Genomic DNA, 57,091 nt, shown 5'->3' on the forward strand with positions numbered 1-57,091 from the left:
TCGCGCCCGGGTCTCTGGCAGGCTGACCGGGTGAGCACCCAGCCGCCCGAGGACGACGCCCCGGCCGAGCCGGTGGGCGCCCCGGAGGCGGCCGTCGACCCCCTGGTCGCCGCGGCCTGCGCGAAGGCCGGGCTGGTGTGGGTGCGCACGGGGGACGGCCGGGCCCGGCCGCTGTGGCACGTCTGGCACCAGGACGCGGTGACCGTCGTCGTCGGGGTCGGCGAGCAGCACGACGTGCTCCCCCCGCACGGCGCCACCGTGACCGTCGAGGTGCCGAGCAAGGACACCCGCGCCCGGCTCGTGGTGTTCGAGGCCGTCGTCGAGCAGGTGCTCGCCGGCGGCGCCGGGTGGGAGGAGGCCGTGTTCGCGCTGCGCGGGGGCCGCCTCAACGCCCCGGACGCCGAGCACCTGGTCGACCGCTGGGCCGCGTCCTGCCGCGTGGTCCGCCTGGTGCCGGTCGGCGCGCCGACGCAGGGTCCGGGCGGGTACGACGACTCCGCGGGCACCCGCGTCCCCGCCCCCACGCCGGCGACGACCGTGACGTGGCGCCCCTTCCACGCCGGCGGGCGCCGGCGGTCGCGCCGCCGCCCCCGCTGACCTCCCGCCGGGCGGCGACGGACGTCAGGCGGGCGGGACGGCGACCGTCCCCCGGGAGACGGGCACGACGTCGCCGGTGACCCGGGCCGCGACGGCCCGGCCGTCGCGGGCCTCCACCTCCACGCGCAGCGTCGAGGGGCGCCCCAGCTCCACCCCCTGCAGGACCTCGAACCGGCTGACCCCCTCCCCCGGCAGCAGCCCGCAGGCCACGGCGTGGACGGCGAGTCCGAGCGCGGCCGACCCCGTGGCGGGGTCCTCCGCGACGCCGATGTCCCCGGCGAACAGCCGCGCGCGCACCGGTCCGGCGGACGCGTCGGCCGGCCAGCCGACGACGTACACGCCGTGCGTGCCGAGCACCGAGGTGTCCGCGGCGTGAGCCCTCGGCACCGCCTCGGGGCGGACCAGCAGGTACGCGAACTCGTTGCCGGTGCCCGCCTCCCGCACGACGTGACCCGCCAGGTCGCCCGCGTCGAGCCCGACCGTGGCGGCGACCGCGGCGCCGTCGAGCTCTCGTCCCAGCGTCGGCGTCCCGCCCGTCAGCGTGACGGGACCGCCGTCCGGGGACACGTCCAGCGGCAGGTCGCCGGCGCCGCAGGCCTGGACCACCCGGCCCGGTCGCACCCGGCCCCGCGCCGCCATCAGCCAGGCCGTCCCGACGGACGGGTGACCGGCGAACGGCAGCTCGGTGGTGGGGGTGAAGATGCGCAGCCGGTAGTCGACCCCGCGCTCGGCCTCCGCCGGCGTAGGCCGCAGCGGGAACGCCGTCTCGGACAGGTGGAACTCGCGCGCCAGGGCCTGCATCTGGGCGGTGGTCAGGTCCTCCCCGCCGGTGACCACCGCCAGCGGGTTGCCCGTGAACGGGGTGCGGGTGAACACGTCGACGACCTCGAACTCCAGCTGCGCCATGCCGGGAGCCTACGACCGGGCCCGCGCGCCGACCGGCCGATAGCCTCGCACCCGTGAGCGCCCCGTCGAAGGTCTTCGTGGCACGCCTGGCCGGCCTGCCCGTCTTCGACCCGCTGGGGGACCAGGTGGGCCGGGTCCGGGACGTGGTGGCGCTGATGCGCGGCGGCCGCCGGCGTCCTAGGGCCATCGGCCTCATCGTGGAGGTCCCTGGCCGCCGGCGGGTCTTCGTCCCGATGACGCGCGTGACGAGCATGGACGCCGGCCAGGTCATCACCACCGGGCTGGTGAACATGCGCCGGTTCGAGCAGCGGTCCACCGAGTCCCTGCTCATCGCGGAGGTCGTCGAGCGGCACGTCGTGCTCGTCGACGGCTCCGGCGGCGCGACCGTCGAGGACCTGGCGCTGGAGCAGCAGCGCAACCGGGACTGGGAGGTCACCCGGGTCTTCGTGCGGCGGGACACGGGCCGCCGGGGGCTGCCCGGCCGGCTGCGCCGGCGCGGCGAGACGCTCCTGCTCGACGTCCACGACGTCCGCGGCCTGACCGGGGACGCGATGCCGCAGGGCGCCGCGATCATGGTCGCGTCCTTCGAGGAGATGAAGCCCGCCGACATCGCGGACACGCTGCACGACCTGCCGTCGAAGCGGCGGGTCGAGCTGGCGGCCGAGCTCGACGACGAGCGGCTCGCGGACGTCCTGGAGGAGCTGCCGGACGACGACCAGGTCGAGATCCTGCGTGCACTCGGCAGCGACCGGGCCGCCGACGTGCTGGAGGAGATGGAGCCGGACGACGCCGCGGACCTGCTCGCCGAGCTGCCCCAGGAGCAGCAGGAGCACCTGCTCGAGCTGATGGAGCCGGGTGAGGCCCGCGACGTGCGCCGGCTGATGGCGTACGACGAGAACACCGCCGGCGGCCTGATGACCCCGGAGCCGGTGATCCTGCCGCCCGAGGCCACGATCGCCGAGGCGCTCGCGCACGTGCGGCGGGCCGAGCTGTCCCCCACCCTGGCCGCCGCCGTGTTCGTGTGCCGCCCGCCGCTGGAGACCCCGACCGGTCGGTTCGTCGGCGTCGTGCACATCCAGCGGATGCTGCGCGAGGCCCCGCACGAGCCGATCGGGTCCGTGCTCGACTCCGACATCGAGCCGGTCGACGTCGACGCCCCGCTCGGCCTGGTCACCCGCCGCCTGGCCACGTACAACCTCGTGTCGCTGCCCGTGTGCGACGAGGACGGCCGCCTGCTGGGCGTCGTGACGGCCGACGACGTGCTCGACCACCTGCTGCCCGAGGACTGGCGCGAGCAGGACGACCTGCTGACCGACACCGCGGAGCACCCCGTCGTGGGCGGGGGTGGCGCCGGTGGCTGAGGACCGTCCGAGCCGCCGCCGCCGCGAGGGGCTGGACACCCCGCGGGAGGCGCGGCGCACGTTGATCCCGCGCCCCTCGGTGGACGCCGAGACCTTCGGGCGGCTGTCCGAGGCGTTCGCCCGCTTCATGGGCACGCCCCGGTTCCTCGTGTACATGACCGTGTTCGTCAGCGCCTGGCTGGCGTGGAACACGTTCGCCCCCGAGGCCGCGCAGTTCGACCCGCGCGCCCTGAACTACACCCTGCTCACGCTGATCCTGTCCCTGCAGGCGTCCTACGCCGCGCCGCTGATCCTGCTCGCGCAGAACCGGCAGGACGACCGCGACCGGGTGTCGCTGGAGCAGGACCGACAGCGCGCCGAGCGCAGCCTCGCCGACACCGAGTACCTCGCCCGGGAGGTCGCGGCGCTGCGGATCGCGATGCGCGAGGTGGCCACCCGGGACTTCCTGCGCTCCGAGCTGCGGTCGCTGCTCGAGGAGCTCGAGGACGGCCGGGAGGGGCGCGAGCCGCGGGGACGGGGCGAGAGCGCCTGACCGGCCAGTGCCCGGGCGCCGGACGCGCCGGATCCGCCGCCGACCACCCGGTCGGCGGGAAAACCTTCACCCGGGCGGGCTACCTGCCGAGAAGGGCAGGGTGACTGATCTCGCCCACGCAGAAGCGCACGACCCGTTCGCGAGCCTGCGCCGCCGCCGCCTCGGCGACGTGCTGGTCGAGGCGGGCGTGCTCTCGCAGGACGAGCTGCAGGCGGTGCTCAAGCACCAGGCGGAGGCCCCCGGTGAGCGACGGCGGCTGGGCGAGCTGCTCGTCGAGCTCGGGTTCGCCGACGAGCGGGACATCTCCGCGGCGCTGGCCCAGCACCTCGGGCTCGAGTCGATCGACCTGAGCCGGCACGTGCCGGCACCGGACGTCGTCCGGCTGCTGCCGCGCGGGGTCGCCGAGCGCGCGCAGGTGCTCGTCGTCGACCGGCGCGACGGCGTCCTCGTGGTGGCGACGGCGGACCCGACGAACGTCCTGGCCCTGGACGACGTCAAGCTGCACAGCGGCGTCAACGACCTGCAGGTGCTGGTCTCCACCCCCAGCCAGATCCGCGACCAGCTGGCGCGCGCGTGGTCCCTGTCGTCGGACTCCTCGACGGTGGGCGCCCTGGTCGACACCGTGGAGGACGACGACGTCTTCGCCGACTCCGCGCCTGGGCCCGGCGGCGAGGACGACGCCCCCATCGTCAAGCTCGTCAACCAGGTGCTCGGCGACGCCGTGCGGCTGCGCGCCTCCGACATCCACATCGAGGTCCAGCGCGAGGGCCTGCGGATCCGGTTCCGCTGCGACGGCCTGCTGCGCGACGTGATGTCCGCGCCCAAGCGCGTGGCCCCGTCCGTCATCTCCCGCATCAAGATCATCTCCGGTCTGGACATCGCCGAGCGCCGCGTCCCCCAGGACGGGCGCACCCGCATCCAGGTCGACGGCATGAACATCGACTGCCGCGTCTCGACCCTGCCGAGCCTGCACGGCGAGAAGATCGTCATCCGGCTGCTCACCCGCGGGGACGACGTCCCCTCACTGGCCTCGCTCGGCTTCGAGGAGGAGCAGCTCGACATCTTCAACCGGGCGCTCGCCGTCCCCCAGGGCCTGGTGCTCATCACCGGGCCGACCGGCTCCGGTAAGACGAACACGCTCTACTCGGCGATCGCCGAGGTGATGACGCCGGAGAAGAACATCATCACCCTCGAGGACCCGGTCGAGGTCCAGCTGCCCGGCATCACCCAGGTCCAGGTCAACGTCAAGGCCGGGATGACCTTCGAGGCGGGCCTGCGCTCGGTCCTGCGCCAGGACCCCGACATCGTCCTGGTCGGCGAGGTCCGGGACGGCCAGACCGCCGAGCTGGCGCTCAAGGCGTCCCTGACCGGCCACCTGGTGCTGACCACGCTGCACACGAACTCGGCCGTCGCGGCGCTCACCCGGCTCATCGACATGGGCGCCGAGCCGTTCCTCGTCGCCTCCTCCCTCACCGCCGCCATCGCCCAGCGGCTCGTCCGCACGCCCTGCGACTCGTGCGCCGAGGGGTACATCCCCGACCAGGAGACGCTGATGCTGCTCGGGCTGGCGATCGAGGACATCCTCGACGCCACCCCCCTGCGCGGGGCCGGGTGCCCCGACTGCGGCGGCACCGGCTACCGGGGGCGCACGGCCGTCTACGAGGTGCTCGAGGTCGACGCCCCGATGCGCAAGGTGCTGGTGCAGGACCCGACGGAGACCTCGGTCGCGGCCCAGGCCAAGGAGGCCGGGATGTCGTCGCTGCGGATGTCGGCCCTGCGCAAGGCGTTCCGCGGCGACACCACGTTCGAGGAGGTGCTGCGCGTCACCACCGCCGACCACACGGCGGCCCGGCACTGCACCGGGTGCGGCAAGCGGGTCGAGGAGGGCATGGTCGCCTGCCCGTGGTGCGCCACCACCGTCGCCACCGGCCGTTGCGAGGGCTGCGGCAAGCGCCTCGACGACTCCTGGCTGATCTGCCCGTACTGCCGGACGGGGGCCCCTCAGGCCGCCGGCGGGGAGCACGCGCACTGACCGGGTGAGCGCCTGCGCGCCCTCCCGCGGGTGAGCGCCGTCACCCCCGGCCCGGCACGGCCTCCCGCCGACCTACCCTGGAGGCATGGCCGCCCCCTCGACCGACGCGCTGCACGCCGCCCTGGCGACCGTGCAGGACCCCGAGATCCGCAAGCCGATCACCGAGCTGGACATGGTGAAGTCGGTGGAGGCCGACGAGGACGGCGCGGTGCGGGTGACCCTGTACCTCACGGTCTCGGGCTGCCCGATGAAGGACACCCTGTCGCGTGACACCCGCGAGGCGGTCGCCCGGGTCGACGGCGTGACGAGCGTGGACGTCGTCCTCGACGTGATGAGCGACGAGCAGCGGCAGGCGCTGCGCACGAAGCTGCGCGGCGGCCAGGCCGAGAAGGAGATCCCGTTCGCCAAGCCGGGGTCGCTGACCCGGGTGTACGCGGTCGCCTCCGGCAAGGGCGGGGTCGGCAAGTCCAGCGTCACGGTCAACCTCGCCGCGTCGATGGCCGCCGACGGCCTGCGGGTCGGCGTGGTCGACGCGGACGTGTACGGGTTCTCCGTGCCGCGGATGCTCGGCGTCACCCAGCCGCCGACCCGGGTCGACGACATGATCCTGCCGCCGGTCGCCCACGACGTGAAGGTCATCTCGATCGGCATGTTCGTCCCGGGCAACCAGCCGGTCGTGTGGCGCGGGCCGATGCTGCACCGGGCGCTGCAGCAGTTCCTCGGCGACGTGTTCTGGGGCGACCTGGACGTGCTGCTGCTCGACCTGCCGCCCGGCACCGGCGACATCGCGATCAGCGTCGCCCAGCTGCTGCCGTCCGCGGAGATCCTCGTCGTCACGACCCCGCAGACCGCCGCCGCCGAGGTGGCCGAGCGCGCGGGTGCGATCGCCCTGCAGACCCACCAGCAGGTCGTCGGCGTCATCGAGAACATGTCGTGGCTGGAGCTGCCGGACGGCTCGCGGATGGACCTGTTCGGCGCCGGCGGCGGCCAGACGGTCGCCGACAGCCTGACCCGCTCCGTCGGCGCGACGGTGCCGCTGCTCGGCCAGGTGCCGGTGGACGTGGCGCTGCGCGAGGGCGGGGACGGCGGCACGCCGGCCGTGCTCGGCACGCCGGACTCCCCCGCCGCCGTCGCGCTGCGCGGAGTGGCGCGCCAGCTGTCCCGCCGCGCCCGCGGCCTGGCCGGCCGCTCCCTCGGGCTCACCCCCGCCGGCCGCTGACCCGCGCGCACGCGACGGCGCCCACCCGGGGGCGCCCACCCGGGGGCTCCCACCGGGGTGAGGATGGTGCCGTGCACGTCGTCGTGGAGACCGAACGGATGCTGCTGCGCCACGTCCGGAGCGACGACGTCGACGCGCTCGTCGAGCTGGACGCCGACCCCGAGGTGATGCGCTTCGTCACGGGCGGGCGCGCGACCCCTCGTGCCGAGGTGGAGCGGGACGTCCTCCCGGCGCTGCTGGCGTACCACGACAGGCACCCCGGCTACGGGTTCCTCATGGCCGTCGACCGGGCGACGGGCGAGGTCCTCGGGTGGTTCCACCTGCGCGCCCGCGCGGGCGACCCGGTCGACGAGCCGGAGCTGGGCTACCGGCTCCGGCGCGACGCATGGGGCCGCGGCCTGGCCACCGAGGGCGCTCGGGCGCTCGTCGCGGCCGCCTTCGAGCGGTGGGGGGCCCGGCGCGTGACCGCGGAGACGATGGCCGTCAACCAGGCGTCCCGCCGGGTGATGGAGAAGGCGGGTCTGCGGTACGTGCGCACCTTCCACGCCGAGTGGCCGGACAGGATCCCCGGTGACGAGCTCGGGGACGTGGAGTACGCCGTCACCCGCGCGGAGTGGTTCGCCCGGGAGCGGCCCGGCCCCTGAGGCAGCGGGGGTCCCGCGACCGGGGTGTCAGGTCGCTTCGGTGTCGTACGGCGCCCGGAAGCCCTCGGACCGCGCCCCGGCCCCACCGGCCGCGCGCTCCCCCTGGCCGGGGGACCGTCCCGCGGAGGCGCCCACCCCCAGCGCGGCGCCGGCGGCAGCGGCCGTCGCCCCCTGCGACGAGCTGGCCGACGGGCGAGCCGTGCGAGCGGACCCGCCGTCGTCGGCACGGGCGCCGGGCCGGCCGGCCGACCCGCTGCGACGCCCGGCGGACGGCTCGGGCTCGTCGTCGAGGTCCGTCAGCGCCTCCCGGACGATCCGGCGGGGGTCGTACTGCCGCGGGTCCAGCTTCTGCCAGTCGATGTCGTCGAAGTCCGGGCCGAGCTCCTGGCGGACCTGCTCACGGGCGCCGACGGCCATCCGCCGGGCCTCGCGCACCAGCCGCCCGAGCTGGGACGCGTACTCCGGCAGGCGCTCCGGCCCGACGACGAGCAGCGCGACGACGGCCAGCACGAGCAGCTCGGCGCCGTTGATCCCGAACATCAGCCGTCCTGGTCGGACTCGTCGAGGGTGACGTCGACGGACCGCTCCCGCCCGCCGGCGGTGCGCACGGTCAGGGTCACCGTGTCCCCGGGGCGCTGGGCGCGGATCGCCACGATGAGCTGGTCGGGCTCGGTCACGGGACGGCCCTCGAACCCGACGATGACGTCCCCGGGGCGGATCCCCGCCTCGTCCGCGGGCCCTCCCGGCGTGACGGCGGGCGTTCCCTGCTGGGCCTCGTCGACGACCTTGACGCCCTCTCCGTCGTAGCCGCGGTCGAGCAGCACCCCCACGACCGGGTAGGTGGCCCGCCCCTCGTCGATCAGCTGCTGGGCGGTCCGGGCGGCCTGCTCGCCCGGGATGGCGAAGCCCAGGCCGATGTTGCCGCCGCTGGGACCGAGGTTGCCCGGTGCCCGGGCGATCGCCGAGTTGACGCCGATCACGCGACCACGGACGTCGACGAGGGGTCCGCCGGAGTTGCCGGGGTTGATCGCCGCGTCGGTCTGGATCGCGTTGATGAAGGCGCTCTCCTGCCCGTCACCCGCCGCGACGGGCCGGTTCAGGGCGCTGACGATCCCGGTGGTCACCGTGCCCTCCAGCCCGAGCGGCGCACCGATGGCGATCACCGGGTCGCCGACGACGACGGTGCTGGAGTCGGCCAGCTCGAGCTCGGGCAGCCCCGAGCGGTCGACGCGCAGGACCGCCAGGTCGTAGGCGCTGGTGGCTCCGACGACCTCGGCCTCCTCCTGCGAGCCGTCGGAGAACACCACGACGATCCGGCCGCCGTCCGCCACGCCGGAGACGACGTGGCTGTTGGTCAGGACGTAACCGTCCTCGCGGATGACGAAACCCGAGCCGGTGCCCTGCCCGGTCGCCCCGCGCGTCTCGATGGAGACGACGCTGGGCAGGACGTCGGCGGCGACCCCGGCCACCGAGTCCGGCGGTCGCGCGGCCGGGACGTCGTCCCCGGGGTCGACCAGCGTGATCGTGCCACCACCGGTGCCGCGGTCGGCCAGCCAGCCACCGGCGAAGCCCGCCAGCAGCGCGACCGTGGCGAGGACGGCGGACGTGAGCAGCCGTCGGCCCGCCCGACGGCGACGCAGCACCGGCGCGTCGTCCCCGTACCCCCGCTCGGCGTCCACGTGCGGCCCGGGGGGCTCCGGCGGCGGCGCGGTGACGGGAGCCGGCGGGGCGGCGGGCGAGGCGTCGGGTGCGGGCCCCGAGAACGGTGGGAACGCTGCAGCAGCGGGCGGTGCGCCCGGCGGGGGCAGGGCCCCGGACGGCGGACCTGGCGCGCCGGCGCCGACCGGCGCGGGGGCGCGCCGGTCCGCGGGCAACGGGACGGTGTCGTGGGCGTCCGCGACCACCGGCACGGTGTCGTGCGGTCCCACGGGCAGCGGCACGGTGTCCCGCGCCTCGTCGCTCCACGGGGCGGGGTCACCGGAGCTGGGGGGCACCGGTGGCTCCTGCTCCGCGCCGGGCGCGGGCCAGGGGCCCGCGTCGCGCGGTCGCGCCCAGTGGTCCTGCGTCATCCCGGTCCCGCCCTCCTCGTGGTGTCGGGAGCATCCTCCCGCGCCTGGCGGGCCACGAGCACGGGTGGCCCACCGACGCTCCCAGGCTAGGGCGTCGGGACCGGCGTGGTGGTCGCGGACGGCGACGAGCCGCTGGGCGGGACGGCCGGCCCCGCCGGCGTCGCCGGTGACCGGTGGCCCGGGGGCACCGGCGCGCCCGCCACCGGCGCGCCGGAGGCGGTGAGCACCGACTGGGCGGTCCCCACGGAGGACGGGCCCGCGCCGGAGGTCAGCACGCCCGTGGCCCACGGCCCGTCGGGTGCCTGCCCCGTGCCCAGCGGGGCCATCGGCACCGCCTGCCCGGTCGTCGAGGGCCCCTCCGGCCGCGGAGCGCCCGTCCGGCCCTCCGGCTCCACGCCCAGCCTCGTCGAGGCCGGCGCCACCGTGGCTGCGTCGTCGAGCAGACCGGTCAGGGCGAGCGTGGACACCAGGCCGACCGAGGCGATCGAGAAGGAGCCGGTCAGCGCGAGGACGAGCCCGCGCCGCAGGCGCCGGGCCCGTCGCCGTCCGAGGGGGTGGGTCGTGGCGGGGCCCCGGCGCGGCGGGGCGGCGGCGAGCGCACCGGCGGCGAGGGTGCCGGCGGCTTCGGGTCGGGTCGGCTGCGCCGACCGGGCCAGGCGCCGCGACCCGCCGCGGGGCGGCGGACCGATGACCGCGAACGGGGGCCTGGGCGCGCCGGGGACGTGACCGGGCCGAGGGGGCAGCGGGCCGGCCGGACCGCCGAGGGCGACGAGCCGTTCGACCAGCTCGGTCGGGACCTCGGGGTCCCGGGCCGTCGCCAGCGTGGTGCGCACGGCCCGCTCGGTCTCCAGCGCCCTCAGGCAGGGCGGGCAGGCGGCCGCGTGCGCGTGTGCGCGGGCAGCGGCGTCGGGGGACAGCTCGCCGTCCAGCAGCGCGGTGACGCGCGCTCCCAGGTGGCTCACCTGACCTCCTGCGTGGTCGGCTCGCCCGTGGACGCCCTGGTGCCCCCCGCGGCGCGCTCGGCCTGCGGGGACCGGTGCGCGAGCGCCTCGCGCAGCTGGGCGCGCGCGCGGTGGATCCGGGAGCGGACGGTGCCCAGCTTGATCCCCAGCGTGGCGGCGATCTCCTCGTACGACAGGCCCTCGATGTCGCACAGCACGACCGCGGCGCGGAACTCGGGCGACAGCGCGCCGAGCGCCTGCTGGACGTCCAGGTCGAGGTTGCCGTGCTCGAACGCGCGCTCGGGGCCGGGGTCGGCGCCGGGCAGCCGCTCGGCGGCCCCGTCGACCAGCGCGTCGAAGCGGATCCGCTGCTTGCGACGGACCTGGTCGAGGAAGAGGTTCGTGGTGATGCGGTGCAGCCAGCCCTCGAACGTGCCGGGGGTGTAGGAGGACAACGAGCGGAACACGCGGACGAAGACCTCCTGCGTGAGGTCCTCGGCGTCGTGGCGGTCGCCGGTGAGCCGGTACGCCAGCCGGTACACCCGGGCGGAGTGCTGCTGGACGACCTCCTCCCAGGTCGGCGGCTGCCAGGCGGTGGTCGCGTCGCCCTCGCCGGGGACGGCGGACGACGCCGCGTCCACCTCGTCGCCGGCCGCCGAGTGCGGTGCGACCTCGCGCGGTGCGACCTCGCGCGGCGGCGCCGGCTGCTGCCTCGCGGCGGCGTCCCGGACCGTGCGCGCGGCGCGGCGGCGACCCACGGGCAGGTGCAGCCCGCCACCCAGGCTCGCCACCGTCATGCCGTCACGTCCTCCGCCGGAGCCCATCGCCGTCCCTACGTCGTGTCGAACGCCGCCCGAGCCCCCAGGGTTCCCCGGCTTGCTGGGAGAAGCCTGGGAGCGGGGCGGCACCGTCGGCCCACGGCCCGACCCGGCGGGTCTAGGGTCGTGCCCGACGACACGTCGCCGCACCGGCAGCGCGGCGACCGCACGCGGCGCAGGAGGCAGCCATCAGCGCATCGAAGCCCGCCAGCTGGGCGTACGCCGAGGACTACGTGGTCGAGGACGACGTGCTCATGCGGGCCCGTGACCGGGCCGGCGAGCTCGGCTGCACGCCCGTGGGACGCGGTGTCGGCGCGGCACTGCGCTTCCTGGCCGCGGCCCTCGACGCCAGGGCGGTCGTGGAGGTGGGCACCGGCACGGGGGTCTCGGGGCTCTGGCTGCTGCGGGGCATGCCGGAGGACGGCGTCCTGACCACCATCGACGTCGAGTCGGAGCACCAGCGCGCCGCGCGCGAGACGTTCGCCGAGGCCGGCGTCCGGCCGAACCGCGCCCGGGTGATCACCGGCCGCGGGCTGGACGTCCTGCCCCGGCTGACGGACGCGGCGTACGACCTGGTGCTCGTCGACGCCGACAAGGACGACGTGGACGCCTACGTCGACCAGGCGCTCCGGCTTCTGCGCACCGGCGGCGTGCTGGCCGTGGACAACGCCCTGTGGCACGACAAGGTCGCCGACCCCGCGCAGCGTGACGCCACGACGACGTCCATCCGCGAGCTCGGCAAGCGGGTGCGGCGCGACGAGTCCCTCGTCCCCGCCCTGCTCCCGTGCGGGGACGGGCTGCTGGTCGCCGTCAAGCGCTGACCGCGGCGGGGCCCCGGTGGCCGACCAGGGCCGCCGTGCTCGCCGCAGCCGCGTCGGCGGTCACCGCAGTCGCGTCAGCCAGTCGAGCAGCAGCCGGGCCCCGTAGCCGCTGGCGCCCTTGGTGACCTCGTGCTCGTCGCGGTCGGCCCGGGACGGACCGGCGACGTCCAGGTGCACCCAGCGGCGGTCCCCGACGAACTCCCGCAGGAACAGCGCGGCGGTGATGGAGCCGCCGGAGACCGAGCGGTCGGCCGTGACGTGCCGGATGTCGGCGACCTCGGAGTCGAGGTAGGGCCGGTACTCCTCCACCAGGGGCATCCGCCAGACCCGTTCCCCGGTCCGCTCGGCCGAGTCGGCCAGCGCGGAGGCCAGGCGGTCGTCGGCGGTGTACAGGGCGGCGTGGCGCTTGCCCAGACCGAGGCTCGCCGCACCGGTGAGCGTCGCCACGTCGACGAGGACGTCCGGGTCGAGGTGGGCGTCCGCGTAGGCCAGGGCGTCGGCGAGCACCATCCGGCCCTCCGCGTCGGTGTTGGCGACCTCCACGGTCGTCCCGCCGAACACCGTCACCACGTCACCCGGACGGTACGCGGCCGCACCGAAGGCGTTCTCCGCCAAGGGCAGGAGGGCGGTGACGCCGTGCCCCACCCCGACCTCCGCGGCGGCCAGCACCGCGGCCAGCACGACGGCGGAACCGGCCATGTCCGTCTTCATCGGGACCATCGCCTCGCGCGGCTTGATGGACAGGCCACCGGTGTCGAACGTGATCCCCTTGCCGACGAGGACGACGTGGCGGCTTCGTGCCGCGGGCTCCGGCGGCGTCCAGGTCACCGTGACCAGGCACGGAGGCGTGGCGGAGCCGCCGCCGACGGCGACCAGGCCACCGAACCCCCTGTCGCGCAGCGCGTCCGCGTCCACGACCTGCACGTCCAGGCCGGGGACGTCGGCGGCCAGGGCCCTGGCCTGGTCGGCGACCCACTGCGGGGACTTGGTCGACGCGGGCGTGGCGGCCAGGTCGCGCACGACCCAGGTGGCGCGGGCGGCGGTACGGGCCCGCTCGACGTCGTCGGCGCGCCGGCAGCCCAGCAGGACCAGTTCGGTGGCGGGGGGCCTCGGCCCCTCGGACGTGCCGGTCCGTGGCGGGGAGTACGCGCCGAGCAGGTACCCCTCGGTGAAGGCGCGGACCGCCTCGCCCGTGGCGCCGTGGACCGCGGTCGTGGCGACGCGTCCCGCACCGCGCGTCGCCCGGGCGAGCGCGGCACCCGCACGCCGCAGCGCGGTGGGGCCGCCGTCACCCACGCCGAGCAGGACCAGGCGACCGGGCAGGCCCGCGGTCCCGGCCGTGAGCGCCCCCACGGGGAGGGTGAGGACCTGCCCCACGGCGCCGGTGAACCGCTCCTGGGCGCACGCGGCGGGCAGGTCGACGCCGTAGGCCGCCGCCGCGTCCGCGACGCCTGCGCGCGGCTGGGGGTCGGGCTCACCGGCCGCGGGGGGTGCGAGCGGGACGACCAGGACGTCCGCGCCGGTGCCGGTCACGTCGCCGGCCGCCTTCGCGCGGACGGCGGGCAGGGCCCGGCCGACGACGGGTCCGGGGGACGCGCCGCCGTCGTCGCGCCGGCGCCGCCGGCTCCCTCGCGCACCGGACCGCCCCGCGGGTCGCGCGGTCGTGTCGGCGTCGTCGGTCGTCTGCTCCAGGTCGTGGTCGGCCACGGGGCCAACCTACCGACCGCCGCGGACGGGACGCCGGGGGCCGGACCGCGTCGCGGCGCCCGACCCGCGGGCACGGCGACACGGCGACACGGCGACACGGGGCACCGGTCGTGGACGCGCACGACCCCGGCGCGGTGCGCGGGCACCTCACCGGGGTCGGCGCGACCGGCCGGGTCAGCCGGCGGCGGACTTCAGGGCGTCGCCGAGGGCGTTGGCCTCGTCGGGGGTCATCTCCACCACGAGCCGCCCGCCACCTTCGAGCGGCATGCGCATGACGATGCCCCGCCCCTCCTTGGTGACCTCGAGCGGACCGTCGCCGGTCCTGGGCTTCATCGCCGCCATGTGGCGCTCCCCTTCCTGGTGTTAGCGCTGGAGCCGGCGTCCGGGCGTCACGGGCACGGGGCACCGGTGACGCCCGGGCCTGGTCGGCTCGCAGCGTGATCGAGGTCATTATCTAGGGTCCGAGCCCGCTGGCGAAATGGGGCACGGCCGCGATCTCGGTGACGACGGGCCGCTCCAGCGGGCAGGATGACGGCCGTGCACGCCCGATCGGCCCTGTTCGACCTGTACGGCGACCATCTGCGCTGGCGCGGTGGCGTCGCGCCGGTCGCCGCCCTCGTGCGCCTCCTGGACCCGTTGGGGATCAGCGTCGCCGCCGTCCGCACGGGCGTGTCGCGGATGGTGCGGCAGGGGTGGCTGTCCCCCGTCCGGCTCAGCGAAGGGCCCGGGTACGAGCTGACGGAGCGCGCCGAACGCCGGCTGGACGAGGCGCACGCGCGGATCTACCGGACGGGTGCCGGCTGGGACGCGCCGTGGGACGGCCGGTGGCACCTCGTCGTCCTGGACCGCCCGCGGTCGCGTGCCGAGCGCGAGCGGGTCGAGTCGTCGTTGCGCTACCTGGGGTACGCCTGCCTCGGCAACGGCACGTGGGTGGCACCCCGCCGGTCCCCGGAGCTGGCCGGCGAGCTGGACGCCGCAGGGGTCGGCGCGCGGACCTTCGGGGCGTTCCCCGAGCAGGACGCCACGGACCTGGCTGCGACGGCGTGGGACCTGGCCCCGGTCGCACGGGCGTACGAGGAGTGGACGGCGCAGGCCCGCGACCTGCTCGGGCGCGCCGGACCCGCGCCGGACGACCGAACGGCGTTCGCCACGCGCTTCCAGCTCGTGCACGAGTGGCGCAAGTTCCTGTTCACCGACCCCGCGCTGCCCGCCGTGCTGCTGCCCCCGGACTGGCCCGGCCGGGCGGCCGCCGCCCTGTTCGACGAGGCCGCTCGCGACCTGCGCGCGGGCGCGGACCGGTTCGTCGACGAGTGCCTGGACCCGACGTCCCCCGCAGCCCGGCCGGCCGACCCCGCCCCGCGGGCCGGACGCCGCCCCTGAGAACCTCGTCCGGTTCCCTGCGGCCGGACCCGTCACCCGCCCCCAGCACGAGGAGACCCCGTGACCACTACCCCTGGCAGCAACGCGCCGTCCGCCGACCCGGTGCTGTACGAGGTGAGCGACGGCCTGGCCACGATCACGCTCAACCGGCCCGACGCCATGAACGCCCTCGACACGCCGACCAAGGAGTCCCTGGTCCGGGTCGTCCGCCAGGCCGCGGACGACCCCGCGGTGCGGTGCGTCCTGCTCACGGGCAGCGGGCCGCGGGCGTTCTGCGTGGGGCAGGACCTGCGCGAGCACATCGGTCTGCTGCGCTCCGGCGACGAGGTGATGAGCCGGACGGTGCCGGAGCACTACAACCCGATCGCCCTCACCCTGGGCACGATGCCGAAGCCGGTGGTGGCCGCGGTCAACGGCGTCGCGGCCGGAGCCGGCGCGTCGATGGCGATGGCCGCCGACGTCCGCGTGGTGGCCCGGTCCGCCGGCTTCAACCTGGCGTTCGCCGGGGTGGCGCTGTCCGCCGACACCGGCGCGACGTTCTGGCTGCCGCGCCTGGTGGGCACGGCGAAGGCCAAGGAGCTGCTGCTGTTCCCCCGCACCGTCCCGGCCGAGGAGGCGCTGGCGCTCGGCCTGGCCACGGAGGTCGTGGACGACGACCGGCTGGCGGCGCGCGGCCTCGAGCTCGCCCGGACGCTGGCAGCCGGACCGACCGTGGCGTACGGGGCGATCCGGCGGGCCGTCGCGTTCTCCGCCGCCCACGACCTGGAGGCCTCGCTCGCCCACGAGGCGGAGATGATGAGCCTGACCGGCGGCACCCGCGACCACCACGAGGCCGTCGACGCGTTCATCGCCAAGCGCACGCCGCAGTTCGAGGGCCGCTGAGGCGCCCGCCGCTGTCCGGCTCGCCGTCCGCACGTCCCGTCACGGCGGGACGTCGGACGGCGGGGTGAACCGCCACAGCCACGCGATCCACACCACCTGCAGGGACACGTGGGCGGCCAGCCACGTGAGCAGGTGCGCGCGGGTCCGGACCGCGTGCGCCGCCAGCAGCGCGAGCGGGAACAGCAGGAGCAGGTAGCGGAACACCGACGTGTACGGCTGCAGGACGACGAGCAGGTAGAGCGCGTACGCCCCGCACCACACGGTGAGCTCCAGGCCCAGCACCCGTAGGCCCGGTCCGAGCAGCAGCAGCGTGTACCCGACGACGAGCAGGGCGAGGGCGACCGGCCCGACGTGGTCGCCGAGCAGCCAGCGGGAGGTGTCCCACCAGGGGGTGAGGACGTCGAGGTCCCCGCCGTGCCAGGCGGACTGGACGGCCGTGTACGCGTCGGGGCGCCCCGTGGCCCAGCCGACGTAGACCGGGAACGCCGCCGACGACGCGGCGGTCACCAGTCCCAGGAGGACGATCTCACCGGCCTGCCGCAGGGGCAGCGGGTCCTGTCGCCGTACCCACCACCGGTGCAGCAGGTGGGCCAGCACCACCAGCCCGAACGGCACGCCCACGGGCCGGGTCAGGCCGAGCAGCACCACCGGGAGCAGCGCGAGCAGGTACCGGCGGCTCACCAGCAGGTACGTGGACGCCGCCAACGCGAAGAGCGCCAACGACTCGGTGTAGGCGTACTGGAGCACCGGCGACGTGGGGAACGTCGCGAGCAGGGCGACCGCCGCCAGGGCCGTCCCCTCCCCCGCGTACCGGGCGAAGAGCCGGTGCAGGACGAGCGCCGCCGCGGCCCCGAGGACCAGGCTGAGGGTGGGCGCCACCACGCGGAACTCCAACCCGGTCACGGCCTCCAGGCCGCGCACCAGCACCGGGTACGCCGGGTAGAACGCCCACTCGCTCTGGAACGGCTGGCCGGTGCCGTCCACGGGCAGCGGCAGCGGGTAGCCGGTGTCGGCTATCCGCCGGTACCAGTCGCCGTCCCAGATGCGCACGAAGTCCAGGTACGCGGGGTCGGCACCGGACCACAGGTTCGCCTGCTGGAACCGGGCGACCCGCTCGGTGACGACCCAGGTGACCGCCCGCGCGGCACCCCAGACGACCAGGACGCGGACCCACCACGGCGAGGCCGCCCACCGGCGGGCGGCGTCCCCGAGCGGCCCGCCCGACGGCCGGCCGGGCCACCACCCAGCCGACGACCGGGCCGACGACCGGCCGTCCTCGGCCGACGCGTCGACGCTGGTGCTCACCCGGCCCCGCCGGCGCGGCGTCGGTGACAGCCCGCGAGGTGGTCGTCGACGAGACCGCACGCCTGCATCGCCGCGTACGCGGTGGTCGGCCCGACGAACACGAAACCGTGCTTCTTGAGGCCCTTGGCCAGCGCCACGGACTCCGGGGTCGTCGACGGGACGTCAGCCATCCGGCGCGGCGCCGGCCGGTCGTCGTCCGGCGCGAACGACCACACGAAGGCGTCGAGCCCACCGTCGACGGCGTCGCGCATCCGCAGCACGGCGCGGGCGTTGCCCAGGGCGGCGTCGACCTTCGCGCGGTTGCGGACGATGCCGGCGTCGGCGAGCAGCCGGGCCCGGTCGGCCTCGTCGAAGCGGGCCACGGTCTCGGCGTCGAAACCGGCGAACGCCGAGCGGAAGCCGGGGCGCTTGCGCAGGATCGTCAGCCACGACAACCCGGACTGGAAGGCCTCCAGGGTGATCCGCTCGAAGAGGGCGGACTCGCCGTGCACGGGGACGCCCCACTCCTCGTCGTGGTAGGCGCGGTAGTCGTCCGTCGACGCCCCCCAGCCGCACCGCGCCAGCCCGTCGGTGCCGAGGACCAGCCCGCTGTCGGGCTCCGCCTCCACCGCGGGGCCCGTCGGGCCGGTCGGTCCCGGCGGTGCTGCGGGTGCCGACGGGGCGGGCGCGTCAGTGGTGGTCACGTTCAGCCTCCTCGAGCAGCGTGCGGAGCAACCGGCCGAAGACCCACGGCCCGACGACCCGGGCACCGGCGTCGAGCAGTGGTGCGAGAGGCCGCGGCCCGGCGGACACGGTCTCGACCCACCGGACCAGCGTCCCGCCGGGGACGGGATGGACGTCCAGGGTGGCGCCACCGCGGACGACCCGACCTGTCTTGACCACGCGGCAGCGACCGTGCCCCGCCCGGCCCGTCTCACCGGCACCGGCACCGACACCGGCAGGGGGCGCCCACTCGACGACCTCCATCGGGTCGTCGACGAGCACCGGGCCGAACCGGGTCCGACCCACGAAACGGCCGCCGAGGCCGCGACCGTCACCGTCGCCCACGACCTCCACCGTCGTCAGGGGGACGGAGTGCGCCGGCCAGTCCGTCACGACCGTGAACGCCCGGTCGGGCGGCAGGCTGGTGCGCACGACGACGGGGAAGGTGCTCACCGGGTCGCGTCCTGCTGGTCGTCCTGCCCGTCGCGGGCGGGGGCCGCGGCGGCCGGGTCGGCGAGCGCCCGGCGCAGCCGGGCGATCTCGGCGTCCCGCTCGGCCAGCTCGTCGGCGAGCCGACGCAGCACGGAGTCCACGTCGTCCATCCGGTAGCCGCGCACCCCGAGCGGGAAGCGAACGTCGTCCACGTCGTCCGGCGTCAGGCGCGCGTCCGGCAGCGGACGATAGGGACGACTCGTGGTCGGCTCGTCCAGACCCCCGCGCACGCGGCCGGTCGCCACGGCGGCGACACCCCCGACGACGGCGAGGGCGACCAGGAGCAGGAACAACGTCACGGGGTCGATCGTGCCACGGGCGGCCGACACCGTGGCGCGCCCGTCAACAGCAGGCTCGTCGGTCCTGCCGGCAGGCCCCGTCGACCGACCTGTCCGCGGTGAGTGCCCACGGCGGGCACCGCCGCCCTCAGGCCAGCCCGCGGGTGGCGCGCGCCGGTGGCCGCTCACCCCGGATGCTGGCGACGGTGTCGACGACGCGCCGGGTGGCGGCCACGTCGTGGGCCCGGAACACCAGCGCCCCCTGCCAGGCCGCGACGGCGGTCGCGGCGAGGGTGCCCTCCAACCGCTCCTCGACCGGCAGGTCCAGGGTCTCGCCGATGAAGTCCTTGCGGGACAACGCCATCAGCACCGGGTAGCCGAGGGCCACGATCTCCTGCGTGCAGCGCAGCAGCGCCAGCCCGTGCCAGGTGTTCTTGCCGAAGTCGTGGGTCGGGTCGACCAGCACCGAGCGGGCGTGCACCCCGCGGTCGACTGCGTCGGCGGCCCGCGCCCCCAGCGTCGCCAGGACGTCGTCGACCACGCCGCGTGCCGTCGTCCCGTAGGTGACGCGGTGGGGCCTGGTGCGGGGCACGGCCCCCCCGGTGTGGGAGACGACCAGCCCGACGTCGTGCTCGGCGGCCACGTCGACGAGGTGCGGGTCGTGCCCGGCCCAGGTGTCGTTCACCAGGTCCGCCCCGGCCCGGCAGGCGGTGCGCGCGACGCCGCTGCGCCAGGTGTCGACGCTGACCAGCAGGTCGGGGTGGTCGGCGCGGACCCGTTCGACGAACGGGACGACGCGGCGCAGCTCCTCCGCCTCGTCCACCTCGTCCCCCGGACCGGCCTTCACCCCGCCGACGTCGACGAGGTCGGCGCCCTCGTCCACGGCCCGGGCGACGGCGTCGCGGGCTGACGGGTCGTCCGGCGTGCGCGCCCCCGCGAAGAACGAGTCCGGCGTGCGGTTGACGACGGCCATCACCAGCGGCCGGCTCGCGTCGTGATCGCGACCGCGCAGCCTCAGCACCGGGGACGCGGGCGGGACGACGGGCGGGACCACGGCCCCCGGGCCGGTCACGGCTCGGCCTCCAGCGCCTCCTCGGCGAACCGGGCCGAGCGACCGCTGGCGTCGACGACCTCGGCGGCGCAGCCCGCCTCCACCGCGTCCAGCGCCTGCTCGGGGGTCGTCGTCCAGACCAGTTCGGCGGCCGCCGCGGGGCGGACGAAACCCTGGTCGACGAGCTGCTCGACGAGCGTGCGCAGCCCGTCGTACACCCCCGTGGGGTCGCAGACCACGACCGGCTTGGCGTGCATGCCCAGGGACCGGGACACCCACACCTCGAGCAGCTCCTCGAGGGTGCCCAGGCCACCGGGCAGGACGACGAAGGCGTCGGCCTCGGCGTCCATCCGGCCCTTGCGCTCGCGCATGTCGGCGGTGACCACCAGGTCGTCGGCGTCGGAGTCGGCGACCTCGAGCGGCACCAGGGCGCGCGGGATGACACCGGTCGTGTGGCCTCCACCGGCGCGGACGGCGCGGGCGACGGCGCCCATCATCGAGACGCGGCCACCGCCGGAGACCAGCCGGTGCCCGCGGGCCGCGAGCAGGCGGCCCAGCTCCGCGGCGAGCCGGGGGTGGCAGGAGTCGATCACCTCGGAGGATGAGCAGAACACGCACACGGCCAGCACGCGGTCAGCCTGCCAGGTCCCCTAACCGGCGCGGGACAGGGCCCGGACTGGTGCGCGTCACTCGGGTGCGGACGCCTCCTGCGCCGCGGCCTCCGCGGCCCGCTGCTCCTGGGCCCGGACGTCGCGCCGTCCCGAGGTGACGACGCGGACGGCCTCGTCGACGTCGTCGGTGACGTGGAGCAGGTCCAGGTCCGGCGCCGAGATGGCGCCGCGGTGCGCGACCGTGTCCTTCAGCCAGGTGACCAGGCCACCCCAGTAGTCGCTGCCCAGCAGCACGATCGGGAACTCGGTGACCTTGCGCGTCTGCACCAGGCACAGTGCCTCGAACAGCTCGTCGAAGGTCCCGAAGCCACCGGGCAGGACCACGAAGCCCTGCGCGTACTTGACGAACATAGTCTTGCGGGCGAAGAAGTAGCGGAAGTTCACCGCGAGGTCGACCCACTCGTTCATGCCCTGCTCGAACGGCAGCTCGATGCCCAGCCCGACGGAGACCCCGCCGGCGTCGCAGGCGCCCTTGTTGGCGGCCTCCATCGCACCCGGACCCCCACCGGTGATGACGGCGTACCCGGCCTCGACGAGCTTCGCCCCGACCTCGACCCCCAGGGCGTAGTCGGGGTGGTCGCGGGGGGTCCGCGCGGAGCCGAAGACGCTGATCGCCCGACCGAGCTCGGCGAGCGCGCCGAAGCCCTCGACGAACTCGGACTGGATCCGCAGCACCCGCCACGGGTCGGTGTGGACCCAGTCGCTGGGGCCGCGGCTCTCCAGCAGCCGCTGGTCGGTCGTGGTGGTCGGCACCTGGCTGCCGCGCAGCGTCACCGGGCCCTGGTGGTAGCTGCCGTCCGCGGGGCGGCGGCGGGTCGGGGTCGCGGGGGTCTCCTCTGGCATGGCGCTCACCCTACGAGCGGCGGCACCAGGGGGCGCGACGGCTCAGCCCGCCAGCCACGAGCGCAGGGCCCGCGCGGCGTCGTGGACCTGGGCGGCCGGGCAGGACTCGTCGTCCTTGTGCGCCAGCAGCGGGTCGCCCGGGCCGTAGTTGACGGCGGGGACGCCCATCGCCGAGAAGCGGGCGACGTCGGTCCATCCGTACTTCGGCTTGGGCTCGGCACCGATCGCCGCGACGAAGGCGGCCGCGGCAGGGTGGTCGAGCCCCGGCCGGGCCCCCGGGCTGGCGTCGGTGACGGTGACCTCGTACCCGGAGAACAGCTCGCGCAGGTGGTGCTCGGCGTCCTCGACGGACTTGCTGGGCGCGAACCGGTAGTTGACGGTCACCACGCACTCGTCGGGGACGACGTTGCCCGCGACCCCGCCGCGGATCCCCACCGCGTTCAGGGACTCGCGGTACACGAGCCCGTCGACGGGCACGTCCCGCGTCTCGTAGGCGGACAGGCGCGACAGCACGTGCCCGGCCTCGTGGACGGCGTTGCGCCCCATCCAGGCCCGGGCCGAGTGGGCGGCGACGCCGGTGACGCGGACCTCGACCCGGATGGTGCCGTTGCACCCGCCCTCGACGGTGCCGTCGGTGGGCTCGCACAGCACCGCGAAGTCCGCGGCGAGCCAGTCCGGGTGGTTGGCCACCAGGCGTCCCAGCCCGTTCAGCTCGGCCTCCACCTCCTCGTGGTCGTAGAAGACCCAGGTGACGTCGCGGACCGGCTCGGTGACCTGCGCGGCGACGGCGAGCTGGACGGCGACGCCGGCCTTCATGTCGCACGTCCCGCGGCCGTGGACGACGAGCGCGTCGCCCTTCCCCGTGGTCCAGGTGGGCAGGTTCGGGGTGCCGTCGGGCCGCCGCCCGAGGGGGACCGTGTCGAGGTGCCCGGCGACGACGACGCGCTCGTCGCGCCCGAGGGTGGTGCGCGCGACGACGGCGTCGCCGTCGCGCAGGACTTCCAGGTGGTCGAGCCGGCGCAGGGCCGCCTCCACGGCGTCCGCGACGCGGCGCTCGTTCCCCGACACGGACTCGATGTCGCACAGGGCGCGGGTCAGCGCGACGGGGTCCCCGTGCAGGTCGAGGACGGGCACGCCGTCCGGGTCGGTGCTCTCGGCAGCGCTGGCGGTGGGCTCGTCAGTCACCCCTGCGACGCTAGCGGCGCGGGCGCCGGTCCACACGGCGGGGTCCGAGCCGCGAGGTCCGGTCCGCGGCCCATACCCTGAGGCCCATGACGCGCAGCGCTTGGGCCCACGGTCTGTCGACGGTCAGCGAGCTGGACGGGACGGTGCTCGACGCCTGGTACCCGAGCCCCCGCCTCGAGGACGCCCCCGCCGACGAGGGCCCGCACGTCGTCCCCGCGGAGCTGGCCGCGGCCGCGGGCCACGACCCGGCCCGCGGAGTGCGCACCGAGGTCGTGCGCACCGTCATCGACCTGGACACCCCGCCGGACGGCGCCGCCGACGCGTACCTGCGGCTGCACCTGCTGTCGCACCGGCTGGTCGAGCCCCACGGGCTGAACCTGGACGGCGTGTTCGGCCAGCTCGCCAACGTGGTGTGGACGAGCGCCGGCCCGTGCGCCGTGACCGACTTCGAGCAGACCCGGCTGCGGCTGCTGGCCCGGCGCGACGGGCGCCTGCAGGTCTTCGGCGTCGACAAGTTCCCGCGGATGACGGACTACGTGGTGCCGACCGGGGTGCGGATCGCCGACGCCGACCGGGTGCGCCTGGGTGCGCACCTCGCGCCGGGGACGACGGTGATGCACGAGGGCTTCGTCAACTTCAACGCGGGCACGCTCGGTGCGTCGATGGTCGAGGGCCGGATCTCGGCCGGCGTGGTCGTCGGCGACGGCTCGGACGTCGGCGGCGGCGCGTCCATCATGGGCACCCTGTCCGGCGGTGGCACGCAGGTCATCTCGGTGGGCCGCCGCTGCCTCGTCGGCGCCAACGCCGGGATCGGCATCAGCCTCGGTGACGACTGCGTCGTCGAGGCCGGGTGCTACGTCACCGCCGGCACGAAGGTCCGCCTGCTCACCGGCGACGCCCCGCGGGAGGTCAAGGCGTCGGAGCTCTCGGGAGCCAGCGGCCTGCTGCTGCGGCGCAACTCGCTGTCCGGGGCCGTCGAGGCGCTGGCCCGTGAGGGCAGGCGCGTGGAGCTGAACCCCGCGCTGCACGCGAACTGACCGACGGTGGGCGGCCTGGAGCGCCGTCGTACGATCACGCGGTGCGCCTGACCCCACGCGGCCGACGCGTGCTCGCGGCGAGCCTGGCGGTGGGCGTCCTCGCCGCGGGTGTCGGCGCGCTCGTCGCCGTCACCGGCGACCCGGTCGTGGTGCGGGAGACCTGCACGGCCAGCGCCGGGGGCGAGTCGCACGACCTGGCACCCGACCAGGCAGCGAACGCCGCCACCATCACCGCGATCGCCGTGCAGCGGGGGTTGCCGGCCCGTGCCGCGACGATCGCGCTGGCGACCGCGGTGCAGGAGTCGAAGCTGCGCAACATCGACTACGGCGACCGGGACTCCGTCGGGCTGTTCCAGCAGCGCCCCTCCCAGGGCTGGGGGACGGTCGAGCAGATCATGGACCCCGTGTACTCGACGAACGCCTTCTACGACGGGCTGGTGAGGGTCGACGGGTACGAGTCGATGGAGATCACCGTCGCCGCGCAGACGGTGCAGCGCAGCGGCTTCCCGGAGGCGTACGCCGACCACGAGCCGGAGGGCAGGGTCTTCGCGTCGGCGCTGACGGGGTACTCCCCGGCCGCGTTGACGTGCCGGCTGCGCATGCCCTCAGCAACGACGGGCCCGGACGCCGAGGACGCCGCGTCGCGCGCCGCCGCGGTGGCCGAGGCGCTCGGCACGGAGCTCGGCGGGGTGTCCGTGGTCTCCGCCGACGGCCCCCGCCTGACGCTGGACGCCGGTGACGGCGACGACGCCACCCGCCGCGGGTGGGCCGCCGCCCACTGGGCGGTGGCGTCGGCCGCCGCCTACGACGTGGTCGCCGTCGCGGTCGACGGCCGCCGCTGGGACCGGTCGGCACCGGGCGACGGGTGGGGGGCCTCCGACGAGGCGCCCACGGAACCCGGCGAGGTCGTCGTCACCGTCGCCGGCTGACCGCCCCGGACGCGCCTCGGCCCGGCGCCCCTTGCGGGGCACCGGGCCGACGGACGACCTGGTGGCCGGTGGTTCAGCGCTCGGAGACCGGCACGTAGTCGCGCTCGGTGGCACCGGTGTAGATCTGGCGCGGACGGCCGATCTTCGTCTGCGGGTCGTCGATCATCTCGCGCCACTGGGCGATCCAGCCGGGCAGGCGGCCCAGGGCGAACAGGACCGTGAACATCTTCGTCGGGAAGCCCATCGCCTTGTAGATGAGGCCGGTGTAGAAGTCCACGTTGGGGTACAGCTTGCGCTCGATGAAGTAGTCGTCGTTGAGGGCGATCTCCTCGAGCCGCATCGCGATGTCGAGCATCTCGTCGCGCTGGCCGAGGCCCTGCAGCACCTCGTCGGCGGCCTTCTTGATGATCGCGGCCCGCGGGTCGTAGTTCTTGTACACCCGGTGGCCGAAGCCCATCAGGCGCACGCCCTTCTCCTTGTTCTTCACCCGCTGCATGAAGGTGTCGACGTCGTCGTCGCTGGCGGCGATGGAGTCGAGCATCTCCAGGACGGCCTGGTTCGCGCCGCCGTGCAGCGGACCGGACAGCGCGTGGATCCCCGCCGACACGGACGCGAACAGGTTGGCCTGCGCGGAGCCGACCATCCGCACCGTCGACGTCGAGCAGTTCTGCTCGTGGTCGGCGTGCAGCATCAGCAGCAGGTCCAGGGCCTTGACCATCGTGTCGTCGACCTCGTACGGCTCGGCCGGGAAGCCGAACGTCATCCGCAGGAAGTTGCCCGCGAGGTCGAGGGAGTTGTCCGGGTACAGGAACGGCTGCCCGACGCTCTTCTTGTACGCGTACGCGGCGATCGTCGGCAGCTTCGCCAGCAGCCGGACCGTGGAGATCTCGACCTGCTCGGCGTCGAACGGGTCCAGGCTGTCCTGGTAGAAGGTCGACAGCGCCGACACCGCGGAGGACAGCACGGGCATCGGGTGCGCGTCGCGCGGGAAGCCGTCGAAGAACCGCTTGAGGTCCTCGTGCAGCATCGTGTGCCGACGGATCCGCTCCTCGAAGGCGTCGAGCTCGGACTGGCTCGGCAGCTCGCCGTAGATGAGCAGGTAGCTGACCTCGAGGAACGAGGACTTCTCGGCGAGCTGCTCGATCGGGTAGCCCCGGTAGCGCAGGATCCCCGCGTCGCCGTCGATGTAGGTGATCTCGGACTGGCAGGACGCCGTGTTGACGAAGCCCGGGTCGAGGGTGACCAGGCCGGTCTCCTTCAGCAGGCTGGACACCTCGACGCCGTCGTTGCCCTCGGTCGCCTTCACCAGCGGCAGCTCCAGGGACCCACCCGGGTGCTGCAGCTGCAGGGCCTGGGCACCCGCGTCGGTGCTGTCGTTCTTGACGGTCTCGGTCACGTGTCGCTCCTCGTGTGGTCCCCCGTGCGGCAGGTCGGTGCGCACGGGCCCCCTGGTGCCGTCCGTCGGACGGCTCCGCTGGTGGCGCCGGCAGGTGGTCGCCGGCGGCGCGAACGAGGGGGCGTCGGTCCAGGCTGTCAGGCTGACGCTACCGTCCGCTTCCGCGCAGCCGCCAACCGCACCCGTGCCGGGCGACGGCACGCGGTCTCCCGCCCCGCACGGGACGAAGGCCGCGCTCAGGCCCGCAGGCGCTCGGCCGCCGCGGCGACCCGCTCGTCCGTGGCGGTCAGCGCGACCCGCACGTGCCGACGTCCCGTGGGCCCGTAGAACGCACCGGGCGCGACGAGCACGCCGCGACCGGCGAGGTCGGCCACCGTGTCCCAGCAGTCCTCCTCCCGGGTCGCCCACAGGTAGAGGCCGGCCTCGGAGTGGTCCACCCGCAGGCCGGCCGCGGCGAGGGCGGGCAGCAGTACCTCGCGACGGGCGCGGTAGCGCTCGCGCTGGGTGTCGACGTGCGCGTCGTCCGCCAGCGCCGCCGTGACCGCTGCCTGCACCGGCGCCGGCACGATCATCCCGGCGTGCTTGCGCACCTCCAGGAGCCCGCCGACCAGGGCGGCGTCGCCCGCCACGAACGCTGCGCGGTAGCCCGCGACGCTCGACTGCTTGCTCAGCGAGTAGACCGCGAGCAGCCTTTCGTGGCTGCCGTCGCACACCCGCGGGTCGAGGACGCTGGGCACCGCACCCGGCGCCGGGACCCCGGGGACGGGCTGACCGTCCAGGACCCAGGGCAGCTCCGCGTAGCACTCGTCGCTGGCGACCACCGCACCGCGCTCACGCGCCCAGGCGACGACCTTGCGCAGGTGCTCGACCCCCAGGACCCGACCGGTCGGGTTGGACGGCGAGTTGACCCACACCAACCGGACCCGCGCACCCGGGCCGACCTGGGCCGTGCCGTCGGCCGCGACGGGCGTCGCCCCGGCCAGGCGCGCACCGACGTCGTAGGTCGGGTACGCCGTCTCGGGGTGGACGACGACGTCGCCCGGGCCGAGGCCGAGGAGCGTCGGCAGCCACGCGACGAGCTCCTTGGAGCCGATCGTCGGCAGCACCGCGTCCGGCTGCACGTCCGGGACGCCGCGCCGACGCGCGAACCACGCCGCCACGGCCTCCCGCAGCGCCGGCGTCCCGTGCGTCTGCGGGTAGCCCGGCGCGTCGGCGGCGGCGGTCAGCGCGTCACGCACCACCCGGGGGGTGCCGTCGACCGGTGTGCCGACCGACAGGTCGACCAGGCCGTCCGGGTGCTCACGCGCCCGGCGGCCGTACGGGGCGAGCGCGTCCCACGGGAAGTCCGGCAGCGCCGTCCGCGACGCCGCTGCCGGCTCACCCCCGGCGGGAGCGGGGACACCGCTCAGTGGTCGTGCTCCTGCGGCGGCAGCGCCTTGATGACGGGGTGGTCCTTGGGGATCAGCCCCAGCTTGGCGGCGCCGCCGGGCGAGCCGAGGTCGTCGAAGAACTCGACGTTGGCCTTGTAGTAGTCCGCCCACTGCTCGGGGACGTCGTCCTCGTAGTAGATCGCCTCGACGGGGCAGACCGGCTCGCAGGCACCGCAGTCGACGCACTCGTCGGGGTGGATGTAGAGGGAGCGCTCACCCTCGTAGATGCAGTCGACCGGACACTCCTCGATGCACGCCTTGTCCTTGAGGTCGACACAGGGCTGCGCGATCACGTACGTCACGGGAATGCCTCCTTGAGCCCGCTCGGGCAGGGTCGTGCGTGGTCGCCCCTAGTATCGCGGACGGCCGCCCCCGACGCGCAGGAGGGTCACCAGGTGACCAGGACGCCGCGGACGTCGTTGACACCGCAGGACGTGGGACGCCGCGTGGCCGTACGCCACCGCCTCCCGGACGGCCGCGCGACGGACGTCGTCGGCGAGCTCGTGGCGGTGTCGGAGCGGGGTGTGGACGTCCTGCCGGACGACGGGCCACCCGTGCGCGTGCCGGCGGCGGACGTCGTGGCCGTCCGCGTCGTCCCGCCCCGCACCGTCACCGACGCGTCGTCACCGGCGGCGCTGGAGCGGGTCGCGGCCCTCGGGTGGCCGGGGCTGGAGTCCGAGCGGCTCGGCGGGTGGCTGCTGCGGGCGGCCGGGGGCTTCACGCGCCGCGCGAACTCCGCGCTCGCCGTCGGGGACCCCGGGTCGGAGCTGGACGACGCGCTGACGACGGTCCGTGGGTGGTACGCCGCGCGCGGGCTCGCCGCGTCGGTGCAGGTGCCGGTGCCGTTGACCGGTGACCGGCGCTTCCCCGACGACGGGACCCTGGGCGCCCTGCAGGAGCGCGGCTGGGTCCCGGACGACGGCACCGTGGTGATGACGCGGCGGTTGCGCGACCTGCCGGACCCGGACCGCGACGCGGACCCTGCCGTGCGCCTGACCGAGCGGCCGGACCGGGCGTGGCTGGACCTGTACCGCTACCGCGGGCAGGCGCTGCCGCCCGTGGCGGTGGACGTGCTGACCGCCGCGCCGCACCAGCGCTTCGCGTCGGTCGTGGTGGACGGCGTCACGGTGGCGGTCGGACGCGTCGCCGTCGCCCGTGGCTGGGCCGGCGTCGCGGCCATGCAGGTCGCCGGCTCACACCGGCGTCGAGGCCTCGCCCGCACCGTGCTGACCGCCCTGCTCGCCCACGGCCGGGACGCCGGTGCCCGCTTCGCGTACCTGCAGGTCGAGGCGGCGAACGCCCCGGCACGGGCCCTGTACGAGGCCACCGGGTTCACCGGGCACCACGCCTACCACTACCTGGCGCCGCCTCGCGACGGCCGTTGACGGTGCCGCAGCGCCTGGAACCGACTCGAGGTCCCGGTCTCACCGTGATTCAGATGCTCGCCCGAGGTGCTTGATCTTCTCGAAGGGGTGCAGGGCGATGCACGTGACCACCGTCCCGTACGCCGCCAGGAAGATGAGCATGGGCAGCGTCAGTCCGTCGTCCCCTCCCCCACCGGTCGCCAACAGGACGAGGACCACGGGCGGTAGCGACATGATCGTGGCGCCGGTGCACCAGAAGGCGACCAGCTCGTTCGCTCGACGACACAGCTCGGGGTCGTGTCGCACGTCCGGCGGCACCGAGTAACCGACGCCTGGCGTGCACACGTGGCCCCGGTACCCGGTCACCGCGGCGAGTAGCGTGGCAACACCCATCAGGACGAAGACGCAGAGGACGACGAGCGTGCTCACGATGCTCCTTGAGGGAAGCGAGTTGGTCGCGATCTCGCCTTCCCGTGCGAGGTCCGCACGGGAAGGCGAGAGCCTAGTCTGATGGTCAGGACCGCCAGCGGATGAGCATGGCGATCACAGCATGGATGGCCTTCTGCTTGGCCCACGGTGGAACCACTCGCCACAGGACGCCACCGACTTCGCCTACCAGGCAGCCGATGACTGCGTTCCAGACGTAGGTCTTGAAACTCGACTTCTTGCCGGCGAGGATGTCCGACAGTGCGGTCGTCGGGACACTCGAGAGCGCGCCGCGGGCGCACCACGCAGCCGCAGCGATCGCCACAGCGGGAATCGCCACGGCCTCGGTCTGCTCTTGCCCCTTGTCCCCGGGGAGGTCCAACCCCGGCGAGTCGGTCGGCGTCGAACCTGCGTGCCCCGCCTCGATGCCACGCCGGAGGTCCTCCTCGCTGAGTGTGAACGAGACCGCCTCGCTGGTAGCCACCGGATCGGTCGGGCGCTCCCCCGGTAGGGGTGAGACGGCGACGGCCGCCGACGCGGTGGAGATCGTCAGTGCAATGGCGACGGTCACGACGCCGGCTACGGGCTTCGAGTACGCACTCAGCAACTTCATCAGGACCCTTGTCTGGAAGACGACGCACGGCTGCCCCTTGCCGTCTGGGACGAGAGGGCAAGGGGTAGCCGCAGATCGCGGTGGTCGTGTGGAGGTGAGCTGGCTAGGCAACCGGCCTTCCAGCGCCAGTGAACCTAGCCATTGACCATGGCAAGATCAAATCGAGACCGGACGTCGCCGAGGACGCACGTAGGGGGCGCCATGGCTGTGCCTAGCCCGTGCCGTCGGCCCCCGCAGTGCCGGCCGGCGAGGGGACGGTCGGCGTGGGGCTGGGCTCCGGCGCGCACACGACCCGGTTCTGCGCGGAGTAGCGGGTCGTGAACTCCTCCGTCTTGACGGTCTGGCCGCCCTGCTTGAACACGCGGGTGATGTCCACGTCGAAGCCGGACTGGGCGCCCTGCGCGGTGCAGTCGGGCGACGGGTCGTAGATGGTGCGCGGCTCGCGGTGGTTGTACCGCCCGCTCTTGCCGGCCTCGATGTCCCAGACCTTCGTGCTCCAGAACCGCGTGTGCACCTGCCCGCCCGCGACCCACGACTCGATGAGTACGCCGTAGTCGGAGTTGTTGCGGAACTTCAGGTCGACGTTGTTCCAGTTGACGGTGGCCTCGCGGCCCTCGGGGTACCGGGAGATGTACAGCGAGTGGGCCTTGTGCTCGACGTCCTCGAGGCCGGCGAAGAACATCCCGTTGAACAGGGTCGTGGCCATCTGCGACACGCCGCCGCCGACGTCGCTGATGAACCGGCCGCCGGAGATGGCGCCCGCCGCGTTGTAGCCCTTCTCCCGGGTGCGCTCCCCCAGCGTCTCGTTGAGGGAGAACGTCTCGCCCGGCAGCAGGAGCGTGCCGTTGACGGTGTTGGCCGCGATCCGCAGGTTCTCCGTGCGTCCCGCGTCCGGCGTCAGCCGGCTGGAGAACTCGGAGACGACCTCCTTGACGCCGAGGGCCTGCGCCTCCTCCGTCGTGAGCTCGGGCTCGGCCACGGCGGTGTCCAGCGTCGCCGTGCGCTCCGCCGAGGTCAGCGCGGGCAGCGCGGCCTGCGCGAGCTGGGCCGCGTCGATGGTGACGCCCGCAGCAGCCGGGACGACGACGGGCGCTCCGTCCTGGATGACGACCTGGGCGTCCTTCGGCTCAGCCTGGAGCGTCGGGTTGGCCGCGAGGACCGCGGCCTTGAGCGCCTCGCCGTCCACGCGCAGGGCCAGCTCGCCGTCCTCCGGCTCCATCGACAGGGCCGGCGCGACGGCCGCGGCGGGCAGCTCGGTCGGGACGTCGCCGACCACGACCGTCAGCGGCCCCGACGTCGCCGGCCCGGCGAGCTCCTCCACGGCGCGGTCCACCGCGTCGCGGCCGATCTCCGGTCGCTGGACGTCGGCGGGCAGGGCGATCGGGCCCGCGGACGGCCACTCCTCCTGCAGCACCTCGACGGCCTCGCCGGTGCGCAGCTCGCGGGCCTGCGACGGCTCGACCACGACCGGGGTCGCCCCGTCGAACGTCACGTCGCCCTCGACGACGTCGGAGCGCACCCGCCCGGCGAGGTCGTCGAGGACCTCCCGCAGACCGTCCTCGTCCGCCGAGGTGACGACGTCCGCCTCGGAGGTGCCGACGAACTGGCTCCAGATCCGGCGCGGGTCGAGGCTGAACCCCACGAGCCCGTCGACGGTGGCGGGCAGGTCCGCCTCGAGGCCCGCGGCGGTCGGGTCGACCTCGTCGCGGGCGTCGCCGACGGTGACGGGGTGCGGGTCGTCGAGCCGGGGAGCCAGCTCGGCCTCCAGGACGGCGAGGGCACCGGCCCGGTCCTGGCCGCCGACCTCCACCCCGGCGACGGTGGTCCCCGACGGGACGCGCCCGGAGACGGCCCAGGCGGTCACTCCGTACAGCACGAGCAGGAGGGCGACGACCCCGCCCAGCAGCCAGGGCCACGGCCAGGTCCAGGGCTTGTGCCACTCGCGCCCGTCACGCTCCCCCTCGGACACGTCGACCTGCTGCGTCGCCCCGACCGTCACTACGTCCCTCCGCACCCGGGCGACCCCCGCCCGGCGGGTCACCAGTCTAGGGGCCGAGCGCTGGTGCACCCGCCGGCGACGTGTGGAGGGTCTGCGCAGGTACCTCGGCTCAGGCCAGCCGGCGGTACCCGCTGCGGTGGTACACCAGCGGCCCGGTGCCGGTGTCGACCAGGCCGACGCCGACGACCCGGCCGACGACGATGCTGTGGTCCCCCGCGGGGTGGACGGCGTCCGTGACGCACTCCAGGGTCGCCAGCGCGTGGTCGAGCAGGGCGACGCCCGTGCGGGCGCCCCGGTGGTGGGCGACCCCGTCCAGCTGGCCGAGCACCGGGCGGCCGGGGCTGGCGAGCCACTCGGCCTCCCGGCGGGCGGTCTCGTCCAGGACGCTGACCCCCCACACCCCGGACTCCAGCACCGCGTCGTGGAACCGCGCGTCGGCCTCCACGCACACCAGCACCAGCAGCGGCTCCAGCGACACCGACGTGAAGGCGTTCGCCGTCATCGCGTGGTCGTGCGACCCGGCGAACGTGGTCACCACGCACACCCCGGTGGGGAACCGCCCGACGGCGCGGCGGAAGGTCCCGACGTCCACCGGGACCGGCACCGGGCCGTCCGGGGGTGCGGGCGACCTCTCGGTCCCGGCGCGCAGGGGCTCGCTCACCCCGCCAGGCTACGTGCGCGGCCGGTCGGCCCCGCGCTCCAGGGCTGCGAGGTCGATCACGGCCGGGTCGTCGGTGTCCGCCGGGGCGGCGGCGAGCAGGACGTCGGTGATCTCGTGCCCGATCAGCTCGTGGCGCTCCAGCAGGGCGTCGCGCAGCGCCGCCACCAGGTGCCGGTTGCGGCCGAGCAGACCGCGCACGTGGTCCCGCTGCTCCTGCAGCAGCTCCTCCACCATCCGGCGGCCGTCGCCGTCCGCGAGGACGCGGCCCACGAGGTTGGAGCCGGACAGCGCCGACCCCTGCACCGCCGCGAAGGACACGAGCGTCCCGCACATGCCCGCGGCACCGACCATCTGCGCCGCGACACCCGTGGCGTACTGCAGGTCGCCGCTCGGACCGGTCGAGACGTCGCCGAAGAACAGCTCCTCGGCCACCTGCCCACCCATCGCGATCTTGACGAGGTCGGCCAGCTCCGAGCGCGAGCGCGTGTAGACGTCGTCCGCGTCACCGTGCGCGAGCAGGCCGAGCGCGCTGGCGCGCTTGACGATGGTGAGGATCTCCAGCCGCCGGTGCGGTGCGACGAGGTAGGCGACCGTGGCGTGACCCGCCTCGTGCGTGGCGATGAGCCGCTTCTCGTGCTCGGTGTAGCCCACGGGCTGACCGAGACCCACGGAGACCACGAGCCGGGCCTCCTCCAGGTCCCGCCAGGTCATCTCGGTGCCCTCGCGGCGGATCGCGTTGACGAGCGCCTCGTCCATCAGGTGCTCGATCTGCACCGGGCTGTACCCCTGGGTCACCCCGGCGAGGGCGTCGCGGCGCTCGATGTCGTCGAGCTCGGCGGCGTGGGCCTTGCGGTCGAGGAAGTGGTCGATGATCTCGCGCCGGCCCGCCTTGTCCGGCAGGTCGAACGTGAGCCGCCGGTCGAAGCGGCCGGGACGCAGCAGCGCCGGGTCGAGGTCGTCCGCGCGGTTCGTCGCGGCGATGAGCATGACGTCGACGGGCTCCGGACGCGGCCGGGGCACCTGGCGGTGCGCGGGCAGGAAGAGGTTGACGGCGTCCACCGCCTTCGACTGCACCTTCTGCCAGCCGGTCGGCTCGTCGAACGACTGCATCTGCACGAGCAGCTCGTTGACGACCCCACCGACCCCCTCGGACGTCACCCGGGACACCACCGGCCCGGGCTCCGCCGCTCCCGCCGCGTGGGCCCACCCGGCCGCCGGTGAGACGCCCCCCACGGTCGGCAGGCCCTCCAGGCCCCCGCACCCCAGCAGGCCGGACGCCGGGTGCGCCACGGCCGACGAGCGCATCCCGCCGCGCGCGGTGGCGATGGCGTCGATCTCCTCGATGAAGCCGATCGCGCCGCCCTCCGCCCGGGCGGCCTTGCGCAGCGCCTTGAAGTACGAGCGGATCTTGCGGGCGGTGGCCCCGTAGTACATCGACTGGAACGAGGTGGCCGACACGAACAGGAACGGGACGCCGGCCTCCGCCGCCATCGCCTTGGCCATGTGGGTCTTGCCGGTCCCCGGGGACCCCTCGAACAGCAGTCCACGACGGGGGGTGCCGCCCATGTCCCGGCGGAAGCTGCGCCCGGCGAGGAACAGGTCCAGCGAACGGCCCACGTCCTCCTTCACCGGAGCCAGGCCCTTGACGTCGTCCATCCGCACGGAGATCTGCTCGGGACGGTAGGTCACGTGCGGCGAACGGCCCGCCGCCACCGTCGTGCCGAGCAGGACGACGACGAGGACGACGAAGAACACGCCGACCATGACGTACATCGGGTCGACCGCTGGCAGCGACGGCATCCCGACCGGGTCCCCGGTCAGCAGGCGGAACCACAGGTAGGCGGCGACCGGCGCGAGGACGAGCAGGACGCGCCCGATCCGGCGCTGGCGCGTGCGCTCGCGGGCCTGCCCGACGTCGGCGCTGTCCCGCCGCGGGGCCGGGCGGGCGGCGTCGGCACCGGTCGGCCGGCGGGTGGCGGCGGGTCGCGGTCGGGTCCTGCTCGGCGCTGGCACGGGTGGGCTCCTCTCGGCGTCCGCCACCCCGGCAGCGGGCCGGCGGTCACCCTGGTGGTTCCCCCGCTGGGGCGGGGTGAACCCCCATCACAGCCGCCCACCGCGCTCCGCGACGCCTGGTTCACCCACACGGCCCCGCAGCCGTCGCCCGACCGGCGCACCCGCGTCACCGAGCGTGCCGGCCGTCCAGCGGACCGGACGACGGCGGCCCGCCCGCCACCGCCACGGCGGGTCAGCCGGGCGGGTCAGCGGGCTGCTCAGCCGAACAGGTCGTCCGCCGGCGCGGCTGGTCCGTTGGGCCGCACCATCCGGTAGTGCTCGACCCCGGTCAGCGGCTGGTGGACGCCGTTGGACAGCGCGAACGTGCTCCCGGTGACCACGACCTGGGTGGCGTGGGCGCGCAGCGCCGCGACCTTCGCCGGCAGGTGGGGGGCGGCGTCCACGGTGGTGGTCACCTCGTCGTCGGGGACGAGCATGCTCGGCAGCGGGCCGTCCGGGTCCGGCGCCCGGGCCCCTGCGGCGGCCAGCGCGCGCCACGCGGCCAGCGTCGCCTCGCGGGGCGCGACGGTCCAGAAGACCCGGGGCACGGACCAGGGCTCGACCGCGTCCTGCTCGCCCGCGGCTGGGCCACGCACCGTCGCGCCGGGGTCCGCGGCCAGCTCCACCGCACGGGTCGTCACCTCGTGGGTCCGGACGTGGTCGGGGTGCCCGTACCCGCCACCGGGGTCGTAGGTCACCACCACGTGCGGACGGACCTGCCGGAGCACCCGGGCCAGGTGCGTGGCCGGCTCGTCGAGCGGCACCCGGGCGAACGCGTCGGCGGCGGTGTCCGGGGCGGGCACGACGCTGCCGTCCTCGGCGTACGCCATGCCCGAGTCGACGTACCGCGCCCCGGCGTCCTCGCCGAGGAACCGGTGGTCGCGCACGCCCAGCGCCGCCACCGCGTCCGCCAGCTCGCGCTCGCGGACGGCGGCCAGCGCGTCGCCGTCCCCCTCGAGGTGCGCGAGACGCGCCGGGATGACCTCGCCGCGCTCACCGCGGGTGCAGGTCACGAGCGTGACGTGCACCCCCTGCGCCGCGTAGCGGGCCATGGTGGCGCCGTTCTGGATGCTCTCGTCGTCGGGGTGGGCGTGCACGAGGAGCAGCCGCTGCCGCCCCGTCGTCGCGCTCGCGCCGCCGTCCACGTCGCTCAGCCCTGGGGGCGACGCGCCTTGCCGCGCTGCTTCTCGCGGTTGTTGGCGTCCAGGACGACCTTGCGGATCCGGACCGCGTCGGCGGTGACCTCGACGCACTCGTCCTCGCGGCAGAACTCCAGGGACTGCTCCAGGGAGAGCGCGCGCGGCGGCACGAGGCGCTCCAGCTCGTCCGCGTTGGAGCGGACGTTGGTGAGCTTCTTCTCCTTGGTGATGTTGACGTCCATGTCGTCGGCGCGGGAGTTCTCGCCGACGACCATGCCCTCGTACACCTCGGTCGTCGGGCCCACGAAGAGCGTGCCGCGCTCCTGCAGGTTCGCGATCGCGTAGGACGTCGCCGCGCCGGCCCGGTCGGCGACCAGCGACCCGGACGGCCGCGTACGCAGCTCTCCGAACCACGGCTCGTAGTCCTCGAACACGTGGTGGGCGATGCCCGTGCCGCGGGTCTCGGTGAGGAACTCGGTGCGGAAGCCGATCAGGCCACGGGACGGGACGAGGAACTCCATCCGCACCCAGCCGGTGCCGTGGTTCGTCATCTGCTCCATCCGGCCCTTGCGGACGGCCAGGAGCTGGGTGATGGCGCCCAGGTACTCCTCCGGGGCGTCGATCGTCAGGCGCTCCACGGGCTCGTGCACCTTGCCGTCGACCTCACGGGTGACGACCTGCGGCTTGCCGACGGTCAGCTCGAAGCCCTCGCGCCTCATCTGCTCGACGAGGATCGCCAGCGCCAGCTCGCCGCGGCCCTGCACCTCCCAGGCGTCGGGGCGCTCGGTCGGCAGGACGCGCAGCGAGACGTTGCCGACCAGCTCGCGGTCGAGCCGGTCCTTCACCAGCCGGGCGGTGACCTTCGCACCCTTGGTGCGGCCGGCCAGCGGGGAGGTGTTCGTGCCGATGGTCATCGAGATCGCGGGCTCGTCGACGGTGATCAGCGGCAGCGGCCTGGGGTCCTCCGGGTCGGCGAGCGTCTCCCCGATGGTGATCTCCGCGATGCCCGCGATGGCGACGATGTCGCCCGGGCCCGCCTCCTCGGCGGGCTTGCGGTCCAGCGCCTCCGTCATCAGCAGCTCGGTGATCTTGACGCGCTGCTGGCTGCCGTCGGCGCGGCACCAGGCGACCTGCTGGCCCTTGCGCAGCGTGCCCTGGTGGACCCGACACAGCGCCAGGCGGCCGAGGAACGGCGACGCGTCGAGGTTGGTGACGTGCGCCTGCAGCGGGGCCTCGTCGTCGTACACCGGAGCGGGGACGTGCTCCATGATCGTCCGGAACAGCGGCTCCAGGTCCTGACTGTCCGGCAGCCCCCCGTCCGCAGGCCGCTCGAGCGACGCGCGCCCGGCCTTCGCCGAGGCGTACACGATCGGGAACTCGATCTGGTCCTCGGTGGCGTCGAGGTCCATGAACAGCTCGTACGTCTCGTCGACGACCTCGGCGATCCGCGCGTCCGGCCGGTCGACCTTGTTGACCACGAGGACGACGGGCAGCCGGGCGGCGAGGGCCTTGCGGAGCACGAACCGGGTCTGCGGGAGCGGTCCCTCGGAGGCGTCGATGAGCAGGCAGACGGCGTCCACCATCGACAGGCCGCGCTCGACCTCGCCGCCGAAGTCGGCGTGCCCGGGGGTGTCGATGATGTTGATCGTCACCCCGCCCTCGGGCGCGGACGGCCCGGTGTACCGGACGCCCGTGTTCTTGGCGAGGATCGTGATGCCCTTCTCGCGCTCCAGGTCGCCGGAGTCCATCGCCCGCTCGTCGACGTGCTGGTGCTCACCGAACGAGCCGGACTGCCAGAGCATGGCGTCGACGAGGGTGGTCTTGCCGTGGTCGACGTGGGCGACGATGGCGACGTTGCGGACGTCGTCGCGGGTGCGCGTGGGCATGCGGGGGCACTCGTTCCGGGAGGGGGTTGGAAGGTCCATCGTAGAGGCCGGGTCGCGGTCGCCCGGACGCGGCGACGGCGAGCCTCCTCCCGGCCGCCCCCGGTCAGGCCTCCTCGACCCACCCGTCGTGCTCGTCCGCCAGCCGCTCCAGGTGCTCCCGGCGGGTCGGTTCCGCGGCCAGCGCGACCACCCACTGTGCGTCCTCGGCGTCGTCGTCGCCGGCGAGCGCCTCCCGGTGGACCTCGGCCGGGACGCCCTCCGCGAGGAGGTGGTCGCGGACCGCCTCGGCCGCCTCGCGGTCGCCGACGACGACGAGCAGCACGCGACGGTCAGCCGCGCGACGCGCGCCGGTCCCCCGCCGCGGCGGGGGCGCTCGCCGGGGAACGGGTGCCGGTGCCGTTGCCGCTGCTGCCGCTGGTCGCGGCGGTGTCGGCCAGGTTCTCGCTGACCCGCTCCGTCAGGTGCTCGAGCTCGCGCAGCTGGCGGCGTCGGAGCATGGTGCTGTGCTCGTGCCGCAGCACCTTCACCAGCGAGACCATCATGAGGATCATCACGAGGCTGAACGGCAGGGCCGTGATGATCGACGCGGTCTGCAGCGCGGAGAGGGCGTTCGCGCCCGACGCCGCACCGACCACGAGCAGCACCGCGGCCACGGCGCCCTCGAGCACCGCCCACAGCACCCGGCTCCACACCGGCGGGTCCGGGTCGCCCCCGGAGGCGAGCATGTCCACGACGAGCGAGCCGGAGTCGGACGAGGTGACGAAGAAGGTCACGATGAGCAGGATCGCCACGCCGACGATGACCGAGCCGCCGGGCAGTCCGTCGAGCATCCCGAACAGGGCCGCCTCGGTCCCGACGGTGCCGTCCTCGCCTACCAGGCCGCCGCCACCGAAGATCTCCCGGTACAGCGCCGTGCCACCCATCACCGAGAACCACAGGAAGCTCACGAGCGTCGGCACCACGAGCACGCCGGTGACGAACTCGCGGATCGTCCGCCCGCGCGAGATCCGGGCGATGAACACCCCGACGAAGGGCGCCCAGGAGATCCACCAGCCCCAGTAGAACGTCGTCCAGGCGGCCTGGAACGCCTCGCCCTCCTCGCCGCGGAACGCGCTGACGTTGAACGTCAGGCGGACGACGTTGGCGAAGTAGTCGCCGAACGACTGGACGAACTCGCGCAGCAGGAAGATCGTCGGACCGAGCACGAGGACCGCGAGCAGGATCGCGACGGCCAGCCCCATGTTGACGTTCGACAGCCACTTGATCCCGCGCCCCAGGCCGGTGACGACCGACATCGTGGCGACCGCCGTGATCCCGACGACGAGACCGACCTGCAGGGCGGTCGTGCTGTCGGCGATGCCGGTGAACTCGAAGCCGGCGGCGATCTGTGCGACCCCGAAGCCCAGGGACGTCGCGACGCCGAACACGGTCCCGACGACGGCGACGACGTCGATCAGGTCGCCGAGGCGGCCCTTGACCCGGTCGCCGAGCAGCGGCTCGACCGCCCACCGGATCGAGACCGGACGACCCCGCCGGTGCACGGCGTAGCCGACGGCGAGGCCCACGACGACGTAGATCGCCCACGCGTGCACGCCCCAGTGCAGGTACGTCTGCGTGATCGCCTGGGCCGCCGAGGCCTCGGTGTCACCCTCGAAGCCCGGGCGCGGGGCCACGAAGTGGTTGAGCGGCTCAGCCACGCCCCAGAACACCAGGCCGATGCCCATCCCGGCGCTGAACAGCATCGCGAACCAGGAGCGCAGGCCGAACTCGGGGGCCTGGTCGTCCCGGCCGAGCCGGATGTCGCCGAAGCGGCTGGCACCCACCCACAGGCAGAACACGACGAACGCGGCGATGAGCAGCACGTAGTACCAGCCGAGGCTGTCGATGATGCCGCTCTGGACGCCCCCGATGGCCTCCCCGGCCGTCTCCGGCGCGATCGCCGCGAAGAGGACGAAGCCACCGATGAGCACGAGGGCGGGCCAGAACACGTACGGCGCGATGCTCCCCCGCCCGATGCGCACGCCGCCGGTGTCGTGGGGGTCCCCCGCCGTCGCCGGCGGGCTGTCTGCTGCTCGGGTCACAGTGGGCCTTCCGTCTGGGGACAGTCCGGCCCGCGGGCGGTCGACCACCGTGACGGGGAGGGCGGACGGCCAACAGGCCGTATCCGACCATGACCGGACCCGGGCCCTGCTCGCAACTCGAACCGGGGGCGGTGCCGGGACCGTCACGAGACCGTCACGCGGGCCGGGGCCGTCCCGCCTGCCGATCACGTCATGGTCACGTCGCGGTCACGCGCCGGCGCGCGGCGGTGCCAGCCCCGCGACGGCGCGGACGACGGGTACGTCCGCGGGCAGCCAGGGCACCACGGACCAGTCGTCGAGGCGGACGACGCGCAGCAGGTCGTGGTCCTCGAGCGGCTGGGGCACCCCCGCGGTCACGACGGCGAGCCACACGCGCATCACGTGCCGCGGTGGCAGGTCCCAGCCCACGCCGTCCGGGGCGACGACCTCGGCACCGAGCCGGACCTCGACGCCGAGCTCCTCGCGCACCTCGCGGTGCAGCGCCGCGACGGGGTCCTCCCCCGGCTCGACCTTGCCGCCGGGGATCTCCCAGCCGCCCGCCAGGTGGGCGGGCTCCGTGCGCCGGGCGGCGAGCAGCGTGGTCGGGCGGTCGACGTCGTCGACCAGGGCCGCGCCCACCACGGGCGCCCGGCCGTCGGTCGGCGTGACGCCGTCGGGTCCGGGGTCGGGGCTGGTCACCGGGCCACCTTGGCACGCGTGGACGTTGACGGCGCCGCGCGGGTGCACGAGCGTGGGCCCGTGGCACGACGACTCGAGCGGGACGAGATCACCCGGCAGCTGGCCGACCTGCCCGGTTGGACGTCCCAGGGGGAGGCGCTGACGGCCTCCTACACGGCACCGGCGTTCCTCACCGGCGTCGAGCTGGTGCGGTCCGTGGCGGAGGTCGCGGAGGAGATGGACCACCACCCGGACATCGACATCCGGTGGCGGACGGTCCACCTGTCGCTCAGCACCCACTCCGCGGGCGGCGTGACCCAGCTCGACGTCGAGCTCGCCCACCGGGTCGCGCAGGAGGCAGCCCGGCTGGGGGTCGAGGTCGTCGAGAGCCCGGGGCACCGGGCGCCGCAGTGAACCGGGGCCCGGTCGAGGCGTCGCTGGCCGCACGGCTCAACCGGCTGCGGGCCGGGGTCCTCGGCGCCCAGGACGGCATCGTCTCCACCGCGGGGCTCGTCGTCGGCGTCGCCGGGGCCACCGCCGACCGCGGGACGCTGCTCGTCGCCGGGCTCGCCGGGGTCGTCGCCGGGGCCCTGTCCATGGCCGGGGGCGAGTACGTCTCCGTCAGCGCCCAGCGGGACACGGAGGCCGCTGCCCTGGCCCGGGAGCGCCACGAGCTGGAGACGATGCCCGCCCAGGAGCTGGCGGAGCTGACCGCGATCTACGTGGACCGCGGCCTGCGTCCGGACCTCGCGGCGCAGGTCGCCCAGGACCTCACCCGCCGCGACGCGCTGGCCGCGCACGCCCGCGCCGAGCTCGGCATCGACCCGACCGAGCGCACCGACCCGTGGCAGGCGGCCTGGGCGTCGATGCTCGCCTTCACCGTGGGGGCGCTGCTGCCCCTGGCCGCCATCGCCCTGCCGCCCGACGCGGCCCGGGTCCCGGTGACCGTCGTCGCCGTCACCGTCGCGCTGACGGCCACGGGCGTCCTCAGCGCCGTCGCCGGGGGCGCCCCGCGGGCGCGCGCGGCGGCCCGCAACGTCGTCGTCGGCTGGCTGACCATGGGCGTCACCTACGCGATCGGCACCGCCGTGGGCTCCGTCGCGCTCTGACCGGTGCGCCGCGCCGCCGTCCCCGGCGGGGACGACGGCGCGGCGGCGGTCAGGCGCCGTGGACGGCGGTGACCTTCGTGTTCACCTCGGCGAAGTGGCACGCGGCCACGTGCCCGCCGGCCTCACCGTGCGGGAGCAGCTTCGGCTCCTCCGTGGCGCAGATGTCCTGCGCCTTCCAGCAGCGGGTGCGGAACCGGCAGCCGGACGGCGGGTTCAGCGGGCTGGGCACGTCACCGGCGAGGATGACGCGCTCGCGCTTGCGCTCCGCCTCCGGGTCGGCGGTCGGAGCCGCGGACAGCAGGGCCTGGGTGTACGGGTGCATCGGGCGCTCGTACACGTCGTCCTTCGAGCCGACCTCGACGATCTTGCCGAGGTACATGACGGCGACGCGGTCGGAGATGTGCCGCACGACCGACAGGTCGTGGGCGATGAACATGTACGCCAACCCGAGCCGGTCCTGCAGGTCCTCGAGCAGGTTCACCACACCGGCCTGCACCGACACGTCGAGCGCGGAGACCGGCTCGTCGAGGACGAGCATCTTCGGCTCGAGCGCCAGGGCGCGGGCGATGCCGACGCGCTGGCGCTGGCCGCCCGAGAACTCGTGCGGGTACCGGTTGCCGTGCTCGGGGTTGAGGCCGACGAGCTCGAGCAGCTCGGCGACCCGCTTCTTGCCCCCGACCTGGTCCCAGATCCCGTGGATCTTCAGCGGCTCGCCGATGATGTCGTTGACCGGCATCTTCGGGTTCAGCGAGGCGTACGGGTCCTGGAAGACGATCTGCAGGTCGCGGCGGACGGCGCGCAGGTCCTTGGCGTCCAGCTCGGTGAGCTCCTTGCCCTCGAACCGGACCGAGCCCGCGGTGGGCTTGTGCAGCTGCAGGACGGCGCGTCCGGTCGTGGACTTGCCGCAGCCGGACTCCCCGACGACACCGAGCGTCTCCCCCGCGTCGACGTGGAAGCTGACCCCGCTGACGGCCTGGACGTGCCCCACGACGCTGCGCAGCAGGCCCCCGCCCTTGACCGGGAAGTTCATCACCAGGTCCCGCACGGTCAGCAGGTGCGCGTCCGGGTCGACCGCCCCGGGCTCGCGCTGCGGGTGCTCGTCGGTCTGGACGCTCATCGGGCGATCTCGCTCTCGGTGCGGAAGAAGGCGGTCGGGTCGCTCTCCTCGGCCAGCCGCTCCCAGTGGTGGCAGGCGGCCACGTGCTGGTGGTCGTCGACGGGCCGCAGGGCCGGCTCGTCGCTGCGACAGACGTCCGTCGCCAGCGGGCACCGGGGGTTGAACGGGCACCCCTGCGGCAGGTTGATCAGCGAGGGCGGGGCGCCCTGGATCGGCCGCAGCCGCTCCTCGTCACCGGCCAGGTCGGGCATGGAGCCGAGCAGACCCGCCGTGTACGGCATCCGCGGCCGGTAGAAGACGCTGTCCGTGTCGCCGATCTCCACCGGCCGGCCGGCGTACATGACCAGCACCCGGTGCGCCATCCCCGCCACGACGCCGAGGTCGTGCGTGATGAGGACGATGGCCGCGTTCACGGCGTCCTTGACCTCGATGAGCTTCTCGAGGATCTGCGCCTGGACGGTCACGTCGAGGGCCGTCGTCGGCTCGTCGGCGATGATGACGTCGGGGTTGTTGATGACCGCCATCGCGATCATCGCCCGCTGCCGCATGCCGCCGGAGAACTCGTGCGGGTAGTTGCGCAGACGCTGCTTGGGCTGCGGGATGCCGACGAGGTCGAGCATCTCCTCAGCGCGGCCGAGAGCCTGCTTCTTCGTCATCACCTCGTGCGAGCGCACCGCCTCGGCGAGCTGGTCGCCGATCGTGTAGACGGGGTTCAGCGCCGTCATCGGGTCCTGGAAGATCATCGCGATCTTGCTACCGCGCAGGGAGCGCTGCTCCTTAGGCGACATGGTCAGCAGCTCCTGGCCGCGGAAGGCGATCGAGCCCCTGATGCGGGCGGTCTTCGGCAGCAGCCCCATGACCGCCATCGAGGACACCGACTTGCCGGAGCCGGACTCCCCGACGATGCCGAGGACCTCCCGCTCACGCAGCGAGTAGGACACCCCGCGGACGGCGTTGACCACGCCGTCCTCGGTCGGGAACTGCACGGTGAGGTTTTCGACCCGCAGCAGCTCGGTGTCCGTCGGCGGGCGGATCGCCTGGTCGGTCGACCCCCACCCGCTGGTGATCAGGGTCTGACCCGCCTCGGCGCCGACGGGGTCGCCGTGGCCGCTCGGTCCGGGGTTGCGACGGGGGACGGTGGAGTCGGTCATCAGGCACGCACCCTGGTCTGTCGGGGGTCGAAGGCGTCACGCAGGCCGTCGCCGATGAAGTTCACGGCGAGGGCGATGGCGACGATGAACAGGCCGGGCCACCAGAACAACCAGGGGCGGGTGCTGAAGGCCGTTTCGTACAGAGAGATAAGCGAGCCCAGCGAAGTGTCCGGTGCCTGAACACCAAAGCCCAGGTAGCTGATCGCGGTCTCGAGAAGGATGGCGGACGCCACCGCGAGGGTCGCCGAGACGATGATGACCCCGAGCGTGTTCGGCAGGATGTGCCGGAAGATGATGCGGCTGCTCTTGGCGCCCATCGCCTGGGCGGCCTCGACGAACTCCTTCTCGCGCAGCGAGAGGAACTCACCGCGCACCAGCCGGGCCAAGCCGGTCCAGGTCACCAGGCCGAGGACGATCGCCAGCGGAACGATACCGGCGGAGCCGTAGCGTCGGCCGAGGACCGCCGCGATGACGAGGACCGGGATCGTGATCATGACGTCGGTGAAGCGCATCAGCACGCTCTCGACCCAGCCGCGGAAGTACCCGGCGAAGGCGCCGATCACGGCGCCGGTGACGGTCGCGACCAGGCCCACGATGAAGGCGATGACGATCGACTGCTGGGCGCCGCGCATCGTGAGCGCGAAGTAGTCGCGGCCGATGTCGTCCTGGCCGAACGGGTTCGCGCCGATGCCGAGTCCGTCACCGTCCACGAAGGAGGGCAGCACGTCGATCGTCGGCCGGCCGCCGTCGATGACGGCGCCGGTGGAGTAGTAGTTCTTGTCCCACCAGCCGGGGATCCCGGCGAAGCCGAGCGACGAGAACGCCAGCACGATGATGATCGCGAGGGCGACCATGCCTGCGAGGGCCCCGCGGTGGCGGAAGAACCGCCGGCGGACGAGCTGGCCCTGGGTCATGGCCTGGATGGCCATGCCCTCGGCGGCGGTGTCCGGGGCCCCGCCGGCTGGCGCCTGCTTCGCGTCGACGGGGTCGTCGGGGTTGTCCCGTGGTGCCGGGTTCGCCGGGGTCTCCGGAGTGCCGGGCATCGGTGTCGTGTTCATCCTGGGGAGCTCCTGGGGACGTCCGGGTCAGGACAGGCGGATGCGGGGGTCGAGGTAGGCGTAGAGGATGTCGGCGACCATGTTGAAGATCACGATCGCCGTCCCGGTGACGAGGAAGAAGGCCATCACCGGGTTGGGGTCCACCTGCTCCAGCCCGTTGGCAAACAGCGTGCCCATGCCCCTCCACGCGAACACCTGCTCGGTGATGACCGCCCCGCCGACGATGGCGGCGAAGTCGAAGGCCATCAGCGTCGTGACCGGAATGAGCGCGTTGCGGAAGGCGTGGCGCATGACCACGGTGCGCTCGGTCAGGCCCTTCGCCCGGGCGGTGCGCACGTAGTCCTGGTTCATCACCTCGAGCATGCTCGAGCGGGTGTACCGGACGTAGGTCGCGAAGGAGATGAGGATCAGCGCCAGCGTCGGGAGGATGACGTGGGTCTGCTTGTCCAGGAAGACCTCCCAGAAGTCCCCGCGGAAGTTCGGGGTCTGGGAGCCGACCGTGGACACGATGCGCCCGCCCACCATCCGGCTGTACGTCGGGACGGCGTCGAGCACGTGGTGGACGAAGATCGTCAGACCGGTGAGGAGACCGGTGAGGACGGAGACCTTGATCGCCTGGGCGCCGTCGATCTCACCGCCGACCACCTTGCCGATGACCGCGCTCACGGCGACGGTGATGGCCACCAGCGCCAGGATGTGCCACCACGTGGGGTTGATCAGCACGGGCCCGGTGGCGAAGTAGGAGACGATCCCCGCGGCGGCGGTCGCCAGGGCGGCGTACAGCACCTTGCGCCGGGTGAACCCGGCGATGAGCAGCGTGGAGAGGAACGCGAAGCCGACCGCCAGGACGGCGACGGCCCCGATCCCGAGCCCGGGCTCGGCGAACCAGCGGGTGCTGGACAGGAAGAACAGCACCAGCGCGGTCGCGACGGCGGCACCGGCCAGGACGGTCAGGCGACGGGACCGGTTGCCGCCGATGACGGCCATCCAGAACAGCCCGCTCACCACCGACAGGACGACGATCGCGGGGAGCGGGATCACCGGGTCGGAGAGCCAGTTGTTGAACTCGATCGCTGCGTACTGCTTGAGCATCACCGCGACCCAGAAGATCGGTAGCGAGAAGAAGAGGAACGACGCGAAGGTGATCGAGTAGTCGAAGCCGCTGTACTGGCGCAGCGCGGTGACGATGCCGATCCCGACGCCGAGGATGATGGCGAGCACCGCGGCGGTGACGACGAGCTGCAGGGTCGCGGTGAGGGCCTGGGCCAGCAGAGCGCTGACGTCCTGCCCGTTGCGGTTCACGCCGAGGTCGCACCCGGCACCGGGCACGAGGCACTTGGAGACCCCGCCCAACCAGCCGAGGTAGCGCTGGGCGACCGGCTGGTCGAGGCCGAGGGCCTCGGTGCGGGCCGCGATCTTCTGGTCGCGGTTGGGCGACTGGTCCGTGTAGAGGTCCTCCAGCGGGTCACCCGCGTTGGCCGTCAGGACGTACATGAGGAACGTCGCGGCCAGGAGGACGAAGAACGACACGAACAGACGTCGAACGATGAAGACGAGCACCGGTCGGACCTCCGGTCAGGGAGCTTGTGGCTCCAGGGGACAACACACGGTAGAGCAGGGGCCGGGAGCGACGGGCTCCCGGCCCCTGCGGGTGGCGACGGTCAGCCGCCGGTCACACCGAGCGGCGTCAGGACGCCACGTTCCACTCGTGCATGTTCCAGGTGATGTCCGACTGCGACGGCTGGTACTGCACGCCCTCGAGGTTGGAGTCGAAGGCGATGACACCCGGGAAGGCGAAGATCGGGATCGTCGCCAGGTCGTTCCACAGGATGGTCTCGATCTGCTTGATGAGCTCCTGCTGGGCGTCCAGGTCCGGGGTGACGTTCAGCTCGCTGACGAGCTGGTCCACCTGCGGGTTGGAGTACTTGCCGTTGTTGTTGCCGCCGTTCGTGACGAACGTCGACGAGGAGCCGGTCACCAGCGGCGAGCCGGCCCAGGCGAACAGGGCCACGTCGAAGTTGCCGTTGGCCAGGCCGTTGCCGAAGAAGTCCTCCTGGCCGGCGTCCTGGACGTCGAAGCCGGCCTGGTTGCAGGAGTCGCGGATGAGCTGGACCACTGCGGTACGACGCGGGTTCGGCGTCTGGTAGCCGATGCGGACGGTGGTGCCGGCCGCGCCCTTGGCGTCGAGGATGGCCTTGGCGCCGGCGACGTCGACCTGCTCGTAGCTGCCGTCGGTGATGGCGCTGGCCACGTCCTCGTACTCGGCCTGGAACGGGAACACGTAGCGCGAGTCCATGACCTGCGCGTTCGGGTTCACGGGCTTGATCAGGTTGTCCACGATCGTCTGGCGCGGGACGCACAGCGCGAACGCACGACGCAGCTCCGGGTCGGAGAAGGCGGACCCGAAGTTGAAGTCGAGGTGCTCGTAGGTGTAGTCCTCGCCGCCCTCGACGGTCACGGAGTCACCGATGGCCTCGAGCTGCTGGACGATGTCGACCTGCGGCTGCGGGGCGATGAGCTGGACCTCGCCGTTCTGGAGGGCCTGCGCCTGCTGCTCACCGGAGATGATCCGGATGACGACGTCGCTGGCCTTCGCCGGGGTGCCCCACCACTCCTCGTTCGCCTGGAGCGTGAGGGACTGACCGGCCTCCCAGCCGACCAGCTTGTACGGGCCGGCCGAGGGGATGATCTCCTCGTTCAGCTCGCCCGGGTTGAACACCCAGCCGGTGTTGTAGAACTCGGCCGCCGGGGTCAGGGCCTCGGTGTCGTCGGCCTCGATGGCCGCGATGAGGTCCTCGGTGCCCGACTGCTCCTCCACGATGTGCGCCGGCATGATGCCACCGGCGCCGAACATCGAGATCCAGTCGGCGAACGGCTCGGTGTAGGTGATCTCGAGCGTCTTGTCGCCGTCCTCGCAGGAGGGCTTCTCCATGAGCTCGTACCCGGTGGTGCCGGCCGTGGAGAACAGCAGGACGTCGTTGCCGTCCTCGTCCACCTCACCGGTGGTGTACGCGCCGGAGTTGGCCGCCCACGTGAGCAGCATGTCGTCGCAGTCGATCGGCTCGCCGTCGGACCAGGTGGCGTCCTCGTTGATCTCGTAGGAGACCGTCAGCGGGTCGTCGCTGGTCTTCTCGAAGGTGCCGAACTCCTCGTCGGGCTGGACGCTGCCGTCCGCGCCGAAGAACCAGAAGCCGCGGAGCACCTGGTTGAGGACGATCGTGTTCTGGACCGCGTTCTCCTCGGCGGTGTTGTTGTTGTACGAGCCGAACTCCTGCTCGTACGCCACCGTGACGGTCTGCTGCGTGGTGCCGTCGCCCGCCGCGTCGTCCTCGGTGTCGTCGCCGCCGGTGGAGCAGGCGGCCAACGCCATCGAGCCGGCGGCGAACAGCGCCACGTACTTGGCGCCCTTGCGCATGCTGCTCAAGGTGGGGGTCCTCCCTCTGGGTGCTGCGGGTCGGGGCGGTGACCGCCCCGGAACGGCGCACGCGCGCCGGCCCGCTGTTGGGTCGCCGCAAACAAACACCACGTGTGACAGCACCCGCAAGGACTCGCCCAGGGGTGTTATCGAGATGAGACCACCCGGTGGCCGGGCCGGGACCGCGCCGTGACGCGGGCACCCGAACGGCTCACACGTCGCTCAGGCGGTGCTCACACGTTGAAGCGGAACTCCACGACGTCGCCGTCCGCCATCACGTAGTCCTTGCCCTCGATCCGCACCCGGCCGCGGGCCTTGGCCTCGGCCATCGAACCGGCGTCCACGAGGTCGTCGAAGGAGACCACCTCGGCCTTGATGAAGCCGCGCTGGAAGTCGGTGTGGATCACACCGGCCGCCTGGGGCGCCGTCCAGCCGCGTCCGATGGTCCAGGCGCGCGTCTCCTTCGGCCCGGCCGTGAGGTAGGTCTGCAGGCCCAGGGTGTCGAAGCCGATCCGGGCGAGCTGGTCGAGGCCGGACTCGTCCTGCCCGATGCCGGCGAGCAGCTCGGCGGCCTCCTCCGGGTCCAGCTCGGCGAGCTCGGACTCGATCTTGGCGTCGAGGAACACCGCCTCGGCCGGCGCGACGAGGGCCTGCAGCCGCGCGCGCAGGGCGTCGTCACCGAGCTCGTCCTCGTCGAGGTTGAAGACGTAGATGAACGGCTTGGTGGTGAGCAGCTGCAGCTCGCGCAGCCGGTCGGGGTCGATGTGGCGGCCACCGGCGAAGAGCGTGTCGCCCTTCTCCAGGACCTCCTGGGCCTGGCGGGCGGCCTCGAGCAGCGCGGCGTCGGCCTTCTTGCCCTTGACCTCCTTCTCCAGCCGCGGGACGGCCTTCTCCAGGGTCTGCAGGTCGGCGAGCACGAGCTCGGTGTTGATCGTCTCGATGTCCGAGGCGGGGTCCACCCGGCCGTCGACGTGGACCACGTCGGGGTCGTCGAAGGCGCGGATGACCTGGCAGATCGCGTCGGCCTCGCGGATGTTCGCGAGGAACTTGTTGCCCAGCCCCTCCCCCTCGCTGGCGCCGCGCACGATCCCGGCGATGTCCACGAACGACACGGTGGCCGGGAGGATCCGCGCGCTGCCGAAGATCTCGGCCAGGACGGGCAGGCGCGCGTCCGGCAGCGGGACGACACCGACGTTGGGCTCGATCGTCGCGAACGGGTAGTTCGCGGCGAGCACCTCGTTCTTCGTCAGCGCGTTGAAGAGGGTGGACTTGCCGACGTTGGGCAGTCCGACGATTCCGATGGTGAGGGCCACGGGGACAGCAGCCTACCGGCGGTGCACGAGGACGACGTACCCAGAGGTGAGGTCCTCCGGGGCGCCGTCCCAGCCGGCGTGCGCGGCCACCTCGGTCAGCCCGGCGGCCGCGCAGCACTCCCGGTAGCGCCGCGGGGTGACCTCCCGGTCCGCGGCGAACCCGGCGACGAGCAGACCGCCGGGCCGCAGCCACCCGGCCAGGTGGGCGACGACGTCCTGCTCCGTCCCCGGCGTCAGGTAGACGACCACGTTGCCGGCGAGCACCACGGCGTCCACGGGCGCGTCGACGTCCTCGGCCGCGACGTCGAGGAGGTCCGCGTGGTGCCACGTCAGGTCCGGAGCGCGGCGCCGCGCCTCGGCGAGCATCGACCCGTCGAGGTCGACGCCCACGACCCGGTGACCGCGACGGGCCAGCTCGCGCCCGACGCGGCCCGTGCCGCAGCCGCCGTCCACCACCCGGCTGCCCGGCTCCAGCAGGCGGTCCACGAAGTCGGCCTCACCGTGGACGTCGGCCCCCGAGGCCTCGAGCGCGTCGAAGCGGGCCGCGTACTGCGCGCCGCGCGTGCCCCCGGTCTCGGCGAGCCAGCGGTTGGCGGGGGTGTCCTGGTGCGTCACCGGGCCATCATCGCCGCCGCCGTCGCCCACCCGCCCCCGCAACTCGCCCCCGCAACCCGCCGTCCCCACCCTGCCCCACCCGCCCACCCCCTGCCGAGTCGGACGAACACGCCGCCGGTGCGCGCGCCGCGACGGCGCGTCCGTCCGACTCGGCGCGCCGGCGACGGCGCTGTCGCCGGCTGCTGCCACAGTCCGGGGCATGGACCTGCTGCCGATCCTGCTCGCCCTCCTCGCCGGGACGGCGCTCGGTGCCGTCGGCACCGCCGTCGCCCTGCGCGGGCGCTCCTCCGACCGCCTGGCCGCCACGACGGCCGGGCTGACCGCGGAGCGCGACCTGCTCCGGGAGCGCGTGCAGCACCTGGAGACGGCGGCGCGCGAGGACGCCGAGCTCGCCCTGGCCCTGGCGCCGCTCACCTCGAGCCTGGCACGCGTCGAGCGGCAGGTCGCCACGCTCGAGCGTGACCGGGTCGACCAGTTCAGCCGCCTCGACGCGCAGCTGACGGCCGTCCAGGCCTCCGGCGAGGCGCTGCGGGCGCAGACCGCCGCCCTGGCCGGCGCCCTGCGCTCCCCCAACGCCCGTGGCGCCTGGGGGGAGGTCCAGCTGCGCCGCGTCGTCGAGCACGCCGGGATGCTCGCCCGGGTCGACTTCACCACCCAGGCGACCGGGGTCAACGCCGCCGGTCAGCAGGTCCGGCCGGACGCGGTCGTCCACCTGCCCGGTGGCAAGCACGTCGTCGTCGACGCCAAGGCGCCGCTCGCCTCGTTCCTCGAGTCGGCCCAGGACGAGCGGCCCGACGAGGACGGTCCGACGGCCGCCCGACGGCGCTCCCAGGCCACCGCCGCCCACGCCAAGGCGCTGCGGGGGCACGTCGACGCGCTCGCCGCCAAGGAGTACTGGACGGCGTTCACGCCCGGTCCGGAGCTCGTCGTCTGCTTCGTCCCCGGCGAGTCGTTCCTCGCGGCCGCGTGCGAGGCCGACCCCGGGCTGCTCGAGCACGCGATGGGGCGGCGGGTCGTCCTCGCGACCCCGACCACCCTGCTGGCGCTGCTGCGCACCGTCGCCGTCACCTGGCAGCAGGACGCCCTCGCGGGCAGCGCGCGCGAGCTCCACGAGGTCGGCCAGGAGCTGTACCGGCGGCTGGCCGGGCTCGGGGGGCACGTCGAGCGGCTCGGCCGGGCGCTGCACCGGGCGGTCGAGGACTACAACGGCATGGTCGGCAGCCTCGAGCGTCGCGTGCTCGTCACGGCCCGGCGGATGCACGACCTCGGTGCCACCGACGACACCCTGGACGCGCCCGAACCGCTGGAGACCGCGCCGCGACCGCTGGCCGCCCCCGAGCTCGTCGAGCACCGTGACGACCCGGACGACGACCCGCGGCACGGCACCCGGGACGGCCGCGCGGTCGCCGCGTCCTGAGCATGACCGCCAGGACGGCGAGCGCCCCGCCGCGGCGTGGGGCGGCAACCGTCAGCTGCGGGGGGCGGCGGCCTTCAGGTCACGACGGAGCTCCTTCGGCAGGGAGAACATCAGGTCCTCCTCCGCCGTCCGGACCTCCTGCACCTCGCCGTACCCGCGCTCGGCGAGCCAGGCCAGGACGTCCTGCACGAGGATCTCCGGCACCGAGGCCCCCGAGGTCACGCCGACCGTGGTGACGCCGTCCAGCCAGGTCTCGTCGATCTCCCCGGCGTGGTCCACCCGGTGGCTGGCACGTGCACCGTGCTCGAGCGCCACCTCGACCAGCCGCACCGAGTTCGAGGAGTTCGCCGAGCCGACCACGATGACCAGGTCCGCCTGCGGGGCGATCTTCTTCACCGCGACCTGGCGGTTCTGCGTGGCGTAGCAGATGTCGTCGCTCGGCGGGTCCTGCAGCGAGGGGAACCGCTCGCGCAGCCGGCGCACGGTCTCCATCGTCTCGTCCACGCTCAGCGTCGTCTGGGACAGCCACACGACCTTGTCGGGGTCACGCACCGTGACGCCGTCCACGGCGTCGGGGCCGTCGACGAGCTGGACGTGCTCAGGGGCCTCCCCCGCGGTGCCCTCGACCTCCTCGTGGCCCTCGTGGCCGATCAGGAGGATGTCGTAGTCGTCGGAGGCGAACCGGACGGCCTCCTTGTGCACCTTCGTCACCAGCGGGCACGTCGCGTCGATGGTCTGCAGCTGCCGAACGGCCGCCTGGGCGTGCACCGCCGGGGAGACGCCGTGCGCGGAGAAGATCACCCGCGCCCCCTCCGGGACCTGGTCGGTCTCGTCGACGAAGACCGCGCCGCGCGCCTGCAGCGTCGTGACGACGTGCTTGTTGTGCACGATCTCCTTGCGCACGTACACGGGGGCGCCGTAGTGCTCCAGGGCCTTCTCGACCGCGACGACCGCCCGGTCGACGCCGGCGCAGTAGCCGCGGGGGGCTGCGAGCAGGACGCGCCGGTCCCCCGCGGCTGCCGCAACGGGGGCGCCGTCGGGGGCGGAGGAGGCGGTCGGGGTGCTGGGGGCGGGACGGTCCGTCTGGGCTGTCACCCACCCATCGTAGGTTCGACCCGTGGACCCGTCCCAGCCGGCGCCTCGGCGCACCCTCCCGGAGACCGCCGCCGACACCTCGGCGGACACCCCGTGGCCGGTCCGGGTGCTCACCCTCAAGATCAGCGACTACGTCGCCCGGATGCCGCCGGTGTGGGTCGAGGGTCAGCTCGTCGAGGTGCGGACGCGTCCGGGGGCCACCACCGCCTTCCTCACCCTGCGCGACCCGGACGTCGACATGTCGCTGCCGGTGACCTGCCACGTGCGCGTCCTCGCCGGGCTGGGTGACGTCGTCCGCGACGGCCTGCGGGTCGTGGTCCGGGCGAAGCCGGAGTTCTGGACGAGGCGGGGGACGCTGCAGCTCAACGCCGTCGACATCCGCCCGGTGGGCGTCGGCGAGCTGCTCGCCCGGATCGAGCACCTCAAGCGGGTCCTCGGGGCGGAGGGCCTCTTCGACCCCGGGCGCAAGCGCCCGCTGCCCTTCCTTCCCCGCACGGTGGGGCTCGTCTGCGGCCGCGCGAGCGCCGCCGAGCGCGACGTCGTCGTCACCGCCCGGCACCGGTGGCCCGGAGTGCGGTTCGAGGTCCGCGAGGTGGCGGTGCAGGGCGTGGGCGCCGTCGAGGCGGTCGCGGGGGCCGTTGCCGACCTGGACGCCGACCCGGAGGTGGACGTCATCGTCGTGGCCCGGGGCGGCGGCTCCCTGGAGGACCTGCTGCCGTTCAGCAACGAGGCCCTCGTGCGCGCCGTCGGCGCCTGCCGGACCCCCGTCGTCAGCGCCATCGGGCACGAGGTCGACTCCCCCCTGCTCGACCTCGTCGCCGACGTCCGGGCGTCCACGCCGACCGACGCCGGTCGCCGCGTCGTCCCCGCGGTGGCCGACGAGCTCGCCGGTCTCGGCGCGACCGTGCACCGGCTGCGGCGGACCGTGCGGTCACGCGTGGACGGCGAGACCGCACGGCTCGAGGCGCTGTGCGCACGCCCCGCGCTGGCGCGCCCCACCGTGCTCGTCGACGCCCAGCGCGAGCACGTCGACGCCGTGCTGGCTCGTGCGCGCCGGGCGGTCACCGTCCGCCTCGACCGCGCCCAGGACGAGGTGCGCCACCTGCAGGCCACGGTGCGGGCGCTGTCGCCGCAGTCGACCCTCGACCGCGGCTACGCCGTCGTGCAGGCCGCGGACGGCGAGGTGCTGCGCGACGCGGGGCGCGCCGTCGCCGGGGACGAGGTCAGGGTCCGGCTGGCCCGGGGCCGGCTCGCCGCGCAGGTGACGTCGGTGACCGCGGACCCCGACGACCTAGGGTGAGCACGTGAGCCCCCGCCGCAGCCCGTCGCCGCAGGAGGCCGACACCACGACCGACGAGGTGACCGACGAGGTGACCGACCCGGCGTCCGCGCCCCCCGGGAGCTCCTCGGACGAGGCAGCCGACGAGCGAGCCGGCGACGACCTCGAGGGCCTGACCTACGAGCAGGCGCGGGACGAGCTCGTGCAGGTGGTGCAGCGGCTGGAGACCGGTGGCGTCGCCCTGGAGGAGACCCTGGAGCTCTGGGAGCGCGGGGAGGCCCTCGCCCGCCGGTGCCGCCGCTGGCTCGACGGCGCCAGGGCCCGGCTCGACGCCGCGGTCGCCGCCGAGGGTGACTGATCCTCCCACGCACCTTGGCGCGCACCGGGTGGCCCGCCGCGCGGCGCCCGGCCGACGGTGCAGGCGGGTGCCACGCCGATAGCATCGGAGCGGCACCGCGCAGGTACCCAGCGCCACCACGGCCGCCGCCGGGAGGCGCTCCCGACGACGAAGGAGTCGCCCCGCATGACGCTGCCCCAGGACGCCGCGACCACGACCACGGTCCCGCAGGAGCTGGCCGTGGCCCAGGAGGCCCCGGACCGCAACCTCGGCCTCGAGCTCGTGCGCGTCACCGAGGCGGCCGCGATGGCCGCCGGGCGCTGGGTCGGCCGAGGGGACAAGAACGGCGCCGACGCCGCGGCCGTGAACGCCATGCGGGCCCTCATCGGCACCGTCGAGATGGACGGCGTGGTCGTCATCGGCGAGGGCGAGAAGGACGAGGCGCCGATGCTCTTCAACGGCGAGCGCGTCGGTGACGGCACGGGAGCGGCGTGCGACGTCGCCGTCGACCCCATCGACGGGACGCGGCTGACCGCCCTGGGCATGCCCAACGCCGTCAGCGTCCTGGCCGTCGCCGAGCGCGGGTCCATGTACGACCCGAGCGCCGTGTTCTACATGGACAAGCTCGCCACCGGACCCGAGGCCGCGGACGCCGTGGACATCCGGCTGCCGGTGAAGGAGAACGTCCGGCGGATCGCCAAGGCCAAGGGCTGCTCGGCCGAGGACGTCACGGTCGTCGTCCTGGACCGGCCCCGGCACGACGACCTGGTCCGCGACATCCGGGAGACCGGCGCGCGGATCAAGCTCATCACGGACGGCGACGTCGCGGGCGCGATCATGGCGGCCCGCGAGGGCACGGGCGTCGACCTCATGCTCGGCGTCGGTGGCACCCCGGAGGGGATCATCGCCGCCTGCGCGCTCAAGTGCCTGGGTGGCGTCATCCAGGGCCGGCTGTGGCCGACGGACGACGCCGAGCGCGAGCGGGCGCAGGACGCCGGCCTCGACCTGGACGCCGTGCTGGCCACGGACGACCTGGTGAGCACCGACAACTGCTACTTCGTCGCGACCGGCATCACCGACGGCGAGCTGCTCACCGGCGTCCGCTATCGGCGCGGCGGGGTGCGTACCCAGAGCCTGGTGATGCGCTCGAAGTCGGGCACGATCCGGCTGATCGACAGCGAGCACCAGCTGTCGAAGCTGCAGGCGTACTCGGCTGTCGACTTCACCCGGGCGGGCTGACGTGGAGGCCGCCGGGGTGCTCGTCGTCGGCGAGGCCCTCGTGGACGTCGTCCACCGCCCGGACGGCTCCGTCAGCGAGCACCCGGGGGGCAGCCCCGCGAACGTCGCCCTGGCGCTGGCCAGGCTCGAGCGCCCCACGTACCTGCTCACGCACGTCGGGGACGACGCCCGGGGGCGGTCCGTGGTGGAGCACCTCGAGGCGTCGGGCGTCCGGATCGTGCCCGGGTCGGTGACCGCCGAACCCACCAGCACCGCCGTCGCGACGGTCGGCGAGGACGGCGGCGCCCGGTACGAGTTCGACCTGCACTGGGACCTCCCCGACACCGACCTGCCGCCCGCGCCGCTCGCGGTGCACACGGGGTCGATCGCCGCGGTGCTGCAGCCGGGGGCAGCCACGGTGGCCCGCGTCCTGCGGGGGGCGCACACGCGGTCGACGACCACGTACGACCCGAACCTGCGCCCGGCCCTGATGGGGTCGGCGGCCCAGGTGCGGCCTGCGGTCGAGGCGCTCGTGGCGTCGTCCGACGTCGTGAAGATCAGCGACGAGGACGCGCGGTGGCTGTCGCCGGCGGACGACCCGACGGACCTCGTACGCCGGTGGCTGACCCTCGGACCGGCTGTCGTGGTGCTGACCCGCGGCGGAGACGGCGCGACCGCGGTCTGCGCCGCCGGGGAGGTGGACGTCGCCGCCCCGCGAGTGGACGTCGTCGACACCGTCGGGGCGGGCGACACCGCCATGGCCGGTCTGCTCGACGGCCTGTGGCAGGCCGACCTGCTCGGCGCCGAGCGGCGGGAGGCGCTGCGCGACATCGGTCTCGACGTGCTGCGCGACGTGGTCGCGCACGCCGCCCGGGTCGCCGCGGTCACGGTCTCCCGCCCGGGCGCCGACCCGCCCACCCGGGCCGACCTGGCCTGACTCCCCGCCCCGACCCTCCCCCGCCCCGACGCTCCCTCACCCCGACGTCACTCCTGACCTCACCCCCGGCCCCGCGAGTCGGACAGACGCGCCGCCGGCGGGTCGGACGCCGCGGCGTGTCCGTCGGACCCGCGGGGTGGGTGAGTGGTCGAGTGGGGCGGGCGAGCGGGTCGAGGCGGGCGGGGCGAGCTGGCGCGGCGAGCGGGGGCGAGCGGGCCGGCCGTGCGCGGCGTCCCCTCCACACGAGGGCAGGGTTCGGCGCGCCGTCCACAGCCGCCGGTGCGACGGCGCCGGGGCGTCTCCCGCCCGGCGTCCACTGCGTGCGTGACCCGACCGACCGTCCCACCACCACTGCGCGCAGCACCCTTCGCCGTCGCCGCCGCGGACGAGTGGATCCCGCGCAGGCGGCTGCGCACCAGCGCCTACCAGCACCTGGCCCGTGGTGCGTGGTGGACGGCCGACGGGACCGTCGACTTCGGACGTCGGCTCCAAGCCTTCAGGGCCGTCCTGCCTGAGCGCGTCGTGACCTGCGGCCTGGCGGCGGCGTGGGAGTTGGGCACGTGCGTGGCGCGCACGGACGACCTCGTCGTCGTCAACCTGCTGCCGCGCGGTGCGGCGCGCTCGCGGGCGGGGCTGAGGGTCAGGGCGCAGCAGCTGCCGCCGCAGCACGTGCTCGAGGGACCGGCCGGGTGGTGCACGACCCCCGCCCGCACGGTCGTGGACCTGCTGCGCGACCTGCCGCCCGTGCGCGCCGTCCCGGTCGCCGACGCCCTGCTCCGGGCGACGCGGACGGCGGTGGAGGAACTGGTCCCGGTGCTTGCGGCCTGCGCCGGCGGGCGAGGGACGAGGCGGGCGCACGCGCTCGTCCCCCAGCTCGATCCGGGCAGCGAGTCACCGCGCGAGTCGCTGCTCAGGCTCCTCGTG

General features: G+C 74.4%; 56 protein-coding genes (1 of these 56 only partly in view). 20 read left to right on the forward strand and 36 right to left on the reverse strand.

The genetic code is table 11. The features are described 5' to 3' along the window. The first annotated feature begins 30 nt into the window (after nt 1-30). Complete coding sequence (locus ACYVQV_RS11230; RefSeq protein ID WP_461023375.1) at nt 31-597, forward strand: hypothetical protein; 567 nt, start codon at nt 31-33, stop codon at nt 595-597. 24 nt (nt 598-621) lie between these two features. Here the strand turns inward: ACYVQV_RS11230 and ACYVQV_RS11235 are convergent, their stop codons facing one another. Then, complete coding sequence (locus ACYVQV_RS11235) at nt 622-1,503, reverse strand: PhzF family phenazine biosynthesis protein (protein WP_461023376.1); 882 nt, start codon at nt 1,501-1,503, stop codon at nt 622-624. Nucleotides 1,504-1,556: 53 nt separating this feature from the next. Between ACYVQV_RS11235 and ACYVQV_RS11240 the strand changes: the two genes are divergently transcribed. The 5 genes from ACYVQV_RS11240 to ACYVQV_RS11260 all read left to right on the forward strand — a co-directional run bounded on the left by ACYVQV_RS11240 (nt 1,557) and on the right by ACYVQV_RS11260 (nt 7,291). Next, nucleotides 1,557-2,864, forward strand: a complete 1,308-nt coding sequence (locus ACYVQV_RS11240; protein WP_461023377.1) for a magnesium transporter MgtE N-terminal domain-containing protein — start codon at nt 1,557-1,559, stop codon at nt 2,862-2,864. Further along, nucleotides 2,857-3,396, forward strand: coding sequence for a DUF1003 domain-containing protein (locus tag ACYVQV_RS11245; protein WP_461023378.1), 540 nt, complete (start codon nt 2,857-2,859; stop codon nt 3,394-3,396). Before ACYVQV_RS11240 ends, ACYVQV_RS11245 begins: the two co-directional genes overlap by 8 nt. A 100-nt stretch (nt 3,397-3,496) precedes the next feature. Beyond that, nucleotides 3,497-5,428, forward strand: coding sequence for an ATPase, T2SS/T4P/T4SS family (locus ACYVQV_RS11250; RefSeq protein WP_461023379.1), 1,932 nt, complete (start codon nt 3,497-3,499; stop codon nt 5,426-5,428). An 85-nt stretch (nt 5,429-5,513) separates the two neighbouring features. Beyond that, on the forward strand, nt 5,514-6,647 hold the full coding sequence (locus ACYVQV_RS11255; RefSeq protein ID WP_461023380.1) for an Mrp/NBP35 family ATP-binding protein: 1,134 nt from the start codon (nt 5,514-5,516) through the stop codon (nt 6,645-6,647). A 71-nt stretch (nt 6,648-6,718) separates the two neighbouring features. Next, entirely contained in the window at nt 6,719-7,291 is a 573-nt protein-coding gene (locus ACYVQV_RS11260) for a GNAT family N-acetyltransferase (protein WP_461023381.1), read from the forward strand. A gap of 27 nt (nt 7,292-7,318) precedes the next feature. Here ACYVQV_RS11260 and tatB read toward each other — a convergent pair whose 3' ends face one another. The 4 genes from tatB to sigE form a co-directional block, all read right to left on the reverse strand. Next, a complete protein-coding gene (tatB, locus tag ACYVQV_RS11265; protein WP_461023382.1) occupies nt 7,319-7,831 on the reverse strand; it encodes a Sec-independent protein translocase protein TatB in 513 nt (170 codons plus the stop codon). Further along, on the reverse strand, nt 7,831-9,285 hold the full coding sequence (locus tag ACYVQV_RS11270; RefSeq protein WP_461023383.1) for a S1C family serine protease: 1,455 nt from the start codon (nt 9,283-9,285) through the stop codon (nt 7,831-7,833). The genes tatB and ACYVQV_RS11270 overlap by 1 nt, the downstream gene beginning before the upstream one ends. Nucleotides 9,286-9,446: 161 nt before the next feature. Beyond that, nucleotides 9,447-10,322 (reverse strand): zf-HC2 domain-containing protein, encoded by an 876-nt coding sequence (locus tag ACYVQV_RS11275; RefSeq protein ID WP_461023384.1) that lies wholly within the window; start codon nt 10,320-10,322, stop codon nt 9,447-9,449. Continuing rightward, nucleotides 10,319-11,098, reverse strand: a complete 780-nt coding sequence (gene sigE / locus ACYVQV_RS11280) for an RNA polymerase sigma factor SigE (RefSeq protein ID WP_461023385.1) — start codon at nt 11,096-11,098, stop codon at nt 10,319-10,321. The genes ACYVQV_RS11275 and sigE overlap by 4 nt, the downstream gene beginning before the upstream one ends. Before the next feature lie 209 nt (nt 11,099-11,307). Between sigE and ACYVQV_RS11285 the strand changes: the two genes are divergently transcribed. Then, nucleotides 11,308-11,940 carry an O-methyltransferase gene (locus tag ACYVQV_RS11285; protein ID WP_461023436.1) on the forward strand — a complete coding sequence of 211 codons (633 nt, stop codon included), beginning with the start codon at nt 11,308-11,310 and terminating at the stop codon, nt 11,938-11,940. A 60-nt stretch (nt 11,941-12,000) separates the two neighbouring features. Here the strand turns inward: ACYVQV_RS11285 and ACYVQV_RS11290 are convergent, their stop codons facing one another. Both ACYVQV_RS11290 and ACYVQV_RS11295 read right to left on the reverse strand, forming a co-directional pair. Next, nucleotides 12,001-13,647, reverse strand: a complete 1,647-nt coding sequence (locus tag ACYVQV_RS11290; RefSeq protein WP_461023386.1) for a leucyl aminopeptidase family protein — start codon at nt 13,645-13,647, stop codon at nt 12,001-12,003. Between the two features lie 174 nt (nt 13,648-13,821). Beyond that, the gene (locus ACYVQV_RS11295; RefSeq protein ID WP_461023387.1) at nt 13,822-13,989 is read right to left on the reverse strand and encodes a DUF3117 domain-containing protein; all 168 of its coding nucleotides are present in this window, start codon (nt 13,987-13,989) and stop codon (nt 13,822-13,824) included. A gap of 195 nt (nt 13,990-14,184) precedes the next feature. Here ACYVQV_RS11295 and ACYVQV_RS11300 point away from each other — a divergent pair, with 195 nt between their 5' ends. Further along, on the forward strand, nt 14,185-15,027 hold the full coding sequence (locus ACYVQV_RS11300) for a PaaX family transcriptional regulator (RefSeq protein ID WP_461023388.1): 843 nt from the start codon (nt 14,185-14,187) through the stop codon (nt 15,025-15,027). A 60-nt stretch (nt 15,028-15,087) separates the two neighbouring features. Then, nucleotides 15,088-15,909: an enoyl-CoA hydratase/isomerase family protein gene (locus tag ACYVQV_RS11305; RefSeq protein WP_461023389.1), complete on the forward strand. Its 822-nt coding sequence runs from the start codon at nt 15,088-15,090 to the stop codon at nt 15,907-15,909. Between the two features lie 39 nt (nt 15,910-15,948). On the opposite strand, the gene ACYVQV_RS11310 is transcribed toward ACYVQV_RS11305, so the two are convergent. From ACYVQV_RS11310 to dapE, 8 genes are all read right to left on the reverse strand, one after another. Next, the gene (locus tag ACYVQV_RS11310; protein ID WP_461023390.1) at nt 15,949-17,214 is read right to left on the reverse strand and encodes a hypothetical protein; all 1,266 of its coding nucleotides are present in this window, start codon (nt 17,212-17,214) and stop codon (nt 15,949-15,951) included. Further along, a complete protein-coding gene (locus tag ACYVQV_RS11315) occupies nt 17,211-17,822 on the reverse strand; it encodes a DNA-3-methyladenine glycosylase I (RefSeq protein ID WP_461023437.1) in 612 nt (203 codons plus the stop codon). Before ACYVQV_RS11315 ends, ACYVQV_RS11310 begins: the two co-directional genes overlap by 4 nt. Nucleotides 17,823-17,883: 61 nt before the next feature. Next, nucleotides 17,884-18,369, reverse strand: coding sequence for an SRPBCC family protein (locus ACYVQV_RS11320; RefSeq protein ID WP_461023391.1), 486 nt, complete (start codon nt 18,367-18,369; stop codon nt 17,884-17,886). After that, nucleotides 18,366-18,707, reverse strand: coding sequence for a DivIVA domain-containing protein (locus ACYVQV_RS11325; RefSeq protein WP_461023392.1), 342 nt, complete (start codon nt 18,705-18,707; stop codon nt 18,366-18,368). Before ACYVQV_RS11325 ends, ACYVQV_RS11320 begins: the two co-directional genes overlap by 4 nt. Nucleotides 18,708-18,834: 127 nt before the next feature. Next, on the reverse strand, nt 18,835-19,758 hold the full coding sequence (gene folP / locus ACYVQV_RS11330; protein ID WP_461023393.1) for a dihydropteroate synthase: 924 nt from the start codon (nt 19,756-19,758) through the stop codon (nt 18,835-18,837). Further along, nucleotides 19,755-20,363, reverse strand: coding sequence for an LOG family protein (locus tag ACYVQV_RS11335; protein WP_461023438.1), 609 nt, complete (start codon nt 20,361-20,363; stop codon nt 19,755-19,757). Before ACYVQV_RS11335 ends, folP begins: the two co-directional genes overlap by 4 nt. Before the next feature lie 60 nt (nt 20,364-20,423). Further along, nucleotides 20,424-21,251, reverse strand: a complete 828-nt coding sequence (locus ACYVQV_RS11340; protein ID WP_461023394.1) for an LOG family protein — start codon at nt 21,249-21,251, stop codon at nt 20,424-20,426. Nucleotides 21,252-21,293: 42 nt separating this feature from the next. Beyond that, entirely contained in the window at nt 21,294-22,436 is a 1,143-nt protein-coding gene (gene dapE, locus ACYVQV_RS11345) for a succinyl-diaminopimelate desuccinylase (protein ID WP_461023395.1), read from the reverse strand. 86 nt (nt 22,437-22,522) lie between these two features. On the opposite strand from dapE, the gene dapD reads away from it, so the two are divergent. Next, the gene (gene dapD / locus ACYVQV_RS11350) at nt 22,523-23,473 is read left to right on the forward strand and encodes a 2,3,4,5-tetrahydropyridine-2,6-dicarboxylate N-succinyltransferase (RefSeq protein WP_461023396.1); all 951 of its coding nucleotides are present in this window, start codon (nt 22,523-22,525) and stop codon (nt 23,471-23,473) included. A 47-nt stretch (nt 23,474-23,520) separates the two neighbouring features. After that, complete coding sequence (locus ACYVQV_RS11355; RefSeq protein WP_461023439.1) at nt 23,521-24,402, forward strand: hypothetical protein; 882 nt, start codon at nt 23,521-23,523, stop codon at nt 24,400-24,402. Between the two features lie 73 nt (nt 24,403-24,475). Here the strand turns inward: ACYVQV_RS11355 and ACYVQV_RS11360 are convergent, their stop codons facing one another. The 3 genes from ACYVQV_RS11360 to fdxA form a co-directional block, all read right to left on the reverse strand. Further along, on the reverse strand, nt 24,476-25,750 hold the full coding sequence (locus tag ACYVQV_RS11360; protein ID WP_461023440.1) for a citrate synthase: 1,275 nt from the start codon (nt 25,748-25,750) through the stop codon (nt 24,476-24,478). A gap of 284 nt (nt 25,751-26,034) precedes the next feature. Further along, nucleotides 26,035-27,207, reverse strand: coding sequence for a succinyldiaminopimelate transaminase (gene dapC, locus ACYVQV_RS11365; protein WP_461023441.1), 1,173 nt, complete (start codon nt 27,205-27,207; stop codon nt 26,035-26,037). Next, the gene (gene fdxA / locus ACYVQV_RS11370) at nt 27,204-27,530 is read right to left on the reverse strand and encodes a ferredoxin (RefSeq protein WP_461023397.1); all 327 of its coding nucleotides are present in this window, start codon (nt 27,528-27,530) and stop codon (nt 27,204-27,206) included. Before fdxA ends, dapC begins: the two co-directional genes overlap by 4 nt. A 93-nt stretch (nt 27,531-27,623) precedes the next feature. Between fdxA and ACYVQV_RS11375 the strand changes: the two genes are divergently transcribed. Then, nucleotides 27,624-28,613 carry a GNAT family N-acetyltransferase gene (locus ACYVQV_RS11375; RefSeq protein ID WP_461023398.1) on the forward strand — a complete coding sequence of 330 codons (990 nt, stop codon included), beginning with the start codon at nt 27,624-27,626 and terminating at the stop codon, nt 28,611-28,613. A gap of 39 nt (nt 28,614-28,652) precedes the next feature. On the opposite strand, the gene ACYVQV_RS11380 is transcribed toward ACYVQV_RS11375, so the two are convergent. The 10 genes from ACYVQV_RS11380 to ACYVQV_RS11425 all read right to left on the reverse strand — a co-directional run bounded on the left by ACYVQV_RS11380 (nt 28,653) and on the right by ACYVQV_RS11425 (nt 40,127). Beyond that, the gene (locus ACYVQV_RS11380; RefSeq protein ID WP_461023399.1) at nt 28,653-29,021 is read right to left on the reverse strand and encodes a hypothetical protein; all 369 of its coding nucleotides are present in this window, start codon (nt 29,019-29,021) and stop codon (nt 28,653-28,655) included. An 85-nt stretch (nt 29,022-29,106) separates the two neighbouring features. Next, nucleotides 29,107-29,631 carry a hypothetical protein gene (locus tag ACYVQV_RS11385; protein WP_461023400.1) on the reverse strand — a complete coding sequence of 175 codons (525 nt, stop codon included), beginning with the start codon at nt 29,629-29,631 and terminating at the stop codon, nt 29,107-29,109. Nucleotides 29,632-29,842: 211 nt separating this feature from the next. Then, nucleotides 29,843-31,630, reverse strand: coding sequence for a VanW family protein (locus ACYVQV_RS11390; RefSeq protein ID WP_461023401.1), 1,788 nt, complete (start codon nt 31,628-31,630; stop codon nt 29,843-29,845). 109 nt (nt 31,631-31,739) lie between these two features. Beyond that, a complete protein-coding gene (locus tag ACYVQV_RS11395) occupies nt 31,740-32,291 on the reverse strand; it encodes a flavin reductase family protein (RefSeq protein WP_461023402.1) in 552 nt (183 codons plus the stop codon). Nucleotides 32,292-32,300: 9 nt separating this feature from the next. After that, nucleotides 32,301-34,304, reverse strand: a complete 2,004-nt coding sequence (locus tag ACYVQV_RS11400) for an AAA family ATPase (RefSeq protein WP_461023403.1) — start codon at nt 34,302-34,304, stop codon at nt 32,301-32,303. A gap of 257 nt (nt 34,305-34,561) precedes the next feature. After that, complete coding sequence (gene mshB, locus ACYVQV_RS11405; protein WP_461023404.1) at nt 34,562-35,488, reverse strand: N-acetyl-1-D-myo-inositol-2-amino-2-deoxy-alpha-D-glucopyranoside deacetylase; 927 nt, start codon at nt 35,486-35,488, stop codon at nt 34,562-34,564. A gap of 5 nt (nt 35,489-35,493) precedes the next feature. Further along, nucleotides 35,494-37,368, reverse strand: coding sequence for a translational GTPase TypA (gene typA / locus ACYVQV_RS11410; RefSeq protein WP_461023405.1), 1,875 nt, complete (start codon nt 37,366-37,368; stop codon nt 35,494-35,496). A gap of 103 nt (nt 37,369-37,471) precedes the next feature. Beyond that, a complete protein-coding gene (locus tag ACYVQV_RS11415) occupies nt 37,472-37,690 on the reverse strand; it encodes a hypothetical protein (protein WP_461023406.1) in 219 nt (72 codons plus the stop codon). A 7-nt stretch (nt 37,691-37,697) separates the two neighbouring features. After that, a complete protein-coding gene (locus ACYVQV_RS11420) occupies nt 37,698-39,449 on the reverse strand; it encodes a BCCT family transporter (protein WP_461023407.1) in 1,752 nt (583 codons plus the stop codon). A gap of 207 nt (nt 39,450-39,656) precedes the next feature. After that, a complete protein-coding gene (locus ACYVQV_RS11425) occupies nt 39,657-40,127 on the reverse strand; it encodes a (deoxy)nucleoside triphosphate pyrophosphohydrolase (protein WP_461023408.1) in 471 nt (156 codons plus the stop codon). A gap of 60 nt (nt 40,128-40,187) precedes the next feature. Between ACYVQV_RS11425 and ACYVQV_RS11430 the strand changes: the two genes are divergently transcribed. Next, entirely contained in the window at nt 40,188-40,520 is a 333-nt protein-coding gene (locus ACYVQV_RS11430; RefSeq protein WP_461023409.1) for a 4a-hydroxytetrahydrobiopterin dehydratase, read from the forward strand. Next, on the forward strand, nt 40,517-41,215 hold the full coding sequence (locus ACYVQV_RS11435) for a VIT1/CCC1 transporter family protein (protein WP_461023410.1): 699 nt from the start codon (nt 40,517-40,519) through the stop codon (nt 41,213-41,215). Before ACYVQV_RS11430 ends, ACYVQV_RS11435 begins: the two co-directional genes overlap by 4 nt. A 49-nt stretch (nt 41,216-41,264) precedes the next feature. Here the strand turns inward: ACYVQV_RS11435 and ACYVQV_RS11440 are convergent, their stop codons facing one another. The 7 genes from ACYVQV_RS11440 to ACYVQV_RS11470 form a co-directional block, all read right to left on the reverse strand. Beyond that, nucleotides 41,265-42,332: an ABC transporter ATP-binding protein gene (locus tag ACYVQV_RS11440; RefSeq protein WP_461023411.1), complete on the reverse strand. Its 1,068-nt coding sequence runs from the start codon at nt 42,330-42,332 to the stop codon at nt 41,265-41,267. After that, nucleotides 42,329-43,483, reverse strand: a complete 1,155-nt coding sequence (locus ACYVQV_RS11445; RefSeq protein ID WP_461023412.1) for an ABC transporter ATP-binding protein — start codon at nt 43,481-43,483, stop codon at nt 42,329-42,331. The genes ACYVQV_RS11440 and ACYVQV_RS11445 overlap by 4 nt, the downstream gene beginning before the upstream one ends. Beyond that, nucleotides 43,483-44,541, reverse strand: a complete 1,059-nt coding sequence (locus ACYVQV_RS11450) for an ABC transporter permease (RefSeq protein WP_461023413.1) — start codon at nt 44,539-44,541, stop codon at nt 43,483-43,485. Before ACYVQV_RS11450 ends, ACYVQV_RS11445 begins: the two co-directional genes overlap by 1 nt. 27 nt (nt 44,542-44,568) lie before the next feature. Continuing rightward, nucleotides 44,569-46,101, reverse strand: coding sequence for an ABC transporter permease (locus ACYVQV_RS11455; RefSeq protein WP_461023414.1), 1,533 nt, complete (start codon nt 46,099-46,101; stop codon nt 44,569-44,571). Between the two features lie 127 nt (nt 46,102-46,228). Beyond that, nucleotides 46,229-47,956, reverse strand: coding sequence for an ABC transporter family substrate-binding protein (locus ACYVQV_RS11460; RefSeq protein WP_461023442.1), 1,728 nt, complete (start codon nt 47,954-47,956; stop codon nt 46,229-46,231). Nucleotides 47,957-48,189: 233 nt separating this feature from the next. Beyond that, on the reverse strand, nt 48,190-49,269 hold the full coding sequence (ychF, locus tag ACYVQV_RS11465; RefSeq protein WP_461023415.1) for a redox-regulated ATPase YchF: 1,080 nt from the start codon (nt 49,267-49,269) through the stop codon (nt 48,190-48,192). Nucleotides 49,270-49,281: 12 nt separating this feature from the next. Next, complete coding sequence (locus ACYVQV_RS11470; RefSeq protein WP_461023416.1) at nt 49,282-49,884, reverse strand: class I SAM-dependent DNA methyltransferase; 603 nt, start codon at nt 49,882-49,884, stop codon at nt 49,282-49,284. A 199-nt stretch (nt 49,885-50,083) separates the two neighbouring features. Between ACYVQV_RS11470 and ACYVQV_RS11475 the strand changes: the two genes are divergently transcribed. After that, nucleotides 50,084-51,301 carry a DNA recombination protein RmuC gene (locus tag ACYVQV_RS11475; RefSeq protein WP_461023417.1) on the forward strand — a complete coding sequence of 406 codons (1,218 nt, stop codon included), beginning with the start codon at nt 50,084-50,086 and terminating at the stop codon, nt 51,299-51,301. 51 nt (nt 51,302-51,352) lie between these two features. Here the strand turns inward: ACYVQV_RS11475 and ACYVQV_RS11480 are convergent, their stop codons facing one another. After that, nucleotides 51,353-52,396, reverse strand: coding sequence for a 4-hydroxy-3-methylbut-2-enyl diphosphate reductase (locus ACYVQV_RS11480; protein ID WP_461023418.1), 1,044 nt, complete (start codon nt 52,394-52,396; stop codon nt 51,353-51,355). Nucleotides 52,397-52,418: 22 nt separating this feature from the next. Here ACYVQV_RS11480 and xseA point away from each other — a divergent pair, with 22 nt between their 5' ends. The 5 genes from xseA to ACYVQV_RS11505 form a co-directional block, all read left to right on the forward strand. Continuing rightward, complete coding sequence (gene xseA, locus ACYVQV_RS11485) at nt 52,419-53,696, forward strand: exodeoxyribonuclease VII large subunit (RefSeq protein ID WP_461023419.1); 1,278 nt, start codon at nt 52,419-52,421, stop codon at nt 53,694-53,696. 70 nt (nt 53,697-53,766) lie between these two features. Further along, nucleotides 53,767-54,033, forward strand: a complete 267-nt coding sequence (locus ACYVQV_RS11490; RefSeq protein WP_461023443.1) for an exodeoxyribonuclease VII small subunit — start codon at nt 53,767-53,769, stop codon at nt 54,031-54,033. Nucleotides 54,034-54,198: 165 nt separating this feature from the next. Then, nucleotides 54,199-55,251: a class II fructose-bisphosphatase gene (glpX, locus tag ACYVQV_RS11495; protein WP_461023420.1), complete on the forward strand. Its 1,053-nt coding sequence runs from the start codon at nt 54,199-54,201 to the stop codon at nt 55,249-55,251. A gap of 1 nt (nt 55,252) precedes the next feature. Beyond that, a complete protein-coding gene (locus ACYVQV_RS11500) occupies nt 55,253-56,167 on the forward strand; it encodes a carbohydrate kinase family protein (RefSeq protein ID WP_461023421.1) in 915 nt (304 codons plus the stop codon). Nucleotides 56,168-56,491: 324 nt separating this feature from the next. Continuing rightward, a protein-coding gene (locus tag ACYVQV_RS11505; protein ID WP_461023422.1) for an endonuclease domain-containing protein crosses the window boundary here: on the forward strand, nt 56,492-57,091 show its 5' portion. 285 nt of this gene lie beyond the right edge of the window; 600 of the gene's 885 nt are visible here — the first part of the coding sequence; the start codon lies at nt 56,492-56,494; its stop codon lies beyond the right edge, outside the window.

Source organism: Thalassiella azotivora (genome assembly GCF_054781695.1).

Coding starts and splice junctions, on each gene's coding strand:
- ACYVQV_RS11235 (WP_461023376.1), bottom strand. CDS start 1,503: ATGGCGCAGCTGGAGTTCGAGGTCGTCGACGTGTTCACCCGCACCCCG.
- ACYVQV_RS11255 (WP_461023380.1), top strand. CDS start 5,514: ATGGCCGCCCCCTCGACCGACGCGCTGCACGCCGCCCTGGCGACCGTG.
- tatB (WP_461023382.1), bottom strand. CDS start 7,831: ATGTTCGGGATCAACGGCGCCGAGCTGCTCGTGCTGGCCGTCGTCGCG.
- sigE (WP_461023385.1), bottom strand. CDS start 11,098: ATGACGGTGGCGAGCCTGGGTGGCGGGCTGCACCTGCCCGTGGGTCGC.
- ACYVQV_RS11295 (WP_461023387.1), bottom strand. CDS start 13,989: ATGGCGGCGATGAAGCCCAGGACCGGCGACGGTCCGCTCGAGGTCACC.
- ACYVQV_RS11340 (WP_461023394.1), bottom strand. CDS start 21,251: ATGCCAGAGGAGACCCCCGCGACCCCGACCCGCCGCCGCCCCGCGGAC.
- dapD (WP_461023396.1), top strand. CDS start 22,523: ATGACGCGCAGCGCTTGGGCCCACGGTCTGTCGACGGTCAGCGAGCTG.
- ACYVQV_RS11385 (WP_461023400.1), bottom strand. CDS start 29,631: ATGAAGTTGCTGAGTGCGTACTCGAAGCCCGTAGCCGGCGTCGTGACC.
- typA (WP_461023405.1), bottom strand. CDS start 37,368: ATGCCCACGCGCACCCGCGACGACGTCCGCAACGTCGCCATCGTCGCC.
- ACYVQV_RS11440 (WP_461023411.1), bottom strand. CDS start 42,332: ATGAGCGTCCAGACCGACGAGCACCCGCAGCGCGAGCCCGGGGCGGTC.
- ACYVQV_RS11445 (WP_461023412.1), bottom strand. CDS start 43,483: ATGACCGACTCCACCGTCCCCCGTCGCAACCCCGGACCGAGCGGCCAC.
- ACYVQV_RS11450 (WP_461023413.1), bottom strand. CDS start 44,541: ATGAACACGACACCGATGCCCGGCACTCCGGAGACCCCGGCGAACCCG.
- ACYVQV_RS11460 (WP_461023442.1), bottom strand. CDS start 47,956: ATGCGCAAGGGCGCCAAGTACGTGGCGCTGTTCGCCGCCGGCTCGATG.
- ACYVQV_RS11475 (WP_461023417.1), top strand. CDS start 50,084: ATGGACCTGCTGCCGATCCTGCTCGCCCTCCTCGCCGGGACGGCGCTC.
- glpX (WP_461023420.1), top strand. CDS start 54,199: ATGACGCTGCCCCAGGACGCCGCGACCACGACCACGGTCCCGCAGGAG.